The 56,151-nt window shown below is 59.8% G+C and carries 56 protein-coding genes (2 of these 56 running past the window's edge); 22 read left to right on the top strand and 34 right to left on the bottom strand.

Annotation, left to right across the window (positions count from 1 at the left end; translation table 11 throughout):
• The 3 genes from QFW87_RS02795 to QFW87_RS02805 all read left to right on the top strand — a co-directional run.
• Window positions 1–305, top strand: the 3' portion of a protein-coding gene (locus tag QFW87_RS02795) for an ABC transporter ATP-binding protein (RefSeq protein ID WP_283182737.1). 412 nt of this gene lie to the left of the window's left edge; only the last 305 of its 717 coding nucleotides appear in the window; the start codon falls outside the window, past its left edge; its stop codon occupies window positions 303–305.
• A gap of 235 nt (window positions 306–540) precedes the next feature.
• Window positions 541–909: a hypothetical protein gene (locus QFW87_RS02800; protein ID WP_283182738.1), complete on the top strand. Its 369-nt coding sequence runs from the start codon at window positions 541–543 to the stop codon at window positions 907–909.
• A 144-nt stretch (window positions 910–1,053) separates the two neighbouring features.
• Window positions 1,054–1,824 (top strand): SDR family oxidoreductase, encoded by a 771-nt coding sequence (locus tag QFW87_RS02805; protein WP_283182739.1) that lies wholly within the window; start codon window positions 1,054–1,056, stop codon window positions 1,822–1,824.
• Between the two features lie 118 nt (window positions 1,825–1,942).
• On the opposite strand, the gene QFW87_RS02810 is transcribed toward QFW87_RS02805, so the two are convergent.
• The 7 genes from QFW87_RS02810 to QFW87_RS02840 all read right to left on the bottom strand — a co-directional run bounded on the left by QFW87_RS02810 (window position 1,943) and on the right by QFW87_RS02840 (window position 7,387).
• Complete coding sequence (locus QFW87_RS02810) at window positions 1,943–3,070, bottom strand: AGE family epimerase/isomerase (RefSeq protein ID WP_283189757.1); 1,128 nt, start codon at window positions 3,068–3,070, stop codon at window positions 1,943–1,945.
• A gap of 188 nt (window positions 3,071–3,258) precedes the next feature.
• Window positions 3,259–3,816, bottom strand: coding sequence for a HupE/UreJ family protein (locus tag QFW87_RS02815; RefSeq protein WP_283189758.1), 558 nt, complete (start codon window positions 3,814–3,816; stop codon window positions 3,259–3,261).
• A gap of 35 nt (window positions 3,817–3,851) precedes the next feature.
• On the bottom strand, window positions 3,852–4,466 hold the full coding sequence (ureG, locus tag QFW87_RS02820; RefSeq protein WP_008157381.1) for an urease accessory protein UreG: 615 nt from the start codon (window positions 4,464–4,466) through the stop codon (window positions 3,852–3,854).
• Between the two features lie 36 nt (window positions 4,467–4,502).
• Window positions 4,503–5,177: an urease accessory protein UreF gene (locus QFW87_RS02825; RefSeq protein WP_283189759.1), complete on the bottom strand. Its 675-nt coding sequence runs from the start codon at window positions 5,175–5,177 to the stop codon at window positions 4,503–4,505.
• Window positions 5,174–5,674 (bottom strand): urease accessory protein UreE, encoded by a 501-nt coding sequence (ureE, locus tag QFW87_RS02830; protein WP_283182743.1) that lies wholly within the window; start codon window positions 5,672–5,674, stop codon window positions 5,174–5,176. The genes QFW87_RS02825 and ureE overlap by 4 nt, the downstream gene beginning before the upstream one ends.
• 285 nt (window positions 5,675–5,959) lie before the next feature.
• The gene (locus QFW87_RS02835; protein ID WP_283182744.1) at window positions 5,960–6,592 is read right to left on the bottom strand and encodes a TetR family transcriptional regulator; all 633 of its coding nucleotides are present in this window, start codon (window positions 6,590–6,592) and stop codon (window positions 5,960–5,962) included.
• Between the two features lie 156 nt (window positions 6,593–6,748).
• The gene (locus QFW87_RS02840; RefSeq protein WP_283189760.1) at window positions 6,749–7,387 is read right to left on the bottom strand and encodes a hypothetical protein; all 639 of its coding nucleotides are present in this window, start codon (window positions 7,385–7,387) and stop codon (window positions 6,749–6,751) included.
• A gap of 386 nt (window positions 7,388–7,773) precedes the next feature.
• On the opposite strand from QFW87_RS02840, the gene QFW87_RS02845 reads away from it, so the two are divergent.
• Complete coding sequence (locus QFW87_RS02845) at window positions 7,774–9,849, top strand: AsmA family protein (RefSeq protein WP_283189761.1); 2,076 nt, start codon at window positions 7,774–7,776, stop codon at window positions 9,847–9,849.
• 130 nt (window positions 9,850–9,979) lie between these two features.
• Here QFW87_RS02845 and QFW87_RS02850 read toward each other — a convergent pair whose 3' ends face one another.
• Window positions 9,980–10,510: a ferritin-like domain-containing protein gene (locus tag QFW87_RS02850; protein WP_283182747.1), complete on the bottom strand. Its 531-nt coding sequence runs from the start codon at window positions 10,508–10,510 to the stop codon at window positions 9,980–9,982.
• A 128-nt stretch (window positions 10,511–10,638) separates the two neighbouring features.
• Window positions 10,639–11,553: a LysR substrate-binding domain-containing protein gene (locus QFW87_RS02855; protein ID WP_283189762.1), complete on the bottom strand. Its 915-nt coding sequence runs from the start codon at window positions 11,551–11,553 to the stop codon at window positions 10,639–10,641.
• Window positions 11,554–11,663: 110 nt separating this feature from the next.
• Here QFW87_RS02855 and QFW87_RS02860 point away from each other — a divergent pair, with 110 nt between their 5' ends.
• The 3 genes from QFW87_RS02860 (at window position 11,664) to QFW87_RS02870 (ending at window position 13,608) form a co-directional block, all read left to right on the top strand.
• Entirely contained in the window at window positions 11,664–12,302 is a 639-nt protein-coding gene (locus QFW87_RS02860) for an NAD(P)H-dependent oxidoreductase (RefSeq protein ID WP_283182749.1), read from the top strand.
• Complete coding sequence (locus QFW87_RS02865; protein WP_008157366.1) at window positions 12,303–12,608, top strand: multidrug efflux SMR transporter; 306 nt, start codon at window positions 12,303–12,305, stop codon at window positions 12,606–12,608. It begins immediately after the preceding gene.
• A 109-nt stretch (window positions 12,609–12,717) separates the two neighbouring features.
• Window positions 12,718–13,608, top strand: coding sequence for a triacylglycerol lipase (locus QFW87_RS02870; protein WP_283189763.1), 891 nt, complete (start codon window positions 12,718–12,720; stop codon window positions 13,606–13,608).
• A gap of 104 nt (window positions 13,609–13,712) precedes the next feature.
• Here QFW87_RS02870 and QFW87_RS02875 read toward each other — a convergent pair whose 3' ends face one another.
• A complete protein-coding gene (locus QFW87_RS02875) occupies window positions 13,713–14,600 on the bottom strand; it encodes a DMT family transporter (protein ID WP_283189764.1) in 888 nt (295 codons plus the stop codon).
• A 96-nt stretch (window positions 14,601–14,696) separates the two neighbouring features.
• On the opposite strand from QFW87_RS02875, the gene QFW87_RS02880 reads away from it, so the two are divergent.
• The 3 genes from QFW87_RS02880 (at window position 14,697) to QFW87_RS02890 (ending at window position 17,019) form a co-directional block, all read left to right on the top strand.
• Window positions 14,697–15,491 carry a helix-turn-helix transcriptional regulator gene (locus QFW87_RS02880; RefSeq protein ID WP_283189765.1) on the top strand — a complete coding sequence of 265 codons (795 nt, stop codon included), beginning with the start codon at window positions 14,697–14,699 and terminating at the stop codon, window positions 15,489–15,491.
• A 64-nt stretch (window positions 15,492–15,555) separates the two neighbouring features.
• Complete coding sequence (locus QFW87_RS02885; protein ID WP_283182754.1) at window positions 15,556–15,861, top strand: PsiF family protein; 306 nt, start codon at window positions 15,556–15,558, stop codon at window positions 15,859–15,861.
• 144 nt (window positions 15,862–16,005) lie between these two features.
• Window positions 16,006–17,019, top strand: coding sequence for a hypothetical protein (locus QFW87_RS02890; protein ID WP_223433627.1), 1,014 nt, complete (start codon window positions 16,006–16,008; stop codon window positions 17,017–17,019).
• Between the two features lie 124 nt (window positions 17,020–17,143).
• Here QFW87_RS02890 and QFW87_RS02895 read toward each other — a convergent pair whose 3' ends face one another.
• Complete coding sequence (locus QFW87_RS02895; RefSeq protein ID WP_283189766.1) at window positions 17,144–18,418, bottom strand: Hsp70 family protein; 1,275 nt, start codon at window positions 18,416–18,418, stop codon at window positions 17,144–17,146.
• A gap of 455 nt (window positions 18,419–18,873) precedes the next feature.
• Between QFW87_RS02895 and QFW87_RS02900 the strand changes: the two genes are divergently transcribed.
• The 4 genes from QFW87_RS02900 to QFW87_RS02915 all read left to right on the top strand — a co-directional run bounded on the left by QFW87_RS02900 (window position 18,874) and on the right by QFW87_RS02915 (window position 26,069).
• Complete coding sequence (locus QFW87_RS02900) at window positions 18,874–19,821, top strand: DnaJ C-terminal domain-containing protein (RefSeq protein WP_283189767.1); 948 nt, start codon at window positions 18,874–18,876, stop codon at window positions 19,819–19,821.
• A gap of 23 nt (window positions 19,822–19,844) precedes the next feature.
• The gene (locus QFW87_RS02905; RefSeq protein WP_283182757.1) at window positions 19,845–20,150 is read left to right on the top strand and encodes a chaperone modulator CbpM; all 306 of its coding nucleotides are present in this window, start codon (window positions 19,845–19,847) and stop codon (window positions 20,148–20,150) included.
• A 561-nt stretch (window positions 20,151–20,711) separates the two neighbouring features.
• Window positions 20,712–25,817, top strand: a complete 5,106-nt coding sequence (locus QFW87_RS02910) for an NEL-type E3 ubiquitin ligase domain-containing protein (protein WP_283189768.1) — start codon at window positions 20,712–20,714, stop codon at window positions 25,815–25,817.
• A gap of 90 nt (window positions 25,818–25,907) precedes the next feature.
• Window positions 25,908–26,069 (top strand): hypothetical protein, encoded by a 162-nt coding sequence (locus QFW87_RS02915; protein ID WP_283182759.1) that lies wholly within the window; start codon window positions 25,908–25,910, stop codon window positions 26,067–26,069.
• 4 nt (window positions 26,070–26,073) lie between these two features.
• Here the strand turns inward: QFW87_RS02915 and ureC are convergent, their stop codons facing one another.
• The 11 genes from ureC to QFW87_RS02970 form a co-directional block, all read right to left on the bottom strand.
• Window positions 26,074–27,774 (bottom strand): urease subunit alpha, encoded by a 1,701-nt coding sequence (gene ureC / locus QFW87_RS02920; protein WP_283182760.1) that lies wholly within the window; start codon window positions 27,772–27,774, stop codon window positions 26,074–26,076.
• Window positions 27,775–27,928: 154 nt separating this feature from the next.
• Window positions 27,929–28,234, bottom strand: coding sequence for an urease subunit beta (locus QFW87_RS02925; protein ID WP_030128285.1), 306 nt, complete (start codon window positions 28,232–28,234; stop codon window positions 27,929–27,931).
• On the bottom strand, window positions 28,234–28,767 hold the full coding sequence (locus QFW87_RS02930) for a GNAT family N-acetyltransferase (RefSeq protein WP_283182761.1): 534 nt from the start codon (window positions 28,765–28,767) through the stop codon (window positions 28,234–28,236). Before QFW87_RS02930 ends, QFW87_RS02925 begins: the two co-directional genes overlap by 1 nt.
• Window positions 28,768–28,773: 6 nt before the next feature.
• A complete protein-coding gene (locus QFW87_RS02935) occupies window positions 28,774–29,307 on the bottom strand; it encodes an N-acetyltransferase family protein (RefSeq protein WP_283189769.1) in 534 nt (177 codons plus the stop codon).
• Between the two features lie 9 nt (window positions 29,308–29,316).
• Entirely contained in the window at window positions 29,317–29,619 is a 303-nt protein-coding gene (gene ureA / locus QFW87_RS02940; RefSeq protein WP_033055605.1) for an urease subunit gamma, read from the bottom strand.
• Between the two features lie 162 nt (window positions 29,620–29,781).
• Complete coding sequence (locus tag QFW87_RS02945) at window positions 29,782–30,621, bottom strand: urease accessory protein UreD (protein WP_283182763.1); 840 nt, start codon at window positions 30,619–30,621, stop codon at window positions 29,782–29,784.
• Window positions 30,622–30,651: 30 nt separating this feature from the next.
• A complete protein-coding gene (gene urtE / locus QFW87_RS02950) occupies window positions 30,652–31,350 on the bottom strand; it encodes an urea ABC transporter ATP-binding subunit UrtE (RefSeq protein ID WP_283182764.1) in 699 nt (232 codons plus the stop codon).
• Window positions 31,351–31,480: 130 nt separating this feature from the next.
• Window positions 31,481–32,353, bottom strand: coding sequence for an urea ABC transporter ATP-binding protein UrtD (gene urtD / locus QFW87_RS02955; RefSeq protein ID WP_283189770.1), 873 nt, complete (start codon window positions 32,351–32,353; stop codon window positions 31,481–31,483).
• Window positions 32,350–33,429, bottom strand: coding sequence for an urea ABC transporter permease subunit UrtC (gene urtC / locus QFW87_RS02960; protein WP_283182766.1), 1,080 nt, complete (start codon window positions 33,427–33,429; stop codon window positions 32,350–32,352). The genes urtD and urtC overlap by 4 nt, the downstream gene beginning before the upstream one ends.
• Entirely contained in the window at window positions 33,429–34,931 is a 1,503-nt protein-coding gene (urtB, locus tag QFW87_RS02965) for an urea ABC transporter permease subunit UrtB (protein WP_283189771.1), read from the bottom strand. The genes urtC and urtB overlap by 1 nt, the downstream gene beginning before the upstream one ends.
• Before the next feature lie 134 nt (window positions 34,932–35,065).
• The gene (locus tag QFW87_RS02970; protein WP_283182018.1) at window positions 35,066–36,184 is read right to left on the bottom strand and encodes an IS481 family transposase; all 1,119 of its coding nucleotides are present in this window, start codon (window positions 36,182–36,184) and stop codon (window positions 35,066–35,068) included.
• A 366-nt stretch (window positions 36,185–36,550) separates the two neighbouring features.
• On the opposite strand from QFW87_RS02970, the gene QFW87_RS02975 reads away from it, so the two are divergent.
• Window positions 36,551–37,731 (top strand): IS3 family transposase gene (locus tag QFW87_RS02975; RefSeq protein ID WP_283182702.1). Its coding sequence is split into 2 segments (ribosomal slippage): window positions 36,551–36,806 and window positions 36,806–37,731, totalling 1,182 coding nucleotides; the frame shifts between segments, so codons are not numbered across the junction.
• A 15-nt stretch (window positions 37,732–37,746) separates the two neighbouring features.
• On the opposite strand, the gene urtA is transcribed toward QFW87_RS02975, so the two are convergent.
• The 4 genes from urtA to QFW87_RS02995 form a co-directional block, all read right to left on the bottom strand.
• A complete protein-coding gene (gene urtA, locus QFW87_RS02980) occupies window positions 37,747–39,012 on the bottom strand; it encodes an urea ABC transporter substrate-binding protein (RefSeq protein ID WP_283189772.1) in 1,266 nt (421 codons plus the stop codon).
• 323 nt (window positions 39,013–39,335) lie between these two features.
• Complete coding sequence (locus QFW87_RS02985; RefSeq protein WP_283182769.1) at window positions 39,336–40,346, bottom strand: iron ABC transporter permease; 1,011 nt, start codon at window positions 40,344–40,346, stop codon at window positions 39,336–39,338.
• A complete protein-coding gene (locus QFW87_RS02990; RefSeq protein ID WP_283182770.1) occupies window positions 40,343–41,290 on the bottom strand; it encodes an ABC transporter substrate-binding protein in 948 nt (315 codons plus the stop codon). Before QFW87_RS02990 ends, QFW87_RS02985 begins: the two co-directional genes overlap by 4 nt.
• A complete protein-coding gene (locus tag QFW87_RS02995; protein WP_283189773.1) occupies window positions 41,287–42,075 on the bottom strand; it encodes an ABC transporter ATP-binding protein in 789 nt (262 codons plus the stop codon). Before QFW87_RS02995 ends, QFW87_RS02990 begins: the two co-directional genes overlap by 4 nt.
• 121 nt (window positions 42,076–42,196) lie before the next feature.
• On the opposite strand from QFW87_RS02995, the gene QFW87_RS03000 reads away from it, so the two are divergent.
• The 4 genes from QFW87_RS03000 to QFW87_RS03015 all read left to right on the top strand — a co-directional run bounded on the left by QFW87_RS03000 (window position 42,197) and on the right by QFW87_RS03015 (window position 45,176).
• Window positions 42,197–42,514, top strand: coding sequence for a transposase (locus tag QFW87_RS03000; protein WP_010465922.1), 318 nt, complete (start codon window positions 42,197–42,199; stop codon window positions 42,512–42,514).
• Window positions 42,511–42,846, top strand: coding sequence for an IS66 family insertion sequence element accessory protein TnpB (tnpB, locus tag QFW87_RS03005; protein WP_010465920.1), 336 nt, complete (start codon window positions 42,511–42,513; stop codon window positions 42,844–42,846). Before QFW87_RS03000 ends, tnpB begins: the two co-directional genes overlap by 4 nt.
• Before the next feature lie 62 nt (window positions 42,847–42,908).
• Complete coding sequence (locus tag QFW87_RS03010; protein ID WP_010465918.1) at window positions 42,909–44,435, top strand: IS66 family transposase; 1,527 nt, start codon at window positions 42,909–42,911, stop codon at window positions 44,433–44,435.
• A 426-nt stretch (window positions 44,436–44,861) separates the two neighbouring features.
• Window positions 44,862–45,176 (top strand): hypothetical protein, encoded by a 315-nt coding sequence (locus QFW87_RS03015; protein ID WP_283182772.1) that lies wholly within the window; start codon window positions 44,862–44,864, stop codon window positions 45,174–45,176.
• 68 nt (window positions 45,177–45,244) lie between these two features.
• On the opposite strand, the gene QFW87_RS03020 is transcribed toward QFW87_RS03015, so the two are convergent.
• From QFW87_RS03020 to cbiE, 8 genes are all read right to left on the bottom strand, one after another.
• Window positions 45,245–46,621 carry a PepSY domain-containing protein gene (locus tag QFW87_RS03020; protein ID WP_283190873.1) on the bottom strand — a complete coding sequence of 459 codons (1,377 nt, stop codon included), beginning with the start codon at window positions 46,619–46,621 and terminating at the stop codon, window positions 45,245–45,247.
• 131 nt (window positions 46,622–46,752) lie between these two features.
• On the bottom strand, window positions 46,753–48,870 hold the full coding sequence (locus QFW87_RS03025; protein WP_283189774.1) for a TonB-dependent copper receptor: 2,118 nt from the start codon (window positions 48,868–48,870) through the stop codon (window positions 46,753–46,755).
• 84 nt (window positions 48,871–48,954) lie between these two features.
• Entirely contained in the window at window positions 48,955–49,404 is a 450-nt protein-coding gene (locus QFW87_RS03030; RefSeq protein ID WP_283189775.1) for a DUF2946 domain-containing protein, read from the bottom strand.
• A gap of 21 nt (window positions 49,405–49,425) precedes the next feature.
• Complete coding sequence (locus QFW87_RS03035) at window positions 49,426–49,905, bottom strand: copper chaperone PCu(A)C (protein ID WP_283182776.1); 480 nt, start codon at window positions 49,903–49,905, stop codon at window positions 49,426–49,428.
• Window positions 49,906–49,953: 48 nt separating this feature from the next.
• Window positions 49,954–50,352, bottom strand: a complete 399-nt coding sequence (locus QFW87_RS03040) for a DUF2946 domain-containing protein (RefSeq protein ID WP_283189776.1) — start codon at window positions 50,350–50,352, stop codon at window positions 49,954–49,956.
• A gap of 306 nt (window positions 50,353–50,658) precedes the next feature.
• On the bottom strand, window positions 50,659–51,387 hold the full coding sequence (locus QFW87_RS03045) for a cobalt-precorrin-6A reductase (RefSeq protein WP_283189777.1): 729 nt from the start codon (window positions 51,385–51,387) through the stop codon (window positions 50,659–50,661).
• Entirely contained in the window at window positions 51,384–52,481 is a 1,098-nt protein-coding gene (locus tag QFW87_RS03050) for a cobalt-precorrin-5B (C(1))-methyltransferase (RefSeq protein ID WP_283189778.1), read from the bottom strand. Before QFW87_RS03050 ends, QFW87_RS03045 begins: the two co-directional genes overlap by 4 nt.
• Window positions 52,474–53,685 (bottom strand): precorrin-6y C5,15-methyltransferase (decarboxylating) subunit CbiE, encoded by a 1,212-nt coding sequence (cbiE, locus tag QFW87_RS03055; RefSeq protein WP_283189779.1) that lies wholly within the window; start codon window positions 53,683–53,685, stop codon window positions 52,474–52,476. The genes QFW87_RS03050 and cbiE overlap by 8 nt, the downstream gene beginning before the upstream one ends.
• Before the next feature lie 145 nt (window positions 53,686–53,830).
• Here cbiE and cobG point away from each other — a divergent pair, with 145 nt between their 5' ends.
• The 3 genes in view from cobG to QFW87_RS03070 are tightly spaced (each overlapping or abutting the next) and all read left to right on the top strand, a layout consistent with a single transcriptional unit that may run on beyond the window.
• Entirely contained in the window at window positions 53,831–55,138 is a 1,308-nt protein-coding gene (gene cobG, locus QFW87_RS03060) for a precorrin-3B synthase (protein WP_283189780.1), read from the top strand.
• Window positions 55,131–55,757, top strand: a complete 627-nt coding sequence (locus QFW87_RS03065) for a precorrin-8X methylmutase (RefSeq protein WP_283189781.1) — start codon at window positions 55,131–55,133, stop codon at window positions 55,755–55,757. Before cobG ends, QFW87_RS03065 begins: the two co-directional genes overlap by 8 nt.
• Window positions 55,757–56,151, top strand: partial view of a precorrin-2 C(20)-methyltransferase gene (locus tag QFW87_RS03070; protein WP_033053597.1) — the 5' portion only. It continues 337 nt past the right edge of the window; only the first 395 of its 732 coding nucleotides appear in the window; the start codon lies at window positions 55,757–55,759; its stop codon lies off the right edge, out of view. Before QFW87_RS03065 ends, QFW87_RS03070 begins: the two co-directional genes overlap by 1 nt.

A 56,151-nucleotide genomic window follows, 5' to 3' on the forward strand; every position in this document is an offset into this window, starting at 1 on the left:
TGTCCGGCGGCGAACAGCAAATGCTCGCCATCGCCCGTGCGCTGATGAGCCGTCCAAAATTGCTGTTGCTCGATGAGCCGAGCCTGGGGCTGGCACCGATTGTGGTGAAACAGATCTTCGCGACTCTGCGGGAACTGGCGAAAACCGGCATGACCATCTTCCTGGTGGAGCAGAACGCCAACCACGCCCTCAAACTGTCGGACCGGGCGTACGTGATGGTCAACGGCGAGATCCGCCTCACGGGCACCGGCAAGGAGCTGCTGGTTAACGAGGAAGTGCGCAACGCCTATCTCGGCGGCCACTGAGTCTGCGCTGCAACAACAAGCCCCGACGAGCAATCGCCGGGGCTTTTTTACACCTCCAAAACACCACTAATCCCTGTGGGAGTGAGCTTTCTGGAAATTGTGGAAAACAATATTCACAAGCTCTCAAACCGCGACATAAAGCCGCTGCAAATAGTTGTTTTGTCACGGTTTTGACTTGTCCCCGTTTGCTGTGGAGCTGGCTGTGAATAACGTGGGAGTAGCTGGCTGAAAGCCTTTGAAAACGTGGCTTGCAGAGTTGTGGTTGTTTTTTGATCAGGCGTTTTTGCGGGACCGCGAGCGGGCTTTGTCAACCTTTTTGTTGATGACGAAAACGGGCCAAAACAGGGTAGAGCTGCCTGTGGATAAGTCTGTGGTTAAACTCTGGAAAGACTCGGCTGAAGGCCGTAGTTACTGGCTTGGCGCCATCGTCGGCATGACCGGTCAATCGTGCAAAATGCCATGGGCTACACAGCCGACGTTCCAGGGTCAAGCAAAAAAATTTCCAATTTGCCCGCAAAGCCTTGTGCACAGCGGCTTACAGCTTTTCCACTTGCCCCCGGAAACTGTGGACCGACCTGTGGATAAGGTGCGCGCACATGGCTGAAAGCCACGGCGGGCAAGGCGTGGCAACGGTTGGACGTTTTTTGTACAGCTTCTGCGGTAGTTGCCGCTGTGGGCAAGGCCGGGCATGCTGGCTGCTGATTTTCTATTCCAGTGGCTAACGATCAGCCGAAGCAAGGAGAACACGATGTCCAACACCCTGTTTATTACCGGCGCGACCTCCGGTTTTGGTGAAGCCTGCGCCCGTCGTTTTGCCGAAGCCGGCTGGAAACTGGTGCTGACCGGCCGTCGTGAAGAGCGCCTCAATGCGCTGTGCGCCGAGTTGTCGAAGCAGACCGAGGTCCACGGCCTGGTGCTCGACGTGCGTGATCGCAAGGCCATGGAGGAGGCGATTGCCAACCTGCCGCCGTCCTTCGCCAAACTGCGCGGGCTGATCAACAACGCCGGGCTGGCCCTGGGTGTTGACCCGGCGCCCAAGTGCGACCTCGACGATTGGGACACCATGGTCGACACCAACATCAAAGGCCTGATGTACAGCACGCGTCTGTTGTTGCCCCGCCTGATCGCTCACGGTCGTGGCGCCGGCATCGTCAACCTCGGCTCCATCGCCGGCAACTACCCGTACCCGGGCAGCCATGTGTATGGCGCGAGCAAAGCGTTCGTTAAACAGTTCTCCCTGAACTTGCGCTGCGACCTGCAAGGTACGGGCGTGCGGGTCAGCAATATCGAGCCGGGCTTATGCGAAAGCGAGTTCTCACTGGTGCGTTTTGCCGGTGACCAGGAGCGTTACAACGCGACCTACGCCGGTGCTGAGCCGATCCAGCCGCAAGACATCGCCGACACCATTTTCTGGGTGCTCAATGCCCCGGCGCACATCAACATCAACAGCCTGGAGCTGATGCCGGTGAGCCAGACGTGGAGCGGGTTTGCGATTGAGCGTAATGCTGGCAAGGTTTAAGTCCGCGTAACGGCCATCGCGGGCAAGCCACGCTCCCACAGGTTTTGTGTTGAATGCCCATTTCGCGAACGACACAAACCCTGTTGGAGCGAGCTTGCTCGCGATAGCTATGTGTCAGTCAGCGCAGATAATCGGCTAATCCGCGATAGCAGGTTGCCAAGTGATAAGGCGTCGTCGAAGGCATGTCATTGCGACTGACATCGCCATTCTCATCCCGACACTCATACCATCCGCCCACATGCAGAAAGTGTTGCTGCAACGCCTGCAATTGGCGTTGTACCGAACCTTCGCTGTTCGGACGCAAGGTCAGAGCGCGCAGGTATTCAGCCTGGGCCCATATGCGTTGGGTGGCATCCTTGGGACGGCCATCCAGATCGAGCGACGCCCGCACTGCGGCGGTTTGCGGATCGACACCCAGCTGTTCGGTGAACGCAAAGGCGCGTTCCAGAGAGGCGTGGAGTGTCGAACCGCGCAGCAACGAAGACGATTCCAGCAGGAAATACCACTCGAACTGGTGCCCCGGTTCAAACCAGTTATCCACAGCGCCCAGCGGTTTCTCCATCAACACACCGTGTTGCGGGTCGATAAAACGCTTCTGCATGGCTGTGCATAACTCGACGAGCGCGTCTTGCACGGCGACGTCTTCGCGCACCGACAGCGTGGCGAGGAAGGCTTCGGCCAAGTGCATCAGGGGATTTTGCAGCGGCCCGGACTCGAGCGAGGACCCGTCACGGTCGAGGTTGGCTTCGTACAGGCCGTCGCCCGTGGCGAAGCGCTGCGCGACCACTTCCAGTACGGCGTTGAGCACCGATTCCACCAGCGGTTCGCGAACTTTGTCCCAGTAATGGGCGCAGGCGAACAGGATGAAAGCGTGGGTGTAGAGGTCTTTGCGCTGATCCAGGGGCGCACCCTGAGGGTCAACGCTATAGAACCAGCCGCCATGCTCGGCATCGTGGAAATGCTGCTGCAGGGAACGGAACAGCGCTGCGGCGCGCTCTTCGGCGGCCGGTACCTGGCCGATCAGGCTGGAAAACAGGTAAAGCTGCCGCGCGCAGGCCATGGCGCGATAGCGTTGGGGCGGCAGCGGTTGGTGCTCGGCGTCCAGCGCCTCATAGGGCAGCGCCATGTCGGCATTCCAGCCGGGACCTTGCCAGAGCGGCACGATCACGTCCTGGAAGTGCTGTTGCACTGAGGCAAACAGAGCGGTCAATTCAGGCTGGGAGGCGGAGCGGGAAACAGGCGGCATTGGCTGGCGTCGTCACGGCAGGGTTGATTGCGCGACATGTTATCAGGCCTGAGAGATACGGTGTCTGTCAGACCGCCTTCGCGAGCAGGCTCGCTCCCACAGTGGAGCTGTGCACACAGAACAAATGTGGGAGCGACGGTGCGACGATTCGACCTGCTCGCGATGAGGCCCTCGCAGGCGATAGAAAGTCAGCCCGCCAACAACCACACGCCAGTCGCCGCTGAGGCCGCACCCGCCAGTCGAACCAACGGCGCCGCCCGCACCACGGCGTAACCCAATCCATGCAAGGCAGCCGTCGCCGCTATAAAACCCGCCGCATATGCCCAAGGGCTCGACATCTGCGGCAACTCCAGCCCGTGCGCCACCCCGTGGAACAGCGCAAACAAAGCGGTTGCCGCAACGGCGAGGCTCAACGGCGGACGCACGGCCAAAGCCACCGCCAGACCCAGCGCCAGCACCGACGCCGCAATCCCGCTCTCCAGCGCCGGCAGGTTCAGCCCTTCAAACCCCAGCAACCCGCCGATCAGCATGATGCCGACGAATGTGCACGGCAGCGCCCAGCGTGCAGCGCCTTTCTGTTGTGCCGCCCACAAGCCGACCGCAACCATTGCCAACAAGTGATCGAGGCCTCCGATCGGGTGGCTGATGCCGGCGATCAAACCGTTGTCGCCATGCCCCGGGTGGGCGAAGGCGATGGCCGGGGTCAGCAGCAGGGCCATGGCGCCCAGAATGCGTTTAAGTGTCATGGATAAGCTTCCTTGTTGATAAAAGTTGGTCGTGTTCACGCCGCTGTCAGCAGGCCTTGGCGTTCGATGAAGGCGATGATTTCTTCCAGGCCGAGGCCGGTTTTCTGGTTGCTGAAAACGAACGGCTTGCCGTTGCGCATGCGCTTGGTGTCGCTGTCCATCAGTTCCAGCGACGCACCCACCAATGGCGCGAGGTCGATTTTGTTGATCACCAGCAGATCCGATTTGCAGATTCCCGGGCCGCCCTTGCGCGGCAGTTTGTCGCCGGCCGAGACGTCGATCACATAAATGGTCAGGTCGGACAGCTCTGGGCTGAAGGTGGCAGACAGGTTGTCGCCACCGGATTCCACAAGGATCAGGTCCAGCCCCGGAAAGCGGCGGTTCAGTTGGTCCACGGCTTCGAGGTTGATCGAAGCGTCTTCGCGGATCGCCGTGTGCGGGCAGCCACCGGTTTCCACGCCGATGATCCGCTCCGGCGCCAGGGCCTCGTTGCGCACCAGAAAGTCGGCGTCTTCACGGGTGTAGATGTCGTTGGTGACCACCGCCAGGTTGTAGCGGTCGCGCAGCGCCAGGCACAGGGCCAAAGTCAAAGCGGTTTTGCCGGAACCGACCGGGCCGCCGATGCCGACGCGCAGAGGTTGTGTGTTCATGTGCTTCTCCAAAATAACAGGCCCAAAATAAAGGCCCTAGGAACGGAACAGACGGCTGTACTGGCGCTCATGGGCCATGCACGCCAGGGACAGGCCGAAAGCGGCGCTGCCATAGTGTTCGGGGCTGATTCGAGTGGCGTTCTGTTGGGCCTCTTGCAGCAGCGGCAGCAATTGGCTGGTCAGGCGTTGAGCGGCTTGCTGGCCCAGCGGCAGGGTTTTCATCAGCACCGCCAGTTGGTTTTCTAGCCAACTCCAGAGCCACGCCGCCAGCGCGTCCTGCGGGCTGATCGTCCAGGCGCGAGCGGCCAGTGCCCAGCCGAGGGCCAGGTGCGGTTCGGGACGTTGTTCAAGAAAGGCGCGGGCCGGAGCATCAAGCTCAGGCAAACCGTTGAGCAGTTGCTGCAACGAATAGCCCATCTGCCGGCTCTCCTGATGCAGCTCGCGAGTTTCCCGGCTGGCGCGATGTTCTTCGCAGCGTTGCAGCAGTTCGGCCCAGTTTTCTTCTGCCGCGGCCACACAATGGGCGAGCAGCAACGGCGCTTCGAAACGCGCCAGGTTCAGCAGCAACTGATCACTGATCCAGCGACGGGCGCTGTCAGGACCATTCACCCGACCGTTATCCACCGCCATTTCCAGGCCTTGGGAATAGCTGTAACCGCCAATCGGCAACTGCGGACTGGCCAGGCGCAACAGCGCCCAGGCTGGGTTCATAGCCGCACGCCGAACTGGTGCAGTTTCGGCGGGTAGTTGAAGTCTTCATCGCCGTGGCGCGAATGGTGATGGCCGCCGCCATAGGCGCCGTGTTCCGGCTGGAACGGCGCTTCAATGTTCTCGACCTTGGCATCAAGCTGTTCGAGCATGGCCTTGAGCACGTAGTCGTCGAGCAGGCGTAACCAGCCGTCGCCAACTTGCAGGGCGACGTGGCGGTTGCCGAGGTGATAGGCGGCGCGAGTCAGTTCGAAAGCATTGGCGCAGGTGACGTGCAGCAGTTGTTCGGCCCGGGCGCAGACGCGGACGATGCGCCCGTCTTCGGCTTGCAGGCACTCGCCGTCATACAGGGGCGGCTGACCGCGCTCCAAAAACAATCCGACGTCCTCACCCTCGGCACTGAAACAGCGCAAACGGCTTTTGCTCCGGGCTTCGAAGATCAGGTGCAACTCGGCGGCCCAGACGGGTTGAGGGTCGATTCTGCGATGAATCACCAGCATCGGAAGGCTTCCAGCAATGGACAATGCTTAGGCTAGAGCAAGGGGCTTGCCAATCGGGTGATGCGTGGGAAATGCCTGTCGGAGCTTGGTGGTCATTTCTGGATGTCGCAGAATTTTGAGCGGGAGTGGTGCGTGGATGTTTGAGTTGCACCGAATTGATGCGTTGATTGTTTTTTGTGGGAGCGAGCTTGCTCGCGATGATGGCGGTGTATCCGTCGCATGAAGTGTTGATTGCACTGACGCTATCGTCGGAACGCCGCCCGGAGCAAGCTCGCTCCCACAGGGTTACTCGGTGCTGCCCAAGCCTTGCCAGTGTTTGAGGCCAATAAAGATAAAGCGCAACTGCTGAGTGATTTTTGCCTGCGGCGTCAGATGCTCGGGCAGCGCCTGCGCCGGCGGATCAATGATGTCCGGCAAGGTCGCGAACACGCTTTTAACAATCAGATCAGCCATGACACTCAGGCCGGCGATGTCCAGGTGTTGCAGTTTCGGCATCAAGGACAAGTCGGCCGCCAGGTCCGAGCTGATGTCTTCGCGCAAACGGCCGATGGCCTGGCGCACTGGCAGCGAACCGCCGTACTGCTCGCGGGCCAGAAACAGGAACTGCGAGCGATTGGCCGTAACCACGTCGAGAAAGATCCGCACCGAGGCGTCAATGATGCCGCCCATGACGAACTCGTTGTGGCGCACCAAGCGAATGGTTTCGCGGAAGGTCTGACCGACTTCACTCACCAGCACCAGGCCCAGTTCATCCATATCGGAGAAATGCCGGTAGAAACCGGTGGGCACAATCCCGGCGGTTCTGGCGACTTCGCGCAGGCTCAGGCTGCCGAATCCTCGGCCGCATTCCATCAAGTGGCGGGCAGCGTCCATCAGGGCGTTGCGGGTCTGTTGTTTCTGTTCGGCGCGGGGCAGCATCGCAAGGGTATTTTCTGGATAAGACAGCGGCGCACTCTAGCAAATCGGCTTTACCGGCGTCGAACGACTATCGGGGGATCAAGCGGGGAAGTGAGGCATCTATAACGTCAAAAGCCCAATCCGGAGATTGGGCTTTTTTTCAGGGCCGCCATCGGCTCAGCTCAAAGCGCTGTTGCGTTCGATGACACGGTCACCACCACCTTCGGCCAGGGTTTGACCTTGTGGAGTGCGATCGGAACCATCAGCAGCCAGGGTTTGACCTTGTGGAGTGCGATCGGAACCATCAGCAGCCAGGGTTTGACCTTGTGGAGTGCGATCGGAACCATCAGCAGCCAGGGTTTGACCTTGTGGAGTGCGATCGGAACCATCAGCAGCCAGGGTTTGACCTTGTGGAGTGCGATCGGAACCATCAGCAGCCAGGGTTTGACCTTGTGGAGTGCGATCGGAACCATCAGCAGCCAGGGTTTGACCTTGTGGAGTGCGATCGGAACCATCAGCAGCCAGGGTTTGACCTTGTGGAGTGCGATCGGAACCATCAGCAGCCAGGGTTTGACCTTGTGGCGTACGGTCCGAACCATCCTGGGTGATCAGGCCTTTTTCCTTCAGGCGATCATTGCCACCTTCGGCAAGGGTCTGGCCTTGTGGAGTGCGGTCGGAGCCATCGGCTGCGACGGTTTGGCTGAACACCGAGTGGGTGGATTTGACTTGTGGGGTTGCCTGGTCAGCAGCCGGCAGGGCGAAAGCTGTGCTGGCCAGCATCGAGAGGGTAAGGCTAAACAGTAATTGGCGTTTCATGATTGGGTGCTCCGTAGGAGGGCGATAAAGTGGGTACGAGGGCAATGCTACTCTCGATAAGTCGATATAAAAGTTCATAAACGCAATGGTAATAATCAACGGAATTGATTGTTCCGTGAAACGGCTCTAAATCGGGCGTTTCCGGCGGACGCTTTTGCGCTGAGATGGGTATTTTCGACTCACTTGCGCCTTGCAAAAGTGCGGGTCCGGTAACGCTGGATTGAGGGGTATCCTGTCGCCGACCGATTATTTGAGCGTTAAGCGGTATTTCGGTTAAACCTGCGCGCCATTTCCCAGTCCTAGACTCCATGGCAGGCCGGTTCTGTCCTAACGTTTCAAACGTGCGTCGCAGTCAGGGCGCTCAGTCGTATCAGGAGCCCTGTGCAATGACGCGCACTCGTAAAGTTGTTACCTGGAGCCTCGCCAGCCTTGTTGTCTTGCTGGCCGTACTGGTTCTGATCATCGCGTTCTTCGATTGGAACCGGATCAAACCACCGCTTAACGCCAAAATTTCCGAAGAGCTGCACCGCCCGTTCGCCATCAACGGCAACCTCGCGGTGGTCTGGCAGCAGGAACCCGATGAGGGCGGCTGGCGCGCGTGGGTGCCGTGGCCGCATGTCGTGGCGGAGGACCTGAGCCTGGGCAACCCGGACTGGTCGAAGAAGCCGCAGATGGTCACCCTCAAACGCGTCGAGTTGCGCATCTCGCCCTTAGCCTTGTTGGCTCGACGCGTGGTGATCCCGCGTATTGACCTGATCGAGCCGAATGCCGACCTCCAGCGCCTGGCCGATGGTCGCGCCAACTGGACCTTCAAATTCGACCCCAAAGACCCGAACGCCGAGCCTTCAAGCTGGGTGGTGGACATCGGTGCGATCGGCTTCGACAAAGGCCACGTCACCCTCGACGACCAGAACCTGAAGACTCAGCTCGACTTGATCATCGACCCGCTGGGCAAACCGATTCCGTTCAGTGACATCGTCGGTGAAAAAGCGGCGAAAACCGCGTCGGAGAAGGGCGCTGCGCCGCAGGATTACGCATTCGCGCTGAAGGTCAAAGGCCAATACCACGGCCAGAAACTCGCGGGCGAAGGCAAAATCGGCGGCCTGCTGGCGTTGCAGGACGCGGCCAGACCGTTCCCGCTTCAGGCACAAATGAAGATCGCTGACACCCGCGTCGAACTTGCCGGCACCCTCACCGATCCACTGAACCTCGGCGCCATGGACTTGCGCCTGAAACTGGCCGGCACCAGCCTGGGCAATCTCTACCCGCTGACCGGCGTGACCCTGCCGGATACACCGCCGTACGAGACTGACGGCCACTTGATCGCCAAGCTGAATGAAGCGGATGGTGCAGTGTTCCGTTACGAAGAATTCAACGGCAAGATCGGTCAGAGCGACATCCATGGCAGCCTGGCCTATGTCGCCAGTCAGCCGCGCCCGAAGCTGAGCGGATCGCTGGTTTCCAATCAACTGCTGTTTGCCGACCTGGCCCCGCTGATCGGTGCCGATTCCAACACCAAACAAAAGGCCCGTGGCGGTGAAAGCAAGCAGCCGGCGGACAAGGTATTGCCGGTCGAAGAGTTTAAAACCGAACGCTGGCGCGATATGGACGCTGACGTCGAGTTCACTGGCAAGCGCATCGTCCACAGCGAAAAACTGCCGTTCAAGGATCTCTACACCCACCTGATACTCACTGACGGCGTGCTCAGCCTTGAGCCCCTGCGCTTCGGCGTAGCCGGTGGCAATCTCGATGCTCAGATTCGCCTCAATGGCCGAACCGAACCATTGGAAGGCAAGGCCAAACTCACCGCGCGCAAATTCAAACTCAAGCAGCTGTTCCCGACCTTTGAACCGATGAAAACCAGTTTCGGCGAGCTCAATGGCGATGCCAACATCACCGGTCGTGGCAACTCGGTGGCCAAGCTGCTGGGAACCGCCAATGGCAATCTGAAGATGCTGATTAACGATGGCGCTATCAGTCGCGAGTTGATGGAGCTGGCCGGGCTCAACGTCGGCAACTATGTGGTCAGCAAGATCTTTGGCGACAAGGAAGTGAAGATCAACTGCGCTGCCGCCGACTTCGACATCAAGACCGGACTGGCGACCACGCGCCTGTTCGTCTTCGATACCGAAAACGCGATCATCTACATCGATGGCACGGCCAACATGGCGACTGAGCAACTGAACCTGACCATCACCCCGGAATCCAAGGGCTGGCGGTTGATATCGCTGCGTTCGCCGCTGTACGTGCGGGGCAAGTTCATCAAGCCTGATGCAGGTGTGAAGGCTGTGCCGCTGATACTGCGCGGGGCCGGGATGGTGGCGTTGGGCGTCATTGCCGCACCGGCGGCGGGGTTGCTGGCGCTGGTGGCGCCGAGCGGTGGCGAACCGAATCAGTGCGCGCCGTTGCTGGAGCAGATGAAGGCCGGCAAGGCGCCAGTCACCGTCAAACCCACAAAGTAAACGGTTGGCTATGAGGACGCCTTCGTCGGAATGCCGCCCAGACCAAGCCTCGCTCCTACAGACTAGGTGATCCCCTGTAGCAGCGAGCGATGCGGCGCCCGACCTGCCCGCGAAAGCGGTTTAACAGGCGCTACAGATCTTTCAGAAGGTCGGCCATGTCATCGGCATGCTCTTCTTCCTGGGCCAGGATGTCTTCGAAGATGCGCCGTGTGGTCGGGTCTTTCTCGCCGACGTACTGAATGATCTCGCGATAGCTGTCGATGGCAATTCGCTCAGCGACCAGGTCTTCGTAGACCATCTCTTTAAGTGAATTGCCGGCCACGTATTGCGCGTGGGAGTTTTTCGACAGCAAGTCAGGGTTGAACTCCGGCTCACCGCCCAGTTGCACGATACGCTCGGCCAGACGATCGGCGTGTTGGGCTTCCTGGGTCGCGTGTTCGAGGAATTCGTCGGCGGCGACCTGGGCTTTCAGGCCGCTGGCCATAAAGTAGTGGCGCTTGTAACGCAACACGCAGACCAGTTCGGTGGCCAGCGATTCGTTGAGCAGGCGCAGCACTTCTTCACGGTTGGCGCTGTAGCTTTCGGTCACCGCACCGTTCTCGACGTTCTTGCGGGCACGTTCGCGAAGGGTGGTTACATCGGACAATTGCATGTCGCTCATCTCAATCTCCTGGAGGCTAATCCGGTTTGCGTCACCTTCTATAGAAGTGATCGCTACCTAGGGTGTGAGTGATGAGCGCGGCGAAAAGTTTTATGTAATTTGCCATTCACCAGCGTTGCTCAAAGCAATCACGCCAGCGCATGCCCGGACAGCAGCGCCTCCTCGCGCAGCCAGGCAAAAAACGCCCGGACCGGCGGGTGTCGTTCACGTCCCGGCACGCAGAGGGCGCTGTATCCGGCGCCATCAACCTGGATTTCGCCCCGATACGCCACCAGCAAACCACTGGCCACGCTCTCGGACACCAGAATATTGCTCGCCAACACCAGGCCTTGCCCGGCAATCGCCGCTTGCAGGGCGTAATGTTCCTCGTCGTATTCACGGACCGCTGGCTGCCCCGCAAGCCAGGTCTCGCCGGACTGCGCGCACCAGGCCTCCCAGCCATGGGCGTACAGCTTTGAGTTGTGCCAGCGCACGCTGATCAGCGTCGGCGCTCGACTGGCGGCCAGGGCGACTTGCTCGGGCGAGCCATAGACACCGAAGGATTCGTCGAACAGACACAGGCCATACAGGTTCGGGTAATCATCGAGGCTGTAGCGCAGCACCAGATCGACGCTGGCGTCCTGATGCAAATCGATGACTTCGCAATGGGTATCGAGCCGCAGGCTGATGTTCGGGTGCCGGGCGTAGAACCGGCCCAGCCGGGGCACCAGCCATAACGCAGCGAAAGCGGCGGTGGTGGAGATCGTCAGGCTTGCGCCGCTGCGTTGCGGGCGCAGTGTATCGACACTTTGCGCCACTTCCAGCAAGGCACCGTGCAAGCTGTGGAACAGCCGTTCACCGCAGTCCGTCAGGCGAACTTGCCGTGGCAACCGCTCGAATAACGGCACACCGAGCCAGGTCTCCAGCGAACGGATTTGATGGGAAACCGCCGTCGGCGTGACCGAGAGTTCTTCGGCGGCAGCCTTGAAGCTCAGCAGGCGCGAGGCGGATTCAAAGGCGCGCAGGGCGGTCAGAGGCAGCGAGGCAAACATTGAAAACTCCATGGATGAAGTAAATTCATCCAGACTGATTTTTGCTCATTTGAAGAGGGGCGGCTAGGAGCTTCAAGCTGCAAGCCACAAGCAGATTGAGTTTAGTCCTTCAGGAGATTCAGATGAGCACAATTCTTGCCGTGCATGCCAGCCCCCGTGGCGACCGTTCTCACTCCCGGCGCCTGGCAGAGGTTTTTCTTTCAGCCTGGCAGGCGGCCAATCCTCAGTCGCACCTGACCCGTCGCGAAGTCGGCCGAGCGTTGATTCCGCCGGTCAACGAGGCTTTTGTGGCCGCCGCGTTTTACCCCGAACCCGATGCGCGGCCGCTGTCGATGCAGGCCGACCTGGCGTTCAGCGATGAACTGGTAGGCGAGTTGCTCGGTCACGATTTATTGGTGATATCCACACCGATGCACAACTTCAGCGTGCCCAGCGGCCTCAAGGCCTGGATCGATCAGATTGTGCGACTCGGGTTGACCTTCAATCACACCCTGGACAATGGCGTCGCTCAGTACGAGCCGCTGGTGCAGGGCAAAAAGGCGTTGATCGTCACCAGTCGCGGTGGGTTCGGTTTCGGGCCCGGTGGAGAACTTGAGGCGATGAACCATGCCGATCCGTTATTGCGAACGGCATTGGGGTTCATCGGCATTACCGACATCACGGTCGTGGCCGCCGAAGGCGAAGAATCCGAGGCGCGCACCTTCCAGATCTCCGCCGCCGAGGCCGAGCAGCGTTTGCGGGCGCTGGCCAAGGAGTTCTAGATGGCCTGGCTGTTTTTGCTGATCGCCGCCGGCTTCGAAGTCACCTTTGCCATGGGCATGAAGTACGCCGAAGGCTTCACCCGGCTCTGGCCGTCGATGATCACCGTGGTGGCCGCGGTGGGCGGGATCTACTTCCTGACCCTGGCCATGCGCGAGTTGCCGGTGAGCATCGCTTACCCGATCTGGACCGCCATCGGCTCACTGGGCACGGTGTTTCTTGGCTTTGCGCTGCTCGGCGAAAGCCTGACGGCGGTCAAACTGGTGTCGGTCGGATTGATCGTGGCGGGGGTGGTGGGGCTGAAGTAGGGTGGGATGTCATAGACTGGTCGTCGAGTTGTCATCTTCGATGCCGATGCTTGGCTGATGTCTTGCATTCAGCCTTGCGTCACCTCACCGATCACAAGGAAGTTCGCCCATGTCGCAAGGTTCCGCCACGCGTTACCCGTTGGTGCTGGTCCCGGGAATGCTCGGGTTTATCCGTCTGCTGCTCTATCCGTACTGGTACGGGATCATCTCGGCGTTGCGTCGGGGTGGGGCGACGGTGATTGCGGTGCAGGTCTCGCCGCTCAATTCAAACGAAGTACGTGGCGAGCAGTTACTGGCGCGGATCGAGGAGATTCTGCGCGAAACCGGGGCCGAGAAGGTCAACCTGATCGGCCATAGCCAAGGCTCGCTCACCGCCCGTTACGCCGCCGCCAAACGCCCGGATCGGGTGGCGTCGGTGACGTCGGTGGCAGGCCCCAATCACGGTTCGGAGCTGGCGGATTACCTGCACGAACACTATCCGGGAGACAGCGCCAAGGGGCGTTTGCTCAGCGTTTTGCTGCGCTGGATCAGTGCGCTGATGAGCCTGCTTGAAACCGGTTATCGCGGGCCGAAATTGCCGGTGGATATCCATGCCTCCCATCATTCACTGACGACGGAAGGCGTGGCGCTGTTCAACCAGCGTTATCCACAGGGTTTGCCTGAAACCTGGGGCGGGCATGGGCCGGAAGAGGTCAACGGCGTGCGGTATTACTCATGGTCCGGGACCTTGCAACCGGGCAAGACCGACCGCGGGCGAAATCTGTTTGACGGGACCAACCGCAGTTGTCGGTTATTTGCCAGAACCTTCGTTCGGGAGGTCGGGCATTGCGACGGGATGGTCGGGCGTTACAGCTCGCATCTGGGGACAGTGATTGGTGACGAGTATCCGATGGATCACTTCGATATCGTCAATCAGTCGTTGGGTTTGGTGGGCAAGGGCGCGGAGCCGGTCCGGTTGTTTGTCGAGCATGCTGCGCGGCTGAAAGCTGCCGGGGTTTAGACCGCATTATCGTTCATCGTCGGAACGCCGCCCGGAGCCGGCTCGCTCCCACAGGGGCATGCATTCCAAAATGTGGGAGCGAGCTTGCTCGCGATAGCGTCAGATCAGGCAACACTGACCTTAAGGCCTAGAACTGTGGTCCAGCGCTCCGAAAGAATCACCCCACCCAGCGTCAACACCCCACCGACCAGGTGATACATCGCCAACTGTTCATGCAGCACCACCGCCGCAATCAGCGCAGTAATCAGCGGCAGCAGATTGAAAAACAGCGTAGTCCGGCTCGGCCCCAGGCGGATCACGGCCTGCATCCACGCCAGCGGCGCAACCATCGAGGCCAGCAGGCAGGCGTAAAGCACCAGCGGAATGTTCTGCAGCGTCGGGCCGATCTTCGGTGAGGCGAGGAACAGCGGAAACAGCACCACCACCGCCACCCATACCTGCAAATACAGCAACACCAGCGGCGGCAAACGCAGCTGCCACTTTTTCAATAGCGTGCTGTAGATCGCGTAGGCCAGGGTGGCGATCAGCATCATTGCGTCACCCAGGTTCACCCCGTGTTCGAGCAACGCGCCAAGGCTGCCGGAGGAGACGACCACCAAAACCCCCGCGAGCGACAGCACCGCACCGGCCAGTGCGCCGATGGTCAGGCGCTGGCCGAGGCTAATGATCGCCATGGCCAGCGACATCAGTGGCATCAGCGACAGGATGATGCCCATGTTGGTGGCCGAGGTCAGGCTCGCTGCGAAGTACGCCAGGCTTTGGTAAACAGCCATGCCGAGCACGCCGAGCACAACGATCTTGCCCAGGTTCGGGCGGATCGCTGGCCAATGGGCGATCACCGGTTTGAGCATGAAGGGTGTGAACAGCAGTCCGGCAAGCAGCCAGCGATAAAAGCCGATCTCGGCGGGGAAGATCGCCCCGGCCGACATTTTGGTGATTACGGTGTTGCCGGCCCAGATGAAAATGGCCAGCAGGGGATAAGCGTATTGCATCAGAGAAAACCAGAGCGTTAATGAGGGGGGATTATCGCCTGTCTGGATACAAGCCTATACTTCGATACAGACAGCCTGCCCCTGATGACGGACAGCATGAATAGTAAACACATCGATTTGCTCGACTTCAGCGAACTGCCTGCCCCGGTGTACTTCCGTTATGCCGACTTTGATGCGCATCGTTATGCCTCGGCGCACCGTCATCCATGGGGCACGCTGGAGTATTCGGCCCACGGCGTATTGCACATGGAAATCGGTGGCAGCCGCTTCATGTCACCGCCGCAATATGCGGTGTGGGTGCCGCCGCAGACCGAGCACAGCTTCTATAGCCATCAGCCAATCAACTATCGCGCGGTCTGCCTGGCGCCGATGATGTGCCACGACCTGCCGCAACAGGCCTGCACCCTGGCCATCAGCGACATCCTCAAAGCGATCCTCAAAGACTTTGCCGCCCGGGATATGAAGATTCCCGAGCACGAAGCCGACAAACGTCTGGCTCAGGTGTTGGTAGATCAGCTGCAGCAGGCGCCGGTGCATGAGTGTTATTTGCCCTACGCCAGCAGCCCCGGCTTGCTCGCGATACTCGAAGCCTTGCAGGCCGAGCCCGGTGATAACCGGCCCTTGGCGGAATGGGCCGCGCAGATCCATGTCAGCGAACGCACCCTGGCGCGGCGGTTCGTGCGTGAGTTGGGCATGAGTTTTGGTGAGTGGCGGCAGCGGTTGCGGTTTCTGGCGGCGATCGAAGCGCTGGACAGCCACCGCAGCATCCAGGAGATCGCGTTCGACATGGGCTACAGCACCGGTTCAGCGTTTATCGCGATGTTTCAACGCCAGGCGGAGTGCACGCCGGAACAGTATCGACGCAGTCACCTTGAGACCCGGAAGGTGTAACAGGTGTTGTCTACACTCCAGAGCGAGGCCGTGCTCGTCGGTGCGGCAACAAGGAGAAAACTCCATGAAGATGTTGCGTGTCCCTTTGTTGATCATCGGTTTGCTGCTCTGCGCCCAAAGCTTTGCCGCCACCGAGCAACAGAACAAGATGACCACCTGCAATGCTGACGCTACCGCGAAAACCCTCAAGGGAGACGAACGCAAAGCCTTCATGAGCAATTGCCTCAAAGCTGCACCCGCCGCCGATGCCGCCAAACCCCTGACTCCTCAGCAAGAAAAAATGAAAACCTGCAACGCCGATGCCGCCACTCAGGCGCTCAAGGGCGACGCGCGCAAAACCTTCATGAGCGATTGCCTGAAGAAAAAATAAACAACATGCTTGGGTGTGGGGGCGGGAAAGGCACTGAAAAAAGTCGCCAGCGCCCCCACTAAGGTCGACCTACACAATCCCTAGTGCTGGCATCGGAACGCTGGCAGACTGCCAATCCTTTTACGCCGTTCGTTTTGAGGCTGTATGCCAACGTTTTCTCAACGCCAAGTCTTGTTGTCAATCAGTTGGGTCATCATCTTTGGTGGTTTGTTGCTGGTGATCCCGCTGCGATTGCTGCCCAGTCTGTTGGCCGGGCTGCTGGTGTTCGAACTGGTCAACATGCTCACCCCGCAATTGCAGCGCCTGATCGAAGGTCGGCGTGCGCGATGGCTGGCGGTGGCGTTGTTGGGGACGCTAGTGGTCAGTGTGTTGACGCTGATCTTTGCCGGTGCCTTCAGCTTTCTGCTGCATGAAGCGGAAAACCCCGGCGCTTCTCTCGACAAATTCATGGTTGTGGTTGATCGGGCGCGCGGGCAACTGCCGCCGTTCATCGACGCCTATCTGCCCGCCAGCGCCGCCGAGTTCCGTGTGGCGATTGGCGAGTGGGTGAGCAAGCACCTCAGCGACTTGCAGTTGGTGGGCAAGGACGCGGCGCACATGTTTGTGACGCTGCTGATCGGCATGGTGCTGGGGGCGATCATTGCCTTGCAGCGCGTGCCGGACGTGACCAAGCGCAAGCCCTTGGCCGCCGCGCTGTTCGACCGCTTGCATCTGCTGGTCCAGGCGTTTCGCAACATCGTGTTCGCCCAGATCAAGATTTCCCTGCTCAACACCTTCTTCACCGGGATTTTCCTGGCGGTGGTCCTGCCGATGTTCGGGATCAAGCTGCCGCTGACCAAAACCCTGATCGTACTGACGTTCCTGCTCGGCCTGCTGCCGGTGATCGGCAACCTGATGTCGAACACCCTGATCACCATCGTCGGTTTGTCGCTGTCGATCTGGGTGGCCGTGGCGGCGCTGGGTTACCTGATTGTTATCCACAAGCTCGAATACTTCCTCAACGCGCGCATTGTCGGCGGGCAGATCAGTGCCAAGTCGTGGGAGTTGCTACTGGCGATGCTGGTGTTCGAGGCCGCGTTCGGCCTGCCGGGGGTGGTGGCAGGGCCGATTTACTACGCGTATCTGAAGAGTGAGTTGAAGCAGGTGGGGATGGTTTGATCAGGCATTTGTAGTGTCTGACAAGGCCCCATCGCCGGCAAGCCGGTCTCGCTCCCACATTGGAATGTGATCCCCTGTGGGAGCGAGACCGGCTTGCCGGCGATGGGCACAACTCGGTTTCGGATCAGTCCATCGAACCGTAGCGCTTCATCGCTTCAATCGCCAAGCCACTGCCGATGCTACCGAAGATATTCCCTTCCACATGCTGCGCGTTCGGCAACATCGCCGAGACGCTGTTGCGCAGTGCCGGAATCCCGCTCGAACCGCCGGTGAAGAACACCGTGTCCACCTGATCGACCCGCACGTTGGCGTCGTTCAGCAACTGGGTCACGCTGTTGCGCACGCGCTCCAGCAAGTTGTCGATGGCCGATTCGAACAGTGCCCGGCTCAACTCCACGCTCAAACCCGGTTCGATGCGGTCCAGCGGCACATGGCGGCTGTCGGCGTGGGTGAGCTGGATCTTGGTTTCTTCCACTTCCATGGCCAGCCAGTGGCCGGCGCGCTGGTCGATCAGCTTGAACAGGCGATCGATGCCGCCGGTGTCTTCGATGTCGTAGCGCATGCTGCCCAGCGCCAGGCTCGACTTTTGCGAGTACACCGAGTTGATGGTGTGCCAGGTCGCCAGGTTCATGTGGTGGCTGGTCGGCATGTAAGCGCCGCTCTTCATCCGGCTGCCATAGCCGAACAGCGGCATCAGGCCTTGCAGGCTCAGTTGCTTGTCGAAATCGGTCCCGCCAATGTGCACGCCGCCGGTGGCGAGGATGTCATCGTGACGGTTGTCGTGAGTACGGCGTTCAGGGGACAGGCGCACCAGCGAGAAGTCCGACGTACCACCGCCGATGTCGACGATCAGTACCAGCTCTTCTTTTTCGATGGTCGACTCATAGTCGAAGGCCGCCGCGATCGGTTCGTACTGGAACGACACGTCCTTGAAACCGATGGCGCGGGCCACGCCCACCAGGGTGTTTTCGGCTTCCTGGTCGGCCATTTCATCGTCGTCGACGAAGAACACCGGACGACCCAGTACCACTTCCTCGAACTCGCGACCGGCGGCGGTTTCGGCGCGCTTCTTCAGCTGGCCGATAAACAGTCCGAGCAGGTCCTTGAACGGCATCGCCGTGCCGAGGACGCTGGTGTCGTGCTTGATCAGCTTGGAGCCCAACAGGCTCTTGAGCGAGCGCATCAGCCGGCCTTCATAGCCTTCCAGGTACTCGTGCAGCGCCAGCCGGCCGTACACCGGGCGGCGTTCTTCCATGTTGAAGAAGACCACCGAAGGCAGGGTGATCTTGTCGTCCTCCAGCGCGATCAGCGTTTCCATGCCGGGGCGCAGCCAGCCGACGGTGGAGTTGGACGTGCCGAAGTCGATACCACAGGCACGGGCTGGAGATGCGTTTTTCATGTCTTTCGAGTTCCGGTTAAAAAACGGCCGCGCAGTGTATGTCAGTGCGGCGCAGATTCGAAGGCCGACTATCTGCTAAATCACCACGAATAGCGCCTTGATAAGCTGGCCCGATGCCCCAAACTTGTCTGCATCGACCCTGGCAGCCATTCGGCGGTCGCAAGAACTGCCCACCGCTGCCGATAAACTTCTGATGCGCTACCCGGTCACAATAGTGTCCTGCCTCGCAAATACTGTTCCTTTTTGACGGCGTCTGTTTCTGCCATGCTGCGTTGCCGCTCCTCGCCATAGCGGGCTATGACTCATCGCGGCGCCTTGCCTGGCAGCAACAGCCACTCGTCAAAAGAGGAACGTATTTGCGAGGCAGGACACTAGAGATCGGTCAACCTCGCGGCTGCCAATAAGCGCATGCTGCCGGTGGTGGCGCGATATCGATAACGGATGGTGATCCTTAGATGGACTTCAAAGACTATTACAAGATTCTCGGTGTGGAACCGACCGCGGACGATAAGACGATCAAGGCCGCCTATCGCAAACTAGCGCGCAAGTATCACCCGGACGTCAGCAAGGAAAAGGACGCCGAGTCCAAATTCAAAGACGCCTCGGAAGCCTATGAAGCGCTGAAAAGCGCCGACAAGCGCGCCGAATACGACGACTTGCGCAAATACGGCCAGCACGGCCAACCGTTCCAGGGCCCGCCGGGTTGGCAGGGTCGTGGCGCAGGCGGATTCGGCGGTGGTCAGGACACAGGCGATTTTTCGGACTTCTTCAGTTCGATTTTCGGCAACCGTGGTCCTGGTTTTGGTGGTGGACAGCCGGGCCGAAGCGCCGGGCGTCGAGGGCAAGACGTGGAAATGGAACTCGGGATTTTTCTGGAAGAAGCCCTTTCGAACGAATCGAAGAAGGTCACCTTCCAGGTGCCGCAGTACAACGCTGCCGGCCAGCATGTCAGCAACACCAGCAAAAGCCTGAACGTGAAGATCCCGGCCGGCGTGGCCGACGGCGAGCGCATCCGCCTCAAGGGCCAGGGTGCACCGGGCACTGGTGGCGGGGCCAATGGCGACTTGTTCTTGATCATTCGCTTTGCGCCGCACCCCAAGTTCGATGTCGAAGGCGAAAACCTGATCATTACCTTGCCGCTGGCTCCGTGGGAGTTGGCATTAGGTACTGAGGTGGCAGTGCCTACACTGACAGGCAAGATCAACCTCAAGATTCCGGCCGGCAGTCAGAATGGCCAGCGCATGCGCGCCAAGGGCCACGGTTTGCTGAACAAGGCCGGTCATCGCGGTTATCTGTTTGTACAGCTCAAGGCAGTCATGCCTAAAACCTCGGACGACGAGGTCAAGGCGTTGTGGCAGGAACTGGCGAAAAAAGCGGCTTTCAACCCCAGAGAACACTTCTGATCCCAGAGACGGAGTAGCCCATCATGAGCAACCCCCTGATCGTTCAACTGGACATGGCAGAATTCTGTGAGGCGACCGACCTGTCGGACGTCTACGTGATCGAAATCGTCGAACACGGCATCCTCGAACCTCAGGGCGCACTGCCCAAGGATTGGCGTTTCAACGATTATGAGCTGGCGCTGGCCAAGCGTGCCGCCAAGCTGCGTCACGATCTGGAGCTGGAGTGGGCAGGCGTCGCCCTGGCGCTGGACCTGCTGGAAGAGGTCCAGCAACTGCGGGCCGAGAACCGCATGCTCAAGCAGCGGTTGGCTCGGTTGATCGTCGAGTAGCCAAAATATAGGGATAAACACTCGATATGCGGCGTTCCGACAAGCCCCTCACCACAATGCGGTGCTGCTGAACATCATCGGCTACAAAACCACCCGCGACACTCTCGGCAACACCACACTAAACGTCGTGCCTTCGGTCTCGCTGGAGCTGACCTCGATCGTGCCTGATACCACTTGTTTGATAACGCCATGACCCGTCGGTAAAACAGCGTGCGGCAAGAGCATAAGACCAACGGGTGTTATTTATATATGTTCAACTCTTTAATAGTTGAACGATCACGCTATTGAATGGCCGTCGGTCCAGCAGTTTTTTAGTCTTTTATTTCAGGGGGTGCCGCTTAAGCTGATCACTCCTATCGTTACTTTGGTTGTTACATAATGTCTGAATTAAAAGGGTTGGAAAGTGTTGGGCAAGGTCCGCTTAATCCAGTTGCACATAAAGGTCCTCACCACGAACGTATTGTCCAGGTACTGCCCCGCGCCATAACAGAAGCGCCGGTGAGCCGACTGTTATCACTGGACGGTTTAAATGATTTAAATACAATTTTTCCCGATTGGTACATGAACGCGTCGAGCCTCAATCGGCAACACCTCAAGGAACTGGTCGAGGAGCGCTGGCGCTTGCAAGCGAAGGTCGATGGCCCGCTGAAAAACCTGCAACAGGACATTCAGGCGTTCGCCAAACCCTTGCTGTCCACGCTCATCAGGTCGAATTTCAGCACCCGTGTCGACGTCAGCCAACTGACGGTGAAGCTGTATGTGCCAGACAAGATTCTCTTCGGTATCGACCGTGGCGCCAGCTATCTGCGCGAATCCACGCTGCTGGAGGCGGCCTTGCATAACTTCGAAGAGCCGGAAATCGCTGAAGATCATTTCAGGACCGGTTCCGGTGTGTATTCGAGGAACTTCAAAGGAGAGTTGAAACTTGAAGCAACAATGACGACCAAAAAAATCGCCACGCTGTGTCGGCGGCTGGACGTGGGGGCACAGTATCAAACCCATATAAAAAGCATTCTGTTGCCGGCTGATCCAAAGGCCAGGCAGCTATTGGAAGAGCATGCGCTGGCCGCGCAGAAAGCGTCCTTTAATTTGGACGCGTTGATGGCTTATTTGAAAAAAGATATCAGCGACTATGCCTACGGCAAACTTCAACAGGTGCGTGATGGCAAAAGCGATATCAACTTTCATGGTCAGCCACTGCACCGGCATCGGCTCTCACTGATGGGTTTCGCGTTGCACGGCATCGTGTTGTTCAGTGCGGTGAGCCAGCCGTCCAGGGTCAAGTCGTTGGTCGACGAATTGACGCCTGACGGTCTGAAGTTCTGGAGCGACTGGTCGCAACGCATGCCGGCGCTGACGGGTAGTTACTACGACAAGTACAAACTGTTGCAGTCGTTCCTGGCCAACGGCCCTGCCGGCGTGCATGAGGACATGCTGCGCCGCGAAGATATCTATCAGCAAAGTCATCTGGACGGACCGGTCATTGCCTACGTGCCGGACGATCCGCTGCACCCGCTGAAAGAGTACAACTCGCTCGCCGACTTCATGAAAGAGCTGCTTGGCCAACTGCGCGATACGCAGTATCAGGAATTTTTCAGTCGCTTCGTGGCGCAAAAGGACAAGGGCAAATTCTTCGCCCGGGTCAAAGAGCGGCTGACGCGTGTTGTCTGGCAACAACGCGAGCCGTTGGACATGGGGCCCTGGTGGCGGGAAACCGCAGTCGAGAACCCGACCGCAGAGCCCATCACCAACCTGATTGCCGGGGACTTGTGGCAATGGTTGTATGTCGACAAACGCAATAAAGCCATCGCCGATGCGCGCGTGATCGCGGTGCCGACCGGCGATGAGGATGCCACCACGCGCTGGAAGCGCCTGACCAGCTATCTGGACATTGGCTGGAACGTGTTCAACTTTGTCGGGATGTTGATCCCCGGCCTGGGGGAAGTCCTGTTGGGGGTGATGGTCGCGCAGATCGCCGATGAGCTGGTGGAGGGCATCGAGGACTGGAGCAAGGGCGACCGGGAGGAGGCCGGGGCGCACATCAATGGGGTACTGATCAACTTTGCCCAATTGGCGCTGATGGGCGCCGGGCACGTGCTGCCTCGGGGAGCCGTCGCAGCGGTCAAGCCCAGCGCGTTGATCGACAGCCTGCAACCGGTGGAACTGCCCGGTGGCAAGACCCGCCTGTGGAAACCCGACGTCGGGCCTTACGCGCACCCGGTGGTGCTGCCGGCCAACGCCGTGCCCAACGACATCGGCCTGATTGAACAGGGCGGCAAGCAGTGGCTACGGCTGGAGGAAAAAAACTATCAGGTGAGCCAGGACCCGGTGAAGGGGCAGTATCGACTGGAACATCCGCAGCGCCGCACGGCCTACAAACCAGTGGTGGAGCACAACAAGGCCGGTGCCTGGAAGGTCGAGACCGAGCGACCGCTGGAGTGGGAAGCGAAACGGTTGATGCAACGCATGGACACCACGCTTGACGGATACTCTGCGCAGACGTTAGGCATGATTCAACACGTGAGCGGGGTAGACGAAAGTCTGCTGCGCCGGTTGCACGTCGAGCATGAAACACCGCCCGCGCTGCTGCGCGATACCTTCTTGCGCTTCAATACCTATGCCGATGCAGAGCGATTTTCGCAGCACATCGAGGCTAACCAGATTCCAGAGACGATGATCGGCTTTGTGCCAGAGGTCACGGTTGAACTGCCGCGCTGGCCCGAGAACCGGGCGTTGGAAGTTTTCGAGGCGTCGGATCGTTCCGGGACCTCCGTCAAACACGGCAATGCAACGGCATCTGAGCCGATGACGATCAAGGTCAGTCGTTCCGAAGTGGCTGCCGGAAAGCTGCCCGAGCGAGTCATTGAATCGCTGAACGAAACCGAGATTCGCGACCTGCTCGGCGAAGACGTCGTGGTGGGTACCCCTGAGCGTATTGATGCGCTGCGCAAGCAGTTGGTCGTGCAGGCAGGGAAGCACAAGAAAACCGTATTCGATGCACTTTACAAAGGCCGCGATGTTTCCAGCGACCCTCGTGTGCAACGAGTGCTCAGTGACGTTCCAGAGTTGCCGGCCAGCGTTGCGCTGGAACTGCTGGAGCATGCCGAGCCGGCCGATTTGCGACACCTGAGCGAAAAACAGCGCCTCTCGCTGCGTTTGCGTCAACAGGCCCGGGCGGTGCGTGACCGGGTGCGATTGAACCGTGCGTATGAGGGCCTCTATCTTGAGGAGCTGGCCAGTGCCGACTCGCGCAGGCTCGAACTGGACTCCCTGGCCGGCCTGCCAGGATGGTCCGATGAGGTGCGGATCGAAATTCGCGAACTGGGGTTTGCCGGGAAGCTGCACGCCAGCGTGGGGCCGGAAAATGCGCAGATCCGCAAGGTGCTGATTCTTGAGGAAGACGGGCGCTACCAGACGCGGGACGCGGATGATCGGCATTTGCACGGCACCGATGAGTTCTATGCTTCGGTCTTGCACGCCCTGCCGGATGCGCAACGCAACGCGTTGGGCTATGGCATTCACGAAGGCGCACGGCTCAAGTTTGATGTACAGCGCTCACCCCTGAGCCATGATCAGTTCGCGTCGACGTTGCTTGAACATCCGATTCGTAAGCCGACTTACGATCCGCACACGATGAAGCTGCCTGGAGGCATGGACGGCTATCGAAGCGTTTCCGGGGAGTCGAATTCACGGCTTCGCGTACGCAGCCTTTATCCAACCCTCACAGATACAGAACTCGATGCGTTTATTGAGACCTTGCGCCAGCGAAATACCTCGGTTGGGCTAGAGGTCCAGGCGCTTGAAATCGAATTCAACCAGATGGTTTCAACCCTGACCCGCTGGGTGAACGGGCCGACCCGGGATTTTCGTTTGAGCCCCAGCGGCTTTGCCGAAGTGGAAGCCAGGAATACCCTCGCCAAAAAGATCAGGCAGTGTTGGCAGCGTACTGGTCCAAGGCACGTGGATGCGAATGGGAGGGTTCTTGGACAGACACTGGACCTGAGCAATTTTGAATTGCATATGCACATCGATCGTATGCCCCGACTGGCGGCCAACTTCGATCACGTCACGCGTCTGTGGTTACGCAATACCGGGCTATCGAATGTCGAGCAACCTTTTCTTCGTCCCTTTCGCAAGGTGCACGTACTGGATCTTGCGCGGAACAAATTGACGTCGCTGCCATCGAGCATCGCCCATATGCCACACCTGACAGACCTGGATCTCACGCACAACCGGATTGTGCTTAACATCCTTGATCGCGAGATGCTCAAAAACCGTACCCTGCTGACCAGTTTACGTCTGGGTGAAAACCCGTTGGGGTTATTACCTAACATCAGTCGCATGCCTGACTTGCATACCCTGGTGCTGTCTAATACAGGGGCCACCACGTGGCCGTCCGGACTGTTTGACCGACCACGGTTCAGGCACTTTTTCCTGGACCTGCGTTACAACGTGTTGACAGACATTCCGCAGGTTACTCCGGGCACGTGGGGAGCAGAGCTGTTGGGGCGCACGTGGCTCAGTCGCGAGCCCGCGTGGATATCAGCTGAAAATCTGGAACGCCTCAAAGACTATGTTCGGTCGGTGGGCATGGACCCTGAGCGTCCTTACCCTCCCATGGGTGTGCGCACCAGCATCCAGTGGGAGGAAGGATTGACCCGACGTGATTGGGTCAGCAAGCAAGAGGTCTGGAACGCGGTTGAGGATGAATTCAACTCAACGGATTTTTTTGAAGAAATCAATGCCCTGACCCAGTCCGCCGACTTCACCGCCAGCAAGGTCTATCGAGCCGATTTGACGGCCAAGGTCTGGCGAATGCTGGACACCATGGCTGAGAACGCTCCATTACGAGAGCAGTTTTTCAGGGAGGCCAACATGCGATCCAACTGCGTCGATGGCGCCACACAGCTTTTCAACGTCATGGGTGTGGAGGTGCTGGTCCACGAAGCATTGGCGCTCGGCAATAACGGTTTGATCGAGGCTGAGCTGGTGAGCCTGGCAAGGGGCAAGTCGCGCCTGGATGAAGTCGAGAGAATCGCCAAGCGTCATATCGTGGAGCGCGAGGCGGCGGGTGAGCAATTCCGACGTGAGGACGCCGCACGTAATGTCACAGGTACCATTGATGAGGTGGAGGTTCACCTGGCCTTCATGACGGACCTGGCGCAGCGGCTGGACCTGCCGTGGCAGGCGCGCGGCATGCAGTTTCGCAAGATCGCAGGCGTCACCAGCGAAATGATCGAGGGCGCCTATCAACGGGTTTTGGGGCTGGAGGAGGGTGACCTGCTGCGTAACTCGATTGCCGAGCAACCTTTCTGGAAATCCTTCGTCGAGCGTTTGAATGGCTCGCGCTTCAGGGCGATTGATCGCAAGACCTTTACCACCACCGAGTTCAAGGTTGCTTTGGATGAACGGGCGGACAGCGCAACTCTGTCGCTGGAGGAAAAGGCTGGTTTGAAAGAGCGAATCCGCGTACTGGCCGCTGAGCTTGGTGAGCCGGAAAGTGCCTTCGCCCCCGGCCAGATCATGACCGACGAGGCCTATGCCCAAGCGCTGGAAACGATCAAGGCCGAGCGTGAAGCCTTGCTGTTGCAGCTGACCCAGGAAGCCATGGACCGGGCGAAACTGAATCGGGTTGAAATACCTTTTACGGTTGCCCCGGGCAACTGATACCTGAACGTCTCAGCCTCGATGCGAAGCCGTTGTGCTTCGCATCGAGCGTGCTGAGCAACTCATTGAAAAGAACATGAGGAACATCTGATGACTGCGTTGCAAGGAAGCAACGGTGCCGATCATGCGCGGGCGTTGACCGCTGAAGAATACGGACCCAATACCGAGATTATAAAAAATGCCATCCCGCACTGGCGGATCAAGGCCTCGCCCGAGTGCCGCATTGTGCACTCGGGGCTTTTGTGCGCTTGAGGCGTCAGAACAGGAAATAGCGCTGAGCCATCGGCAGCACATCCGCCGGTTCACACCACAGCAAAACGCCGTCAGCCTTTACCTGATAAGTCTGCGGATCGACGTCGATGTTCGGCAGGTAATCGTTGTGTATCAGGTCGGTTTTCTGCACCTCGCGGCAACCTTTGACCACGGCGATTTTCTTCTTCAGGCCCAAGGCTTCGGGCAAACCGGCCGTCTGCGCCGCCTGGCTGATGAAGGTCAGGCTGGTGGCATGCAGCGAGCCGCCGTAACTGGCGAACATCGGGCGGTAGTGCACCGGTTGCGGTGTTGGGATCGACGCGTTGGCATCGCCCATCAGGCTGGCCGCGATGGCGCCGCCCTTGAGGATCAGCGTTGGTTTGACCCCGAAAAACGCCGGACGCCAGAGCACCAGATCGGCCCATTTACCCACTTCGACCGAGCCCACTTCATGGCTGATGCCGTGAGTGATCGCCGGGTTGATCGTGTACTTGGCGATGTAGCGTTTGGCGCGGAAGTTGTCGTTACCTTCGCCGTCACCGGGCAATGGGCCGCGCTGTTTTTTCATCTTGTCGGCGGTCTGCCAGGTGCGCGTAATCACTTCGCCAACGCGGCCCATGGCCTGGCTGTCGGAGCTGATCATCGAGAACGCGCCGAGGTCGTGAAGGATGTCTTCGGCGGCGATGGTTTCACGGCGGATACGGCTTTCGGCGAAGGCCACGTCTTCGGCAATGCTTGGGTCCAGGTGATGGCAGACCATCAGCATGTCGAGGTGTTCGTCGATGGTGTTGCGGGTGAACGGCCGGGTCGGGTTGGTGGAACTCGGCAGCACGTTGGCAAACCCGCAGGCCTTGATGATGTCCGGGGCATGACCGCCGCCCGCACCTTCGGTGTGATAGGTGTGGATGGTGCGGCCCTTGAAAGCGGCGAGGGTGGTTTCGACGAATCCCGACTCGTTGAGCGTGTCGGTGTGGATCGCCACTTGTACATCGTACTGGTCGGCGACGTTCAGGCAGTTGTCGATGCTCGCCGGGGTGGTGCCCCAGTCTTCGTGCAACTTCAGCCCGATGGCGCCGGCCTTGACCTGCTCGATCAACGGCTCCGGCAGACTGGCGTTGCCCTTGCCGGTAAAGCCAATGTTCATGGGGAACGCATCGGCGGCCTGGAGCATGCGCGCCAGGTGCCACGGTCCGGACGTGCAGGTGGTTGCATTGGTGCCCGTGGCCGGGCCGGTGCCGCCGCCGATCATGGTGGTGACGCCGCTCATCAATGCTTCTTCGATCTGCTGTGGGCAGATGAAATGGATGTGCGTGTCGATGCCGCCCGCGGTGAGGATCATGCCTTCACCGGCGATGACTTCGGTGCTGGCACCGACCGCGATGGTCACGTTCGGCTGGATGTCCGGGTTGCCGGCCTTGCCGATGGCGGCGATGCGGCCGTCCTTGAGGCCGACGTCGGCCTTGATGATGCCCCAGTGGTCGATGATCAGTGCATTGGTGATCAGGGTGTCGACCACTTCTGCGGCCAGTAATTGGCTTTGACCCTGACCATCGCGGATGACTTTGCCGCCGCCGAATTTCACTTCTTCGCCGTAGGTGGTGAAGTCCTTTTCCACTTCGATCCACAGTTCGGTGTCGGCCAGACGGACCTTGTCACCGACGGTGGGGCCGAACATGTCGGCGTAGGCCTGACGGGAAATCTTCATTCGTTCGCCTTGAGATTCAATTGAATTTGAAATCGTTCGCTGCGCTCACTTTCGCGAGCAGGCTCGCTCCCACAGTTGATCGCATTCCCCTGTGGGAGCGACGGTGCGACGATTCGACCTGCTCGCGAAGGGGCCGGTGCAGACGCCGGAATATTTAGAGATCCCCCATGATCCGCCCGGCAAACCCGAACACCCGGCGATGCCCGGCCAGGTCCACCAACTCGACCTCGCGGCTCTGCCCCGGCTCGAAACGCACGGCGGTGCCGGCGGGGATGTTCAGGCGCATACCGCGGCTGGCGGCGCGGTCGAATGTCAGGGCGTCGTTGGTTTCGAAAAAATGATAGTGCGAGCCAACCTGAATCGGCCGGTCGCCGCTGTTGGCCACCTTCAGGCTGAGGGTGCGGCGGCCAACGTTGAGTTCGATGTCACCGGGCTGGATCTGGTATTCACCGGGAATCATCAATGGGCTCCCTGGAGGATCTTGTAGTAGAGGGCGGTCGGTTTGTAGCGGCCGCTCGGGTCGCAGGCAAAGTCGGGGATTTCGCCGGCGCGGGTGTAACCCAGGGCCTTGTAGAAGTCTTCGGCGGGAGAGCCGGCCTCGGTGTCGAGGTAGAGCATGCCGCGCTTGTGCTGGAGGGCGGCCGTTTCCAGCGCACTCATCAACTGCTGCCCCAGACCCCGGCGACGCGCATGTTCACGCACCAGCAGTTTTTGCACTTCGGCGCGATTCAGGCCGTTGGCTTTCTGGCACAGGGTCAGTTGCACACTGGCCTGCACTTGCTCGTCCTTGACCACCACCCACAGCAGCACGTTGCCCTTGTTCAGGTTCTCCTGGACATCATCGAAATAGGCTCGGGCCTGGGTGGCGTCCAGATTGGCCATGAACCCGACGCTGGCGCCATAGCCGACGGCGTCGAGCAGCAGATCAATCAAACCCTGACGATAGTGCGCAAAGCTTTCAACATTGACGCGGCGCAGTTGGGCGGCGTTCATGGGCAATTACTCCTTGTTGGCGGTCGGCGGCTCCGCGCCAGGATTGAGGGTCAGTTGCATAAAAGTCAGGTCGAGCCAGCGACCGAACTTGGTGCCCACCTGAGGCATCTGGCCGGTCGTCACGAAACCGGCTCGTTCATGCAGGCGAATAGAAGCGGCGTTACCGCTTTCGATGGCGGCGACCATCACATGTTTGTCGCAGCCTTTGGCGCGCTCGATCAACGCGATCATCAATTGCGGGCCGAGACCATTGCCACGCTGGTCGCTGCGCACGTAAACCGAATGTTCGACGGTGTGGCGGAACCCGTCGAACGGCCGCCAGTCACCGAATGAAGCGTAGCCCAGCACCGTGTTGTCGCCGTCGACGATCACCAGAATCGGGTAGCCCTGGGATTGCCGGGCGCTGAACCAGGCCTGGCGGTTACCCAAATCCACGGCCTGTTCGTTCCAGATGGCCGTGGTGTTGAGCACGGCGTCGTTGTAGATGTCGCGGATCGCCGGCAAGTCGGCATGCGCTGCATCGCGGATGGGGTAAGTCATGGCGCGGCCTCAGGCGATCGGTTGGTGGACGGTGACCAGTTTGGTGCCGTCGGGAAAGGTCGCTTCGACCTGGATCTCCGGGATCATTTCCGGGATGCCTTCCATCACTTGTTCGCGGCTGAGCAGGGTGGTGCCGAAGTGCATCAGCTCGGCCACGGTCCGGCCGTCGCGCGCGCCTTCGAGCAGCGCGGCGGAAATGTAGGCCATGGCTTCCGGGTAGTTGAGTTTCACGCCGCGCGCCAAACGTCGCTCGGCCACGAGGCCGGCGGTGAAGATCAGCAGCTTGTCTTTTTCGCGTGGGGTCAGGTCCATCGTTTGGAATCCATCTGGGCAGATAAAAATGAGTATTCGGATCTGTAAACACAAAACCCCTGTGGGAGCGAGCCTGCTCGCGAATGCGCCGGAACATTCAACACATGAGTTGCCTGAGACACCGCTTTCGCGAGCAGGCTCGCTCCCACATTGGATCTTGTTTCAGGTGCTCCATATTCTGGGGGGGACAGCTTCGCGGCCAAGCAACGCGGGCCTCAGCAACCGCCACAAATCAATCAACCAACCCCGCGCCAGCAACGCTTCACTGGCTAAACACCGAGCCACCAAAAGCCCCGGCAACTGGGTCAAATCCCCGCGCACGTCATGGGCCAACGAACGGCATTTCTCCAGTAACTCACTATCAACCTCCCCAGTCACCAGCAACGTCGCAAACACCGGTTGCCCATCCAGCCCAATCGGCGAATCAAGCAAACCATCACCCCCGACAATGCGCTGGCGTTCATGCCAGAGCAACTGGCCGTCGCGGCGGATGTCCAACTGCGCCTGAAAATGCCCGAGGTCGAAACGCTCGCCGCTGGCCGGCCGGCCCAGCGCGACCACGTCCCAGTAGAACACCCGGGCATCGCCTTCAAGGTCGATGCACGTACTGAGTTCAGCCTGGGCGGCACTGAAAATGATCGTCTCTTGTGGCAACCATTCAAGTGTCGCGCCGGCGGCTACTTTCAAGTCGAGCTTCTGATAAGCGGGCCCCGCCGCACGGTACCACTTGGCCGCGCCGGGGCTGGTGATTTGCGCCCAGGCATCGCGGCCGACACTGGCCGAGATGTCCAGCCGATCACCGCCGGCAATCCCGCCCGGCGGGTGCACGATGATGTGCTGGCAAACCTCCGGCCCTTCGGCATACAGGTGCTTCTGTACCCGCAGCGGGCCTTTGTGGCGGCGCTGAACCGGGCGCGTACTGTCGCCGAATCGGGCATAGCCGAGTTCCAGCTCAGCGTGCCAGCTGGGGGTAAACACGGCAGTGGGAAGAGGTAAATTCATGATCTCTAATTATCGTTAGGACGCTACAGATTAGATCGTAACCAGACCGCGCACACCCTCGGCCTCCATATTTTCTCCGCGACCCTGTTGCACGATTTCGCCCCGGGACATCACCAGGTACTGATCGGCCAGTTCGGCGGCGAAATCGTAGAACTGCTCCACCAGCAAAATCGCCATATCACCACGGGCCGCAAGCTTCTTGATCACTGCGCCGATTTCCTTGATCACCGATGGCTGGATGCCTTCGGTGGGCTCGTCGAGAATCAGCAAGCGTGGACGGCTGGCCAACGCTCGGCCGATCGCCAATTGCTGCTGCTGGCCACCGGACAAGTCGCCGCCGCGGCGCTGCTTCATCTGCAGCAGCACCGGAAACAGCTCGTAGATGAACGCCGGGACTTCCTTGGCTTCAGCGCCGGGAAATCGCGACAGGCCCATCAGCAGGTTTTCTTCCACGGTCAGCCGGCCGAAAATTTCCCGACCCTGAGGTACGTAAGCGATCCCGGCGTGAACCCGCTGGTGTGGCTTGAACGCGGTGATCGTTTTGCCTTCCCAGTTCACCGCGCCTTCTTTGGCCGGCAACAAACCCATCAGGCACTTGAGCAGGGTGGTCTTGCCCACGCCGTTGCGCCCGAGCAGGCAGGTGACTTCGCCAACTCTCACGTCAAACGTCAGACCGCGCAGGATGTGGCTACCGCCGTAATACTGGTGCAGCTTGTCGACTTGCAGCATCTTAAAATCCCCTTCAATCCCCTGTGGGAGCGAGCCTGCTCGCGAAGGCGCAGGCACATTCAACATATAAGTCGCCTGATGCACCGCATTCGCGAGCAGGCTCGCTCCCACAGGGTCTGTATTCGCAATCTTAACGACCGAGATAAACCTCGATCACGCGCTCGTTGTCCTGCACCTGTTCCAGCGACCCTTCGGCCAACACGCTGCCCTGGTGCAACACGGTGACGTGGTCGGCGATGGAGCCGACGAAGCCCATGTCGTGTTCCACCACCATCAGCGAATGCTTGCCCGCCAGGCGCTTGAACAGTTCGGCGGTGAATTCGGTTTCGGCGTCGGTCATGCCCGCCACCGGCTCGTCGAGCAGCAACAGTTGCGGGTCTTGCATCAGCAACATGCCGATTTCCAGAAACTGCTTCTGGCCGTGGGACAACAAACCCGCCGGGCGATTGACCGACGTGGTCAGGCGAATGGTGTCCAGCACCTCGCTGATGCGATCTTTCTGTTCGCCACTCAGGCGAGCCCGCAGGCTGGCCCACACCGACTTGTCGGTTTTTTGCGCCAGTTCGAGGTTCTCGAACACGCTCAAGGCTTCGAACACCGTCGGCTTCTGGAATTTGCGGCCGATGCCGGCCTGGGCAATTTGCACTTCGCTCATCTGCGTCAGGTCGAGGGTTTCACCGAACCAGGCCTTGCCGTGACTGGGACGAGTCTTGCCGGTGATCACGTCCATCAGCGTGGTCTTGCCCGCGCCGTTGGGGCCGATGATGCAACGCAATTCGCCGACGCCGATGTAAAGGTTCAGCGCGTTCAGGGCCTTGAAGCCATCGAAGCTGACGCTGATGTCTTCCAGCGTCAGGATGGTGCCGTGGCGGGTATCCAGGCCGGGGCCGACGCGTTGGCCGAGGCCGATGGCGTCGCGGCTGCTGCCGGCGTCCCTGTTGGGTTCCAGTGGCGGAAAAAACGCCGGTTCGAGCATGAATTCAGCCGTTGCAGTGACTCTCATTGTTCACCCCTTTTTTTCAGCAGACCGATCACGCCTTTGGGCAGGTACAAGGTCACGACAATGAACAACGCGCCGAGGAAGAACAGCCAGTATTCCGGGAAAGCCACGGTGAACCAGCTCTTCATCCCGTTGACCACACCGGCGCCGAGCAACGGGCCGATCAGCGTGCCGCGACCACCCAGCGCTACCCAGACCGCGGCTTCAATGGAGTTGGTTGGCGACATTTCACTCGGGTTGATGATGCCGACTTGCGGCACGTACAGCGCACCGGCCAACCCGCACAACACCGCGCTCAGCACCCAGACAAACAGCTTGAAACCACGTGGGTCATACCCGCAAAACATCAGGCGATTTTCGGCATCGCGTAACGCGGTCAGCACCCGGCCAAATTTGCTCTGCGCCAGGCGCCAACCGATGAACAGGCTAGCCACCAGCAACACCACGGTGGCGAAAAACAGCACCGCGCGAGTCCCCGGTTCAGTGATGCCGAAGCCGAGGATGGTGCGGAAGTTGGTGAAGCCGTTGTTGCCGCCAAACCCGGTTTCGTTGCGGAAGAACAGCAGCATCCCGGCGAAGGTCAGGGCCTGGGTCATGATCGAGAAATACACGCCCTTGATCCGCGAACGGAAGGCGAAGAAGCCGAACACCAGCGCCAGCAACCCCGGCGCCAACACCACCAGACACATCGACCAGAGGAAGCTGCTGGTGCCGGTCCAGTACCACGGTAGTTCGGTCCACGACAGGAACGTCATGAATGCCGGCAAACCATCACCGGAAGCCTGGCGCATCAGGTACATGCCCATCGCATAACCGCCGAGGGCGAAAAACAGGCCGTGGCCTAGGGACAGCAGACCGGCGTATCCCCAGACCAGATCCAGCGCGAGGGCGACGATGGCGTAGCAAAGGATCTTGCCCACCAGCGTCAGCGTATAGGCCGAGACGTGAAACGCGCTGTCGGGCGACAACAACGACAGCAGCGGCAACGCCAGCAATAGAACGAGGATCACCGCGCCAACGGCGATCGTGACTTTGGGGCCGGCCTTTTGCGTGGCCGTGAGCAGCAGTGGCTGGTTCATCAGTCGATCACCCGTCCTTTCAGTGCGAAGAGGCCTTGCGGACGTTTCTGGATGAACAGAATGATCAGCGCGAGGATCAAAATCTTGCCGAGCACGGCACCGATCTGCGGTTCGAGAATTTTGTTGGCGATGCCGAGGCCGAATGCGGCGAGCACGCTACCGGCCAACTGACCGACACCACCGAGCACCACCACCAGGAACGAGTCGATGATGTAGCTCTGACCGAGGTCCGGGCCGACATTGCCGATCTGGCTGAGGGCTACGCCACCAAGGCCAGCGATGCCTGAGCCGAGGCCGAAAGCGAGCATGTCCACGCGCCCGGTCGGCACGCCGCAGCAAGCGGCCATGTTGCGGTTCTGGGTGACGGCGCGCACGTTCAAGCCCAGGCGCGTCTTGTTCAGCAGCAGCCAGGTCAGCACCACCACAAACAGCGCGAAGGCGATGATCACGATGCGGTTGTACGGCAGCACGAGGTTGGGCAGCACTTGAGTCCCGCCCGACAACCACGCCGGGTTGGCCACTTCGACGTTTTGCGCACCGAACACCAATCGCACCAGTTGAATCAGCATCAGGCTGATGCCCCACGTGGCGAGCAGGGTTTCCAATGGGCGGCCATAGAGGTGGCGAATCACCGTGCGTTCCAGCGCCATACCGATGGCGGCGGTGACGAAAAACGCCACCGGCAACGCGATCAGCGGGTAGAACTCGATGGCTTGCGGGGCGAAACGCTGGAACATCAGCTGCACCACGTACGTCGAGTACGCGCCGAGCATCAGCATCTCGCCGTGGGCCATGTTGATCACGCCGAGCAGGCCGAAAGTGATCGCCAGACCGAGGGCCGCGAGCAGCAGGATCGAACCGAGGGACATGCCGCTGAAGGCTTGACCGAGGATCTCGCCGATCAGCAGTTTGCGTTTGACCTGAGCGAGGCTGGTTTCGGCAGCGGTGCGTACGCCGGCGTCGGCTTCGACACCGGGTTGCAGCAGGCTTTCGAGGCGAGTGCGAGCCAGCGGATCACCGGTTTCACCGAGCAGACGCACAGCGGCGAGGCGTATGGCCGGGTCGGTGTCCACCAGTTGCAGGTTGGCCAGCGCCAGGCTTAAAGCGGCATGGACACTTTCATCTTTTTCACCAGCCAGTCGCTGGTCGAGAAATTTCAACTGCGCCGGTTTGGCGCTTTTCTGCAATTGCTGCGCGGCGGCCAGACGGGTTTTGGCGTCGGTGGCGAGCAATTGGTGACTCGCCATAGCGGTGTCGATCAGACCCCGCAGACGGTTGTTCAGACGCAGGGTTTTCGGTTGGCCGTCGACGGTCAACTCGCCTTGCTGCAGGGCGTTGATCAGCTCGATACGGGCCGGATCGGGCTGCGCGGCCCAGGTTTCCAGGAGTTTTGCTTGTTGCACGGGATTGGTGGCGACGAAGTCTTCGGCGTCGCCGGCATAGGTGGCCATCGGTAATAACAGCGCGATGGCGAGGATGAAGCGGTAAAGGGCAGTGGGCATATATATGGTGTTCCCTGTCTAGCTACGGCCGATGGAACTGCGTTCGGCTTTGGATCGACCCCTCACCCTAACCCTCTCCCCATGTTTGTACCGGACACATGGTGGACACATGTTCGGGGACATGGTGGACGTCTTCAAAGCCGCTTTCCTGATACAACGGTCTGCAAGCTCAAGTCAATTTTGGCAATGCGATGTCTGCTCCAATAGATGTCGTAGATGCCATCCTCGGTCGTTTCTCTGATGGCTATGTGCTCGCCGATGAAGGCCTTTCCAATCGCATACTTGCGGCTTTTCCAGTACATCTCGCCATTGGCCTGAACCTTTCTGATCAAATCCCCTTCGGCGTACTCCAGTGCTTGCCGATGCTCCTGGTATTCACGAGGACTACAGCTGTAGCGAGTCGCTGGAACCTCCATTTCCAATGCTTGATGGGGGCGTTTCTGGTTGTAGATATCGCGCCAGATATCGAAGGCGTTCTGTGCCCCAAGCAGGTCGATGAAGCACTGACCTTGCAAAACTTCAGCCTTGAGGCTGCGGTGAAAACGCTCAAGCTTGCCCTGAGTCTGCGGGTGATAAGGCCTGGAGTGGCCCACTCGGATGCCCTGGCTCATCAGCCAGACCTCTAACGCGGTATAAACCCCGCTCTGATCGCCCCACGGTGCACCGTTATCCATGGTCATGCGCATCGGCAAGCCGTAGCGCCGAAACACGTGGATAAGCTGCTCCTGCACGGTCTGACGCTGCTCGTTGCCACAGGCCGCGATGCACAGCGAGAACCGCGAATGGTCGTCCAATACCGTCAAGGGATGGCAGCGACCATGGCGCATGCCGACATGTCCCTTGAAGTCCATCTGCCAAAGATCGTTGGGGGCTTCATGCTCAAATCGGATAAAGGGTTTGGTATTTGCCGCCTGCGGGTCGATTCGCGAATTACGCTGCAAAATCGCATGCACCGTGCTGACGGCGGGCATCAAATACCCCTCATCCTCCAGATTGCGTTTGAGCTTGCGGGCGCCCCAGGCCGTGTGCTCCACCCCCAAGGCCAGAATCTGCTTTTCAACCGTATCAGCGCAGCGTTTGGGTGAATGTTTTGGGCGCCGAGACTGGTCGTGCAAGCCGTCTGCACCAGAGGTTTCGAACCGGCCAAGCCATTTGTATCCGGTGCTTGGGCTGATATGAAAGCGTCGGCAGAGTTGTCGGATATTGGCCCCTTCTTGCCGAGCTAACAGTACAAATTCGGAACGAAGCTGCATGGTGGACACCTCTTCCCAAGACACAAACCATCTCCTTTCAGATGAGCAATGTGTCTATTTAAAAGTGTCCACCATGTCTCCGAACACCTGTCCACCATGTGTCCGGTACAAACACCCCAGAGGGTAGAGGGGACTAACCGAGGCGCTTGGACGAAATACTGCGACCTGAAATGTCGAGTCGAACTCAAGCTTGGAAAAGCATGAAGATCGGCTCCCTTTCCCCCTCTCCCCCGTGGGGAGAGGGATGGGCGGGCGGCGTTCCGATGAGGGGTGGATTTAAAGCCCACCCAAAAACCTCGATCTGCAGTGGTCTAATTTCCCCGGACACCCCGATAGGTGGAAAATGCACCTATTGAGGAGTTCTCCATGACCGACAAACGTAAAGTATTCGACGACAGCTTCAAGCTGGAAGTTGTAAAGATGATCAAGGACCAGGGCCTGAGTGTTTCACAGGTTTGTCGTGATCTTGATATTGGTGATACGGCCGTTCGACGCTGGGTACAACAGTATGAGGCCGAGAAGTTGGGACAAGCCGGGATCGGCAAGCCGCTGACCTCTGAGCAACAGCGTATTCGTCAGTTGGAGCAAGAAAACCGTCAACTCAAGATGGATAACGATGTACTAAAAAAAGCCACCGCCTTCTTTGCCCGCGAGCTGAAGTAACGTACCGCTTGGTTCGGCAGCTGCAACAGAAGGCTTATTCGGTGGCGTATGTGTGTCGTTTGTTGGGGGTTAGTCGATCCGGCTTCTACGAGGCCAACAAGCGCGCTGAGGCTCCTGCATCGATCTGCCCCGTTGCTCTGCAACTCAAGGCGTCGTTTGCTGAAAGTGGCGGCTGCTATGGCAGTCGCCCATTGCGTAAAGCGTTACGTGCAAAGGGTATGGAAGTAGGCATTTACAAGATTCGCCGCATGATGCGCGTCAACGGCCTGCGTTCGGCCTGGAAGCGTAAATTTGTGCACACCACCGACAGCAAACATGACCTGCCGATTGCTGAAAATGTATTGAACCGCCAATTTGAACCCGAGGCGGCGAACAAGGCCTGGGTAGCAGACATTACCTACATCCGAACCCGCAGTGGCTGGCTGTATCTGGCTGTGGTGCTGGACTTGTTCTCACGCAAGGTAGTGGGCTGGTCAATGGCGCCGAACATGCCCGCTGAACTGGTGTGCAGTGCAATGCAGCTGGCGGTTGCTCAACGTCAACCGCCACCCGGCTTGATCGCCCACTCGGATCGCGGCAGCCAGTACGCGAGTGCGAGCTACAGAGCGCTGCTGGCAAGAAGTGACATGCAGCAAAGCATGAGCCGTAAAGGTAACTGCTGGGATAACGCAGTGATGGAGCGCTTCTTCCTGAGCTTGAAAATGGAGCGGGTATGGCGACGTGATTACGCCAACCATGGCGAGGCGATACGCGACATCACTGAGTACATCGTTGGGTTTTACAACAACGAACGGCTGCACTCGAAACTGGGATATCTGCCACCGACAGTTTATGAACGGGCGATGGCATCAAAATCACCTATCGAGGTGTCCGGAATTAGTTGACCACGACAATCCGTCTCAGTTGCTCTTCACCGCATAATCCGGCTTCTTGTCGTTACCCGAGATGAACGGGCTCCACGGCTCGGCACGGATCGGCCCTTCGGTCTGCCACACCACGTTGAACTGACCGTCCGCCTGGATCTCGCCGATCATCACCGGTTTGTGCAGGTGGTGGTTGGTCTTGTCCATGGTCAGCGTGTAACCGGACGGCGCGGCAAAGGTCTGGCCAGCGAGGGCTTCGCGGACTTTGTCGACGTCAGTGGACTTGGCTTTCTCAGCCGCTTGCGCCCACATGTGGATGCCCACGTAGGTGGCTTCCATCGGGTCGTTGGTCACCGCTTTGTCGGCGCCCGGCAAGTTGTGTTTCTTGGCGTAGGCTTTCCAGTCGGCGACGAATTTCTTGTTCGCCGGGTTCTCGACCGATTCGAAGTAATTCCATGCCGCGAGGTTGCCCACCAGCGGTTTGGTGTCGATGCCGCGCAGCTCTTCTTCGCCGACCGAGAACGCCACGACCGGAACGTCGGTGGCTTTCAGGCCCTGGTTGGCCAGCTCTTTATAGAACGGCACGTTGGAGTCGCCGTTGACGGTGGAGATGACCGCGGTCTTGCCACCGGCCGAGAATTTTTTGATGTTGGCCACGATGGTTTGGTAATCGCTATGACCGAACGGGGTGTAGACCTCTTCGATGTCCTTGTCCGCCACACCTTTGGCGTGCAGGAACGAGCGCAGAATCTTGTTGGTGGTGCGCGGGTAGACGTAGTCGGTGCCCAGCAGGAAGTAACGCTTGGCGCTGCCGCCTTCTTCGCTCATCAGGTACTCCACCGCCGGGATCGCTTGCTGGTTCGGCGCGGCGCCGGTGTAGAACACGTTCGGCGACATCTCTTCGCCTTCGTACTGCACCGGGTAGAACAGCAGGCCGTTAAGCTCTTCGAACACCGGCAACACCGATTTACGCGACACCGACGTCCAGCATCCGAACACCACCGCCACCTTGTCCTGAGTCAGCAGTTGACGACCCTTTTCAGCGAACAACGGCCAGTTCGACGCCGGGTCGACCACCACCGGTTCCAGCATCTTGCCGTTCACGCCGCCCTTGGCGTTGATCTCGTCGATGGTCATCAGCGCCATGTCTTTGAGCGACGTTTCGGAGATCGCCATGGTGCCGGACAACGAATGCAGGATACCGACCTTGATGGTCTCGGCGGCCTGGAGGCTCCAGGTCATGCCCATCGCGGCAATGCTTGCCGAAAGTGTGAAAGCCTTGATCAAGCTGCGACGCTTCATTGTGCGATCTCCATGAACTTATGAATTTTCTTGGTTGGCAGATGCGGACTACTGAAGGGTCTTTAGCAAGGGCTGTGCCTGGTCGGCAAAAGGCAGGGAAATGTCGTATTAGAGCGGTTGCGCGGCTTGGGCGACGCACCATGAAGGATCGCGCCTGGCGCGTTGGTGCGAAGAGGTGCGCCACATTGGGGCGCATTGGTTTGGGGGACGATGCCTTTGTGGGAGCGAGCCTGCTCGCGAAAGCGATTTGTCAGTCACGATGATGTTGGATGTGCCGACGTCTTCGCGAGCAGGCTCGCTCCCACAGTTTGAAAAGAGGTGAATCAGCGACGGCGCATCAGGCCGATGAAGAACAGGCCTCCGATGGCGGCGGTGGCGACGCCGATGGGCAAGTCTTCGGGGGCGATCAGGGTGCGGGCGGCGACGTCGACCCAGACGAGAAAGAGGCTGCCCAACAACACGCACACCGGCAACAATCGCCGATGCTCCGCCCCGACCACACGCCGCGCAATGTGCGGCACCATCAGCCCGACAAACCCGATAGACCCGCTGATCGACACCAGCACCCCAGTCATCAGCGACGCAATCAAAAACACCCGTAACCGCACGGTGCGAGCATTGAGCCCGAGGGTCACGGCCGTCTGCTCGCCCGCCATCAACGCATTCAACGGCCGCGCCATTCCCAGCAACAACACCAACCCGAGCAACACGCTGGCCGCCGGCACCGCCAGCAATTCCCAACGCGCCAACCCGAGCCCGCCAAGCATCCAGAACATCACCGCGGAACTCGCGCGGTGATCGCCGAGAAACAGCAGCAGATTGGCGATCGCCATCATCACGAAGGACACCGCTACGCCGCACAGCAGCAGCCGATCACTGTCCAGCCGCCCGTTGCGGTTGGCGATCATCAGCACGATAAGCATGCTCAGCAACGCGCCGATAAACGCCGCGATCGGCAAGGTCAGCAGACCAACGATTTCACCGACATGCAGCACCACGATCACGGCACCAAGGGTCGCGCCGGAGGTGACTCCAAGCAGGTGCGGGTCGGCCAGCGGATTGCGCGTCACCGCTTGCAGCACCGCACCGATCAGCGCGAGCCCGGCGCCCACCAACGCGCCAAGCAACATGCGCGGCACGCGGATCAGCCAGACGATATGTTCCTGCCCGGCGGCCCAGTCCGGCACGCCGAAACCAAAAATCTTGTGCAACAGAATCCGCCACACAACATCCACCGGCACCCGCGCCGGGCCGAAGCCCAGCGACACCACGCACGACACCAGCAACAACGCGCCGAGGGCCACCAGCAACAGGGCGTAGCGACGATTGATCATTCGCCGTGGAAACCCTTGGCCAGGGTTTCAACTGCCAGCACGTTGTCGATACCCGGCGTGGCCTGCACATACGGAATCACGATGAAGCGGTGATGCTTGATCGCGTCCACCGACTGCAGCGCCTTGTTGTTGAGCAGGAATTGTTCTTTCTGCTCGGCAGTGACTTCGCCGTAGTCGACGATCACGATCACCTGCGGATTGCGCTCGACCACGTTTTCCCAGTTGACCCGCGTCCAGCTCGATTCGACGTCATCCAGAATATTGCGCCCGCCAGCGGCGTCGATCAGCGCTTGCGGCATACCGAGGCGACCGGAAGTCATGGCGCGGTCTTCACCGCTGTCATAGAGGAACACGCGAGGTTTGTCCGCCGGCAGATCCTTGCGCACTTCGGCGACTTGCGCCCGCATCTGGGCGATCACGGCGTTGGCGCGATCCTGCACGTCAAAGATTTTGCCGAGGTTGCGCAGGTCGTTGTAGGTGTCTTCCAGGCTGGCCGGCGGACGCTTCATCACGAACGCGCAGGACTCCGTTAGCTCGTAGACGTTGATGCCCAGCGGCTGCAACGTTTGCGGCGTGAGGTCACCGCCCACGCGCATGCCGTAATCCCAACCGGCGAAGAAGAAATCAACGTTGGCGTTGAGCAGGGTTTCCACCGACGGGTACTTGGCCGCCAACTCCGGCAAGCCATCGAGGATGGTCTGCATCTGGGGCGTGACCGACTTCCAGCCAGTCACGCCGCTGTAGCCGGCCATGTTTGGTTTCAGGCCGAGGGCGAGCATCATCTGGGTCATGTTGATGTCGTGGCTGACCGCGTGTTTCGGCGCTTGCTTGAAGGTCACTTCGCGGTTGCAGCTCTGCACGGTCAACGGGTAGTGAGTGGCCTCGGCAAATGCTTGGGCATTGCCCAGCAACAGGGCGGCGCAAAGCAGGGAACGCAAAGTCATGATTGGGTTATCCAGGTGATTCGTGGGTAGCCGTGCAAGGGATGCTCATCGATCAGCGCTTCGACGCCGAACACGTCGCGCAGCAGTGGGGCGGTCAGGACTTCTTTGGGTGTGCCGCTGGCGACGATGCGACCGTGATTGATCACGTACAGCCGATCACAGAACGCAGCCGCTAGGTTCAGGTCATGAATGCTCGCCAGGGTGCCGATCTTCAGGCGTTTGACCAGTTGCAGCAGTTCGAGCTGATAACGCGGGTCGAGGTGATTGGTCGGCTCGTCGAGGATCAGCATTTGCGGTTGCTGAGCCAGGGCGCGGGCGAGGATCACGCGCTGTTTTTCACCGCCGGAGAGGGTGGCGAAGGCATGATCCTCGAAGCCTTTCAGACCGACTGATTCGAGGGCTTGGGTTGCGAGTTTTCTGTCCTCCAGGGTGTCGCCGTCGAACAGACCTTTGTGTGGTGTGCGGCCCATGGCGACGACTTCATCGACGGTCAGGCCGAAGGCGTCGGGGAACTCCTGCAGGACCACGGCGATGCGCTGCGCGCACCAGCGTGAGGATTGCTTCCAGACGTTGTGGTGGTCGAGCTTGACCTCGCCGGCCTCGGGTTTGCTGAAGCGCCAGGCACACCGCAGCAGGCTGGTTTTGCCGCTGCCGTTGGGGCCGATCAGACCGACGAACTCACCCGGGAGCACGTGCAAGGTTGCATCACGCAGTTGGAACTGGTGATGGCAATGGCCGTGGCCCAGGGGTGTCCAGGCGAGGTTTGTGAGGTTCAGCGAGGTCATGCATCTACTCTGAAATATTCGTAAGCGTCCGGCCATGTCACCTTCAAAACTCCAGCATTAAGGGCGATGGTGTCCGCGTATTTTTAAGCGGACGCGATCACCCTTAATCGCCAGGATTTCCATGCGCCAACGAAGCTCTTATCCCAAACCGTTCAAAGCCCAGGTCGTTCAGGAATGCCTTCAGCCCGGGGCCACCGTTTCAAGCGTTGCCATCGCTCACGGCATCAACGCCAACGTCATTCGTAAATGGCTGCCGCTTTACCGGCATACCTCAGTTGCCGCGTTGCCTGCGTTTGTCCCGTTGAAGGCTCCGCCTAAGCGGCCGTCGGAGGCATCGGCGATCATCGAGATACCCGTTGGCGAACAAGCCATCGCAGTGAAGTGGCCAGTTTCCGATCCTGATGGGTGCGCTCGATTTATTCGAGAGCTTGCCAAGTGATCCGCATAGACGCCATCTGGCTCGCCACCGAGCCCATGGATATGCGCGCGGGTACCGAGACTGCGCTGGCCAGAGTGATCGCAGTATTCGGTGCGGCGAAGCCGCACTGTGCTTATCTGTTTGCCAATCGCAGGGCTAACCGAATGAAAGTCCTGGTTCATGACGGAATTGGTGTTTGGCTGGCGGCACGGCGGTTGAACCAAGGCAAATTCCACTGGCCAGGCATTCGCCAAGGTTGCGAGATGGAGCTGGATGCCGAGCAACTTCGGGCGTTGGTGCTCGGTCTACCTTGGCAACGTGTTGGCGTTGGCGGCGTAATTACACTGCTTTAAAAGTTTTAATTTTGCTTCTTGGCCTACTGCCGTAGGCGGTCTGCTTTGGTAAAATCCACGGCATGACTTCCTTGCCCAACCTCGACCAAATGACCCCCGACCAACTGCGCGCCCTCGCTGCGCAGTTGATGTCGAAGGTCGACACCATGGGCAGAAAGATCCACCGCGATCAAACCATCATCGAACAGCTGACCCACGAGATCGCGATCCTCAAGCGGCACCGGTTTGCCAAACGCAGCGAGCAGATCAGTCCTGAACAAGGCAGCTTGCTCGACGATCTGCTCAACACCGACCTTGAGGCTATCGACGCCGAGCTGACGGCACTGCTTCCGGCTCCTGCTCCAGAAGAGGCGCGCCAAAAACCAAAGCGCGCGCCACTGCCGCCGCAGTTTCCACGCACCGTCATTCATCACGAACCAGAAAGCACTCAGTGCACTTGCGGCTGCCAACTCCAGCGCATCGGCGAGGACATCAGCGAGAAGCTCGATTACACGCCGGGCGTGTTCACTGTTGAACAGCATGTGCGTGGGAAGTGGGCCTGCCGTCAGTGCGAAACACTGATCCAGGCACCGGTACCGGCCCAAGTGATCGACAAGGGCATCCCAACTGCGGGCCTGATCGCGCATGTGTTGGTGGCGAAGTTCGCTGACCACTTGCCGCTGTATCGGCAGGAGAAAATCTTCGGACGCGCTGGTTTAGCGATCCCGCGCTCCACACTAGCTCAATGGGTTGGACAAACAGGTGTACAGCTTCAGCCATTAGTTGATGCCTTGCGAGAAGCCGTCCTGGCGCAGCAAGTTGTCCACGCCGATGAGACGCCGGTGCAGATGCTTGCGCCCGGAGAGAAGAAAACTCACCGCGCTTATGTCTGGGCTTACTGCACCACGCCGTTTTCGGCGCTTAAGGCAGTGGTTTATGACTTCAGCCCGAGCCGCGCCGGTGAGCATGCGCGTAACTTCCTCGGCGCGTGGAATGGCAAGCTGGTGTGCGACGACTTTGCTGGTTACAAAGCTGGGTTTGAGAAAGGCATGATCGAAATCGGCTGCATGGCTCACGCCCGCCGCAAGTTTTTCGATCTGCATGTCGCGAATAAAAGTCAGTTGGCAGAACAGGCGCTGCACTCGATTGGCGGTTTGTACGAAGTTGAGCGGCAAGTGCGAGACATGAGTGATGGAGATCGCTGTCGAATACGGCAAGAAAAAGCGGCGCCGCTGGCCAAAGCACTGCACGACTGGATGTTGGCCCAGCGCGATCTTGTGCCCAATGGATCAGCAACGGCCAAAGCCTTGGATTACAGCCTTAAACGCTGGGTAGCGCTGACGCGCTACCTGGTCGATGGGGCGGTGCCCATAGACAACAATCCAGTCGAAAACCAGATCAGGCCGTGGGCACTTGGACGCTCGAACTGGTTGTTTGCTGGATCGCTTCGCAGCGGCAAACGGGCAGCGGCGATTATGAGTTTGATCCAGTCGGCACGTATGAATGGGCACGATCCGTATGCCTATCTCAAAGATGTGCTGACGCGGCTGCCGACGCAGCGGGCGAGTGAGATCGACCAACTGCTGCCGCATCAGTGGGTATCTGCCTGAGTCATGCAAGGTGACTTCGGCGGACGCTTACAAATATTCGGTGTTGCTGACGGCCTCATCGCGAGCAAGCCCGCTCCCACAGTTGATCGCATTTCAATGTGGGAGCGAGCTTGCTCTTTGCGTTATGCAGTAACACTAAAAATGGCCGGGAGATAAGCGTGTGCGAAGTCTACAGAACCCTCTAATACGCGCATCTCGCCTGATTCATGATGAAGGTGAGGCGGATTCAGGTTGTCAATTGCGCTGTTTTATCGAGCGCAAACCTTGGAACATCGCATATCGTCGATTGTTTTTTTACGAGTATTTTTTAGATTAAAACAATCTAGAAAAACAGATAAAACCTGTCAGTTATGACAGTAGACCTGCCCTCCCGGCCCTCGTAGTTTTAGCGTGCAGGCGAATTAACGCTGCTACGAGGACATTGCGATGGACAGTTTAAAGGTGAGTGTTTTACTTGTTTCTTTGGGTTTTATGCTGTGTGTTCAGTCTTTGAAGGCCGAAGATTGGGGCTCTTGCGCTGCTGCCTGGAATGTCAGCAGTGCCAATGCAACTTGCGAGGTGCCACAGAGAATCAACAGTGTGCCGACCGACATTATCAGGCTTGACGATACCCAGCGTTGCTGGATTACCGTCAAATGCCAAAGTGGGTCAGGCGTACCCACCAGCACGAGTTACAAGGGCAGCGCCGAGCAAGTGAAAGGGCTGCAGAATATTAATGGCAGCCTGTATTCGGACAAGTAATGCAACTTCGGTATTTTCGTTTTCAGGTTGTGCGGCCCGCGTTTTTCCGCGCGAACCGCGCAGTCTGATCACGCTGAGGCGGTAGGTTCTACTCGCTCGTTGAGCCTCGATAACAGAACTCGATCCAATAGCCACACTACGATCAACGAAGCCCCCACCAGCGGAAAGATCACTGCCAGCGTCAGCATGATCACCATCGCAGTTTTCCATTTCGGCAAATCGTGGCGCAGCGGCGGAACACCGAACTTTCCTTGCGGGCGACGCTTCCACCAGATCACCACGCCGCTGACGGCGCTGAGCAGAATCATCAGGCAGATCAGCAGGATGATGATCTGATTGAACAGACCGAACATTTTGCCTTCGTGCAGCATCACACCGATTTCTGTTGCACGGGCGACGGTACCGTACTGCTCGAAACGCACGTCGGCGAGGACATCGCCGGTGTACTGATCAACGTGCAGCGTAGCGTCGTTGCGCGGGTCGTCGGCGAACACCGCTATGGTGAACACGCCAGTCGCCGTGGTCGGGAAGGTGATGCTGTAACCCGGTTCGACCTTGCGTTGCGCAGCGATGTTCTGCACGTCCTGCAAGCTGATGGTCGGCGCGGCGGGGCCAGCTTGCGCGCTACCGTGGGCCATGTGTTCGGCGTGGTCGCCGGACATCGGCATCGGCGTGTTTTCCATCGCCCATGGCACGGTCTGGCGGGTGGCGGTGTTGAGGCTTCGGGCCTCGACATCGGACTTGGGCACGTCATCCCACATCGCTGCCGGAAAGACATTCCACACTTCGGCGTATTGCTTGCCCCAGAACCCGGTCCAGGTCATGCCGCTGAGCAGCATCACCAGTAGCAACGACGCGCCCCAAAACCCGGTCACCGCGTGCAGGTCGCGCCAGAGCACGCGACCGCGACTGCTCAAACGCGGCCACAGGATGCCGGCCGCCTGGCCACGCGGCCACCACAGAAAGACGCCGGAGACCACCAACACCACGCCCCAACCGGCGGCCAGTTCGATCAGTCGATCACCGACGGTGCCGATCATCAACTCGCCATGAATCGCTCGCGCAACGGCTTGCAGATTTTTTTTGGCGTCTCGCTCGCCGAGGATATCGCCGTGGTAGGGATCGACGAATACGTTGAGCTCGTTACCGCCATTGATCACGACAAATTGCGCGCTGCGTTCGGCGTTGACCGGTGGCAGGTACTGCTTGATCTGACTCTGTGGATACGCCGCTTTTACCCGCTTGAGCAGGTCGTCGGCCGAGACGCTGTGATGCCCGGCCGGGACGTTCAGCAGGCTGCCGTACATCAACGGATCGAGTTGCGGTTTGAACAGGTAAATGATGCCGGTCAGGGCCAGCATCACCATGAAAGGCGCGACGAACAGACCGGCATAAAAATGCCAGCGCCAGGCCAGGTTGTAGAAATTCGGTTTGGGCTGTTTCATCATGTGTGCTCCGCTTTGGCATGGATCTTTTAGTTGTTTGTTTGCGGTTGCTGCGCAACCGATCGCGAGCAGGCTCGCTCCCACATGGACAGTGGTGTACCTGTGGGAGCGAGCCTGCTCGCGAAGCTTTTTTAGAAACTCATGTCCACCCTGGTCCAGAGCGTGCGCCCCGGTTCTTTGATGGCTTGCGGGTCATTGGCCGGGTAGCCGAAACCGGCGTTGCCAGCCAGGTTCAAGTGCTCGGCGTAAGCCTTGCCGAACAGGTTGTCGACGCCGGTGCTGACCTTCCAGTTTTTGTTAATTCGGTAGGCGCCATTGAGCGAGAACACGCCAAAACCCGGGGTCTTGTCGAAGTCCTTGCCGACGACGTTGCCCTTGTTCTGGTCGATGCGGTTTTGCGCCGCGACCACCCGCCACAAGGCACCGGCGCTCCAGTTGTCTTCGCTGTAGGTCAGGCCGAAACGCGCATCCAGCGGTGGCATCTGCGGCAAGGCATTGCCGTCGCTGCTGTTTTTGCCCCAGGCGTAGGCCAGGGTCGCGTCGGCTTTCCAGTTGCTGGTCAGCTTGTAGGCCGCACCCAATTCGCCGCCCATGATTCGTGCGTCGATATTTTGTGCTTGCGAGGTCATGCCCATCATCCCGGGCGTGTAGTTGAACAGGATGTAGTCGCGCACCTGCCCGACGTAACCCGAGGCCCAGACTTCGAGGTCTTCGGCCTTGTATTGCAGGCCGAAGTCGAGCTGGGTGGTTTTTTCAGGCTTGATCGAATCGAAGGCATTCACCGAGCCGGCGGGGCCGGACTTGGGTGAAAACAGCTCCCAGTAATCCGGGAAACGCTGGGAGTGACCGAGGCCTGCGTACAGTGTGGTCGGACTGTCAGCCAGGTCATGCTCGTAACGAACGAAGCCGCTTGGCAGTGTGTCGGCACGGGTGTCGTCGGCGGTCGGGTTGGGGCGCGCCATCATCCCGGAGCCAGTGGTCTGCCGGAAATCCTTGGCCGAAGCGCGGTCCAGGCGCGCGCCGGTAATCAGCCGGTCACGGTCGGCGGCGTACCAGGTCAATTCGCTGAACACGCCGTAGTTGTGGAAGTCGGCATCCTTGTTGCGCGGCTGATCCTTGTAGGCGTCGATGCCCATGGCGCTGCGTTGGCGATGTTCGCTGGTCTGCGCATCGATGCCGCTGATCAACTGCACATCGGCCCAGCGCCAGGTGGCTTTGATCCGTGCGCCGAGGGTTCGACGGTCGACGTTGGAGGCCATCGGGCCGGCCATCATTCCGGTGCCGGACGGCGTGCGCAGGGTGTAGTTGTCCATCACGTGGTCGGCGTAGTTGTAGTAAACCTGCGCCTCGACTTTATCCAGCACATCGCCGATGTTCGACTTCTCGAACCGCAGGCCCAGGCTTTCGCGCTCGAACTGCGAGCCGTCCATGCCGCGCCCGGCATAACGCGCTTCGCCATCGCCCTTGCCGGCGGTGAGCTCCAGCAGGGTGTCGGCGTCCGGGGTCCAGCCCACTGCGACGTCGCCATTCCATTTGTCATAGCGCGACGGCACGGTGTCGTTGTTGCCGTCCTGGTAGTCGTCGGCATGCGCGGTGTTGCCGATCACTCGCACGTAACCCAATGGCCCGCCGGCAGCAGCGTCCACCACTTTGTCGAAGCGCCCGTTGGAGCCAGCCAGCACGCTGGCGTTCACCCGCGTGCCGAGTTCGCCGAAGCTTTCTGGCTCACGGTCGAAGAGGATGGTCCCGGCCGACGCGCCCGGTCCCCAGAGCACGGTTTGCGGGCCTTTGATCACGGTCAGTTTGTCGTAGGTTTCCGGCGAGATGTAGGAGGTCGGTGCGTCCATTCGGCCGGGGCAGGCGCCGAGCAACTGGCCGCCGTTGGTGAGGATGTTCAGTCGCGAGCCGAACATGCCGCGCAGTACCGGGTCGCCGTTGGTGCCGCCATTGCGCACCAGGGCGAAGCCGGGAATGGTTTTCAGGTAATCGCCACCGTCGCTGGCCGGCACCGGTTGGCGTGGGTCCTTGGGATTGGTGACGATGGTCAGTGGCGAACTCGGCGCAATGGCGGTGATCACCGTCGGGCTTAGTTCTTCGCTGTGACCGGCGTGTTCATCGGCCAGCACCATGGGTGTCAGCAGTGCACCGCAAAGGAAGGCGGTGGCGTGCCTCAAACGAATACTGGATTCGTTCGGGGCAAAAGAAGCTTGGGCAGGGCTCAAGCGTGTGTCAGCAGAAAACCTGGACATGACAATTTCCATCGAACAGTCGTAAACGACACGGCCGGCAGCCTGGGGCTGTCTTCTAAACCGTGTGAGAGCGGATGTGGGTGTTTACGCGTCGATGGGTGGGGCGCGAGTGCGGGCGCCGGGGAAGAAGGTTTGCCGGGCGTGGCCCAGTCGGGGGGAAGGGGTGGTGAAAGTGGTGGCTGTTGGCGTGTCGTACGCGATGAAGGACTGGCCGCCAGTCAGCGCCGGGCAATTGAACAGCAGGCTGCAATAACCGCATTTTTCCCAGAGCGCGTGGGCCGAGGCTTTGGGCGGGCAGTGCTCGGCGGCGGGTTGCGCGCCGTGGTCGGCGTGCTCCATTGCCGACATGTCCATGCTCATGTCCATCGACATGCTCATCGACATCGACGAGGCGCGTTGATCCATCGGCATCGACTGAGAAATCAGCGGGCCGATAAAGATCATCAACATGGCGAACAGGCTGATCCAGCTACCGCGCGTCAGGCTTAACGGCTGACGACGGTGTGCGGATGACCTGGCGCTAAGCGGGCGCATGGGCGTTTTCAGCTCTGTCGATTACTGAGCGTGCACGTGTGCTTGCATGCCGTCCGGTGCTTTTTTCTGCACCGCGATTTCGACCGTCACGTCGCCGGACTTCTCGAAATGCATCGTCAGCGGGAAGCGTTTGCCGTCGGTTAACAGGCTGCGGTCTTTCAATTCCAGCAGCATCACGTGGTAGGCCATCGGCGCAAAAGTGACGTTGCCACCGGCAGGGATTTCGACGTTCGGCACCTGCTGCATTTTCATCAGGTCGTTTTGCATGACGTGCTCGTGCAGTTGAGCAATGCCTGCAATCGGTGAGTCGACACTGAGCAGTCGGTCGGCCGTTTTGCCGCTGTTATGGATCACGAAATACGCAGCAACGGTCGGTGCGTTGGGTGGCAATTCTTGCGACCACGGATGAGCGATTTCCAGCTCCCCTGCCTTGTATTCGTGGGCATTGGCAAAACAGGCAGGCAGCAGCAACACAGCCAGGGCGATGAGTTTGTTCAACATGGCAGTTCTCCAGAACGATTCAAAACGCAGGTCAATTGCGAGAAGGAATCACACCAGAGGGGAAGCGCGGGGGTTCAGGCTTGGCCATTGCTGACGCGGTGTCGTTGTATCGAGAGAGGCGTGAGGCAGGCTTCGATTGGCATCGAAACGCGCGAAGTACAGTTGCGGCATGTGCCCGGGCAACGCCACCAGTGGCGCGGAACCTGAACAGCACCAGCAATGCTGCATGTTGGAATGATCGTCACTCTGCGGGGCTTTCTGCTCGATATCGCCCAGGGCAATCGCCACCATCTTCGTGCCGCTGGACGAACAGAAACTGCCCCACAGCAACTGCTCGGCAGGCGATTTCGCCGTCTGCGCCATCGCTCCCGTCATCGGCATGGCGAGCATGTTGAACAGCACTGCGAAGCAGGCGATCCAGGCAAATGCGAGCCGTTGTCGGGACATGGGACAAATCCGGTTGGGTGGGGGATCAGGCGCGGCTATTTAGCCTGATCAGGGCCGATAAGTAAAAAAGCAGCGTGCGGTGTGGTGTCGCAGCGCCAAGCTCCATAGCCTTCATGATAGTCGCGAATTACCGATTGCCAGTGCCGTGCAGATCAGCCATCACACAATTTTGTAGCAGCTGCCGAAGGCTGCGTTCGGCTGCGTAGCAGTCGTAAATCCTCCATCCGCGATTAACCTGAAAGATCGAGGCGTTTGATTTTACGACTGCTACGCAGCCGAACGCAGGCTTCGCCAGCTGCTACAGGGTTATGTGGTGGTTTCTGCTGTCAGGGCTGCCAATACCTCTGTCACCGACCCAAATTCCCGATCTACCCCCGGCAACACTGGCCGCTGTAAAACAATCACCGGCACCCCACGCTCCCGTGCCACTTCCAGCTTCGGCTCGGTCGCCGTGCTGCCGCTGTTCTTGCTGATCAGCACATCAATCTGCCGACGCTCAAACAGTTCACGTTCATCCTCAATCAGAAACGGCCCGCGCGCACCGATGACTTCGCAGCGCTCATTGCCCGGGTAAACGTCCAGTGCACGCAAGGTCCAGAATTGCTCTGGCGGGATTTCATGCAGATGTTGCAATGGTTCGCGGCCGAGGGTGAACAGCGGTCTCCGGAACGGTTTCAGCGCTTCGATCAACTCGGCCCAGTCGCTGACATCTCGCCAGTCATCCCCGGCCTGTGGTTGCCAGGCCGGGCGCCTTAACGCCCAGCATGCAATGCCGCTCAACCGCGCAGCGGTGGCGGCGTTCTGGCTGATGTGTGCGGCGTAGGGGTGGGTGGCGTCCAGCAGTAGATCGATCCCTTCATCGCGAATGAACTGCGCCAGACCTTCAGCACCGCCGTAACCGCCAACGCGAACCTGACAGATCAGATCTGTCGGCACACGCCCCACGCCGGCCAGGCTATAGATGTGTTCCGGCCCCAGGGTCCGAGCGATGGCCAAGGCTTCTGTCACGCCACCCAGCAACAACACGCGCTTCATTGAAAAGCTCCCGCATGGCCAACAATCCCGCCCTGGCGATCAATGGCGAACACTTCGACCTGAACCTGCGCCGGCACCACGCTGCGGGCAAAGTCCAGCGCGTGCTGACACACCGCATCACCGAGCGCGATGCCCGCAGCGCTGGCCATCGCCAAGGCTTGCTGGCTGGTGTTGGCTTCGCGAATCCCTTGCTGCAATACCTCATCGGCGCCAATCGCCGCCGCCCACTCGGCCAATTGCGGCAGGTCGATGCTCGAATGCCGACTGTGCAAATCCATGTGCCCAGCCGCTAGCTTGCTGATCTTGCCGAAGCCGCCGCAGAGGCTGAGTTTATCCACAGGCACTTTGCGCAGGTGTTTGAGCACGGCGCCGACGAAGTCGCCCATTTCGATCAGGGCGATTTCCGGCAAGTCGTAGACCCGGCGCATGGTGTCTTCGCTGGCATTGCCGGTGCACGCAGCGATGTGCAAGTAACCGTTGGTTTTGGCGACGTCGATGCCTTGATGGATCGAGGCGATGTACGCCGCACAGGAAAATGGCCGGACGATGCCGCTGGTGCCGAGGATCGACAAGCCGCCAAGAATCCCCAAGCGCGGGTTCATGGTTTTCAGCGCCAGGGCTTCGCCGTCCTCGACGTTTATGGTGACCTCGAAGCCGCCCCGGTAATCCAGCTCCTCGGCCAGCAGCGACAAGTGATCGGTGATCATCTTGCGTGGCACCGGGTTGATTGCGGGTTCACCGACGCCCAGCACCAGCCCCGGCCGGGTCACCGTGCCGACGCCGCGACCGGCATTGAAGCGAATGCCCGGTCGGGCATTCAGGCGCACGTGGGAGTAGAGCAGGGCACCGTGGGTCACGTCCGGGTCGTCCCCGGCGTCCTTGATCGTTCCGGCCTCGGCGCCGTCGTCCTTCAACCGACAGAACTCCAGGCGCATTTGCACCTGTTTGCCTTTGGGCAGAATGATCTCGACGGCGTCCGCTTCCACGCCACTGAGCAACAGACGAGCCGCCGCAAGGCTGGTGGCGGTGGCGCAGCTGCCGGTGGTCAGGCCACTGCGCAGCGGTGCGGGTTGTTCGGCGGTTTCGTCACGCATCGAAAGGCTTCGTCACTTCCAGCAAGGTAATCGGCAACGCCTGACGCCACGTATCAAAGTCCCCCAGCGGTTGCGCTTGAGCGATATGAATGCGCGTCAGCTCGCCGCCATGCTGCTCGCGCCAGGTCATCAAGGTCATTTCACTTTGCAACGTGACGGCGTTGGCGATCAGTCGGCCGCCGGGTTTGAGTTCGGCCCAGCACGTGTCGAGCACGCCCTCGCGGGTGACGCCGCCGCCGATGAAAATCGCGTCTGGACGCTCGAGACCGGCCAAGGCCTGCGGCGCACTGCCGCGAATCAATTGCAGGCCGGGAACGCCGAGGGCATCGCGGTTGTGTTCGATCAACAACTGCCGCCCTTCGTCAGCTTCGATGGCCAGCGCCCGGCAACTTGGGTGAGCGCGCATCCATTCAATGCCGATCGAGCCGCTGCCGGCGCCGACGTCCCACAGCAGTTCGCCGGGAACCGGGGCGAGACGCGCGAGCGTGATTGCGCGTACGTCGCGCTTGGTCAATTGGCCGTCGTGCTTGAAGGCTGAGTCCGGCAGACCGGCCAATCGGGAGAGGCGCGGCGTATTGGGTTCGGCGATGCACTCGATGGCGATGAGGTTCAGATCGGCGATCACAGGATTGTTCCAGTCATTGGCGACGCCATCGATGCGTCGTTCGGCGGCACCGCCCAGGTGTTCCAGCACGGTGAGGCGACTCGCCCCGAAACCGCGTTCACGCAACAGCGTCGCGATGGCGGCCGGGCTCTTGCCGTCGTTGCTCAACACCAGCAAGCGAACACCGCTGAACAACTGCGCGTTAAGTGCGGCGATGGGACGAGCAACCACCGAAAGCGTGACCACATCCTGCAACGGCCAGCCCATTCGCGCTGCCGCCAGCGAACAGGAGGATGGCGCCGGCAGTATCAGCATTTCATCACTGGACAACTGCCGGGCCAGGCTGGCGCCCACACCAAAGAACATCGGATCGCCGCTGGCCAGCACGCAGACCGGTTCGCCGCGCAGCGCCAATACCCGTTCAAGGGAGAATGGGCTGGGCCACAACTGCCGCTCGCCACGGATGCACGCCGGCAGCAAATCCAGTTGCCGCTGACCGCCAATGATCCGCGAAGCGTGCAGCAGAGCGTGCCGGGCGTTTTTGCCCAAGCCCTTGAAGCCGTCTTCACCGATTCCCACTACTGTCAGCCAGGGTGACATCTGCAGTCCTCAAAAAAAGTCCTCAAATGGACTGTTCCGACGGGCAGGCTTTTCATGCCGTCGAACAAAGCAGGCATAATACCGCGCCTTCGCCCGCGAAGCGCCTTTCCCACACTGCCGGTCGCCCCCCTTGAACAAACGCCCGATGTCCTCAGCCTTACGCCCCTCGGCCTGTCCGGGGTTGCTGCGTATCGTCCAGGCGCTGGACGGTGGTATCTGCCGGATCAAGTTGAATGGTGGTTCGATCAGTGCGGCTCAGGCCGACGCGGTGGCCAGTGCAGCTGAGCGGTTCGCTGGCGGCGTGATCGAGGCGACCAACCGCGCCAACCTGCAAATTCGCGGGATTGGCAATGAACAGGGCGCCTTGATCGACGGCCTGATGGCGGCCGGGTTGGGGCCCAGCACCGCCGCTGGCGACGATGTGCGCAATCTGATGCTCAGCCCGAGTGCGGGAATTGATCAGCAGATGCTGTTCGACACGCGCCCGCTGGCCGAACAGATCCTCGTTACGCTGCAAAGCCATGAACGCTTCCACGACCTCAGCGCCAAGTTTGCCGTGCAACTGGATGGCGGCGAAGGTCTGGCGATGCTCGAACACCCTCATGATCTGTGGCTGTGTGCCACTGAGCGAGAGGGCGAGCTGGTTTTTGCATTCGGTCTGGCGGGGTGTCCAGTGGACTCGCCTGTGGGTGCGGTGTCACTGGAGCAGGGCCACGCGCTGGTGGTCGCGGTTCTGGAGTTGTTCCTTGACCTGGCGCGTCCCGAGCAGACACGCATGCGGCATTTGCTCGCTGATTGTTCGCTCGACGGGTTTCTCGCTCGTCTGGCCGAACGTGTGCCGTTGATGCCCATCAAGGGTTGGCAGCGCAAGGTAAATCCGAGTGTCTTGCACATCGGTGCTCATCCACAGCGTGAGGCCAAGCGCGTGTATATCGGCGCGGTGCCGCCGCTGGGCCGTCTCAATCCCGCGATGCTCAGAGGCGTCGCACACCTGGCACGTGACCAGGGCGACGGCAGCCTGCGCTTCACACCCTGGCAAAGCCTGTTATTACCCGGTGTCCATGTCGACGATGCTCGGGAAGTTATCCACAGCCTTGAACAACTCGGTCTGCGTTGCTCGGCCGACGATGCCTTGGCGCACCTGATCGCCTGCACCGGTTCGACGGGTTGCGGCAAAGGCCTGGCCGACACCAAGGGCGATGCCCGACAACTGGCGGCGCTGCTGCAACGTCACGGCCAGACACTGAACGTGCACCTGTCTGGCTGCCAGCGTTCCTGCGCCGCCGCGCATAGTGCGCCGATCACCTTGCTGGCGGTTTCTCCCGGTAACTACGACCTCTATTTTCGCGACGCAGCGCAGCCGGGTTTCGGCGCGCTGCACGCACGCAACCTTACTATTGAAGCGGTCGCAGCCTTGCTCGACGCCCGCTCACGGAGCCCCCTTGATGCTTGATTACATCCGCGACGGTCAGGAGATCTATCGCAACTCCTTCGCGATCATTCGTGCCGAGGCCAACCTCGACCGTATTCCGGCCGACCTGGAAAAGCTCGCGGTCCGTGTGATCCACGCCTGCGGCATGGTCGACGCCATCGACGGCCTGCAATTTTCCGAAGGCGCGGGCAAGGCCGGGCGTGATGCGCTGGCCGCCGGTGCGCCGATTCTGTGCGACGCGCGGATGGTCAGCGAAGGTGTGACCCGTGCGCGTTTGCCAGCCAACAACCCAGTGATTTGCACCCTGCGCGACGACAGCGTTCCGGAACTGGCTCGTGAGCTGGGCAACACCCGTTCCGCCGCTGCGCTGGAGCTATGGCGTCCGCATCTGGAAGGCAGCGTGGTGGTGATCGGCAACGCGCCGACCGCACTGTTCTATCTGTTGGAAATGCTCGACGCCGGAGCACCGAAACCGGCGCTGATTCTCGGCTTCCCGGTGGGCTTCGTCGGTGCCGCCGAATCCAAGGCGATGCTTGCGGCGGACAGTCGCGGTGTGCCTTTCGTCATCATGCAAGGCCGGTTGGGCGGCAGCGCCATGGCCGCCGCCGCCGTCAATGCCCTCGCTACGGAGATCGAATGATGCAGCAACCTGGACGTTTGATCGGTCTTGGCGTCGGCCCTGGTGATCCGGAACTGATTACTGTCAAAGCCCTGCGCCTGCTGCGTGAATCGCCGGTGGTGGCGTACTTCGTCGCCAAGGGCAAAAAAGGCAACGCCTTCGGCATCATCGAGGCGCACTTGCAGGACGCGCAAACGCTGCTGCCGCTGGTGTATCCGGTGACCACCGAAGCGTTGCCGGCGCCGCTGTCGTATGAACAAGTGATCAGCGATTTCTACGATGCGGCCGGCGAAGAACTTGCCGCGCACCTGGACGCTGGCCGTGACGTGGCGGTGATCTGCGAAGGCGATCCGTTCTTCTACGGCTCCTACATGTACCTGCATGATCGTCTGGCTGAGCGCTATGAAGCCGAAGT

The sequence above is a fragment of the Pseudomonas sp. PMCC200344 genome, from assembly GCF_030053095.1.
Classification (GTDB): Bacteria; Pseudomonadota; Gammaproteobacteria; order Pseudomonadales; family Pseudomonadaceae; genus Aquipseudomonas; species Aquipseudomonas svalbardensis.

Coding starts and splice junctions, on each gene's coding strand:
- QFW87_RS02805 (WP_283182739.1), top strand. CDS start 1,054: ATGTCCAACACCCTGTTTATTACCGGCGCGACCTCCGGTTTTGGTGAA.
- QFW87_RS02810 (WP_283189757.1), bottom strand. CDS start 3,070: ATGCCGCCTGTTTCCCGCTCCGCCTCCCAGCCTGAATTGACCGCTCTG.
- QFW87_RS02815 (WP_283189758.1), bottom strand. CDS start 3,816: ATGACACTTAAACGCATTCTGGGCGCCATGGCCCTGCTGCTGACCCCG.
- ureG (WP_008157381.1), bottom strand. CDS start 4,466: ATGAACACACAACCTCTGCGCGTCGGCATCGGCGGCCCGGTCGGTTCC.
- QFW87_RS02825 (WP_283189759.1), bottom strand. CDS start 5,177: ATGAACCCAGCCTGGGCGCTGTTGCGCCTGGCCAGTCCGCAGTTGCCG.
- ureE (WP_283182743.1), bottom strand. CDS start 5,674: ATGCTGGTGATTCATCGCAGAATCGACCCTCAACCCGTCTGGGCCGCC.
- QFW87_RS02835 (WP_283182744.1), bottom strand. CDS start 6,592: ATGCTGCCCCGCGCCGAACAGAAACAACAGACCCGCAACGCCCTGATG.
- QFW87_RS02840 (WP_283189760.1), bottom strand. CDS start 7,387: ATGAAACGCCAATTACTGTTTAGCCTTACCCTCTCGATGCTGGCCAGC.
- QFW87_RS02845 (WP_283189761.1), top strand. CDS start 7,774: ATGACGCGCACTCGTAAAGTTGTTACCTGGAGCCTCGCCAGCCTTGTT.
- QFW87_RS02850 (WP_283182747.1), bottom strand. CDS start 10,510: ATGAGCGACATGCAATTGTCCGATGTAACCACCCTTCGCGAACGTGCC.
- QFW87_RS02855 (WP_283189762.1), bottom strand. CDS start 11,553: ATGGAGTTTTCAATGTTTGCCTCGCTGCCTCTGACCGCCCTGCGCGCC.
- QFW87_RS02860 (WP_283182749.1), top strand. CDS start 11,664: ATGAGCACAATTCTTGCCGTGCATGCCAGCCCCCGTGGCGACCGTTCT.
- QFW87_RS02865 (WP_008157366.1), top strand. CDS start 12,303: ATGGCCTGGCTGTTTTTGCTGATCGCCGCCGGCTTCGAAGTCACCTTT.
- QFW87_RS02870 (WP_283189763.1), top strand. CDS start 12,718: ATGTCGCAAGGTTCCGCCACGCGTTACCCGTTGGTGCTGGTCCCGGGA.
- QFW87_RS02875 (WP_283189764.1), bottom strand. CDS start 14,600: ATGCAATACGCTTATCCCCTGCTGGCCATTTTCATCTGGGCCGGCAAC.
- QFW87_RS02880 (WP_283189765.1), top strand. CDS start 14,697: ATGAATAGTAAACACATCGATTTGCTCGACTTCAGCGAACTGCCTGCC.
- QFW87_RS02885 (WP_283182754.1), top strand. CDS start 15,556: ATGAAGATGTTGCGTGTCCCTTTGTTGATCATCGGTTTGCTGCTCTGC.
- QFW87_RS02890 (WP_223433627.1), top strand. CDS start 16,006: ATGCCAACGTTTTCTCAACGCCAAGTCTTGTTGTCAATCAGTTGGGTC.
- QFW87_RS02895 (WP_283189766.1), bottom strand. CDS start 18,418: ATGAAAAACGCATCTCCAGCCCGTGCCTGTGGTATCGACTTCGGCACG.
- QFW87_RS02900 (WP_283189767.1), top strand. CDS start 18,874: ATGGACTTCAAAGACTATTACAAGATTCTCGGTGTGGAACCGACCGCG.
- QFW87_RS02905 (WP_283182757.1), top strand. CDS start 19,845: ATGAGCAACCCCCTGATCGTTCAACTGGACATGGCAGAATTCTGTGAG.
- QFW87_RS02910 (WP_283189768.1), top strand. CDS start 20,712: ATGAACGCGTCGAGCCTCAATCGGCAACACCTCAAGGAACTGGTCGAG.
- QFW87_RS02915 (WP_283182759.1), top strand. CDS start 25,908: ATGACTGCGTTGCAAGGAAGCAACGGTGCCGATCATGCGCGGGCGTTG.
- ureC (WP_283182760.1), bottom strand. CDS start 27,774: ATGAAGATTTCCCGTCAGGCCTACGCCGACATGTTCGGCCCCACCGTC.
- QFW87_RS02925 (WP_030128285.1), bottom strand. CDS start 28,234: ATGATTCCCGGTGAATACCAGATCCAGCCCGGTGACATCGAACTCAAC.
- QFW87_RS02930 (WP_283182761.1), bottom strand. CDS start 28,767: ATGAACGCCGCCCAACTGCGCCGCGTCAATGTTGAAAGCTTTGCGCAC.
- QFW87_RS02935 (WP_283189769.1), bottom strand. CDS start 29,307: ATGACTTACCCCATCCGCGATGCAGCGCATGCCGACTTGCCGGCGATC.
- ureA (WP_033055605.1), bottom strand. CDS start 29,619: ATGGACCTGACCCCACGCGAAAAAGACAAGCTGCTGATCTTCACCGCC.
- QFW87_RS02945 (WP_283182763.1), bottom strand. CDS start 30,621: ATGAATTTACCTCTTCCCACTGCCGTGTTTACCCCCAGCTGGCACGCT.
- urtE (WP_283182764.1), bottom strand. CDS start 31,350: ATGCTGCAAGTCGACAAGCTGCACCAGTATTACGGCGGTAGCCACATC.
- urtD (WP_283189770.1), bottom strand. CDS start 32,353: ATGAGAGTCACTGCAACGGCTGAATTCATGCTCGAACCGGCGTTTTTT.
- urtC (WP_283182766.1), bottom strand. CDS start 33,429: ATGAACCAGCCACTGCTGCTCACGGCCACGCAAAAGGCCGGCCCCAAA.
- urtB (WP_283189771.1), bottom strand. CDS start 34,931: ATGCCCACTGCCCTTTACCGCTTCATCCTCGCCATCGCGCTGTTATTA.
- QFW87_RS02970 (WP_283182018.1), bottom strand. CDS start 36,184: ATGCAGCTTCGTTCCGAATTTGTACTGTTAGCTCGGCAAGAAGGGGCC.
- urtA (WP_283189772.1), bottom strand. CDS start 39,012: ATGAAGCGTCGCAGCTTGATCAAGGCTTTCACACTTTCGGCAAGCATT.
- QFW87_RS02985 (WP_283182769.1), bottom strand. CDS start 40,346: ATGATCAATCGTCGCTACGCCCTGTTGCTGGTGGCCCTCGGCGCGTTG.
- QFW87_RS02990 (WP_283182770.1), bottom strand. CDS start 41,290: ATGACTTTGCGTTCCCTGCTTTGCGCCGCCCTGTTGCTGGGCAATGCC.
- QFW87_RS02995 (WP_283189773.1), bottom strand. CDS start 42,075: ATGACCTCGCTGAACCTCACAAACCTCGCCTGGACACCCCTGGGCCAC.
- QFW87_RS03000 (WP_010465922.1), top strand. CDS start 42,197: ATGCGCCAACGAAGCTCTTATCCCAAACCGTTCAAAGCCCAGGTCGTT.
- QFW87_RS03010 (WP_010465918.1), top strand. CDS start 42,909: ATGACTTCCTTGCCCAACCTCGACCAAATGACCCCCGACCAACTGCGC.
- QFW87_RS03015 (WP_283182772.1), top strand. CDS start 44,862: ATGGACAGTTTAAAGGTGAGTGTTTTACTTGTTTCTTTGGGTTTTATG.
- QFW87_RS03020 (WP_283190873.1), bottom strand. CDS start 46,621: ATGAAACAGCCCAAACCGAATTTCTACAACCTGGCCTGGCGCTGGCAT.
- QFW87_RS03025 (WP_283189774.1), bottom strand. CDS start 48,870: ATGTCCAGGTTTTCTGCTGACACACGCTTGAGCCCTGCCCAAGCTTCT.
- QFW87_RS03030 (WP_283189775.1), bottom strand. CDS start 49,404: ATGCGCCCGCTTAGCGCCAGGTCATCCGCACACCGTCGTCAGCCGTTA.
- QFW87_RS03035 (WP_283182776.1), bottom strand. CDS start 49,905: ATGTTGAACAAACTCATCGCCCTGGCTGTGTTGCTGCTGCCTGCCTGT.
- QFW87_RS03040 (WP_283189776.1), bottom strand. CDS start 50,352: ATGTCCCGACAACGGCTCGCATTTGCCTGGATCGCCTGCTTCGCAGTG.
- QFW87_RS03045 (WP_283189777.1), bottom strand. CDS start 51,387: ATGAAGCGCGTGTTGTTGCTGGGTGGCGTGACAGAAGCCTTGGCCATC.
- QFW87_RS03050 (WP_283189778.1), bottom strand. CDS start 52,481: ATGCGTGACGAAACCGCCGAACAACCCGCACCGCTGCGCAGTGGCCTG.
- cbiE (WP_283189779.1), bottom strand. CDS start 53,685: ATGTCACCCTGGCTGACAGTAGTGGGAATCGGTGAAGACGGCTTCAAG.
- cobG (WP_283189780.1), top strand. CDS start 53,831: ATGTCCTCAGCCTTACGCCCCTCGGCCTGTCCGGGGTTGCTGCGTATC.
- QFW87_RS03065 (WP_283189781.1), top strand. CDS start 55,131: ATGCTTGATTACATCCGCGACGGTCAGGAGATCTATCGCAACTCCTTC.